At 62.2% G+C, this 56,532-nt stretch carries 52 protein-coding genes, 1 other RNA gene and 1 pseudogene (2 of these 54 cut by a window edge); 28 read left to right on the forward strand and 26 right to left on the reverse strand.

All coding sequences use genetic code 11. The annotated features are described in order from the left end of the window. Together PJE01S_RS14010 and PJE01S_RS14015 are read left to right on the forward strand one after the other, a co-directional pair. Positions 1-78 carry the final stretch of a multicopper oxidase family protein gene (locus PJE01S_RS14010; protein ID WP_068834252.1) on the forward strand. Its footprint begins 1,800 nt before the window's first position, so the window shows 78 of its 1,878 coding nt (coding positions 1,801-1,878); the start codon falls outside the window, past its left edge; it ends in the stop codon at positions 76-78. Between the two features lie 44 nt (positions 79-122). Then, complete coding sequence (locus PJE01S_RS14015) at positions 123-734, forward strand: SCO family protein (protein ID WP_068834253.1); 612 nt, start codon at positions 123-125, stop codon at positions 732-734. 63 nt (positions 735-797) lie between these two features. On the opposite strand, the gene PJE01S_RS14020 is transcribed toward PJE01S_RS14015, so the two are convergent. The 3 genes from PJE01S_RS14020 to PJE01S_RS14030 form a co-directional block, all read right to left on the reverse strand. Further along, positions 798-1,769: a sterol desaturase family protein gene (locus PJE01S_RS14020; protein WP_068834254.1), complete on the reverse strand. Its 972-nt coding sequence runs from the start codon at positions 1,767-1,769 to the stop codon at positions 798-800. A gap of 5 nt (positions 1,770-1,774) precedes the next feature. Then, entirely contained in the window at positions 1,775-2,536 is a 762-nt protein-coding gene (locus tag PJE01S_RS14025; protein WP_068834255.1) for a polysaccharide deacetylase family protein, read from the reverse strand. A gap of 298 nt (positions 2,537-2,834) precedes the next feature. Beyond that, the gene (locus PJE01S_RS14030; RefSeq protein ID WP_174548545.1) at positions 2,835-3,863 is read right to left on the reverse strand and encodes a YVTN family beta-propeller repeat protein; all 1,029 of its coding nucleotides are present in this window, start codon (positions 3,861-3,863) and stop codon (positions 2,835-2,837) included. 107 nt (positions 3,864-3,970) lie between these two features. Between PJE01S_RS14030 and PJE01S_RS14035 the strand changes: the two genes are divergently transcribed. Next, positions 3,971-4,777 carry an alpha/beta fold hydrolase gene (locus PJE01S_RS14035; protein WP_068834256.1) on the forward strand — a complete coding sequence of 269 codons (807 nt, stop codon included), beginning with the start codon at positions 3,971-3,973 and terminating at the stop codon, positions 4,775-4,777. Positions 4,778-4,871: 94 nt separating this feature from the next. On the opposite strand, the gene PJE01S_RS14040 is transcribed toward PJE01S_RS14035, so the two are convergent. Continuing rightward, the gene (locus PJE01S_RS14040) at positions 4,872-5,465 is read right to left on the reverse strand and encodes a putative pterin-binding protein (protein WP_068834257.1); all 594 of its coding nucleotides are present in this window, start codon (positions 5,463-5,465) and stop codon (positions 4,872-4,874) included. Between the two features lie 99 nt (positions 5,466-5,564). Beyond that, positions 5,565-6,290, reverse strand: a complete 726-nt coding sequence (locus tag PJE01S_RS14045) for a pseudouridine synthase (protein WP_068834258.1) — start codon at positions 6,288-6,290, stop codon at positions 5,565-5,567. A gap of 436 nt (positions 6,291-6,726) precedes the next feature. Between PJE01S_RS14045 and PJE01S_RS14050 the strand changes: the two genes are divergently transcribed. After that, the gene (locus PJE01S_RS14050) at positions 6,727-7,467 is read left to right on the forward strand and encodes a LapA family protein (protein ID WP_157090335.1); all 741 of its coding nucleotides are present in this window, start codon (positions 6,727-6,729) and stop codon (positions 7,465-7,467) included. Positions 7,468-7,683: 216 nt separating this feature from the next. On the opposite strand, the gene kdpE is transcribed toward PJE01S_RS14050, so the two are convergent. The 8 genes from kdpE to kdpF form a co-directional block, all read right to left on the reverse strand. Next, positions 7,684-8,406 (reverse strand): two-component system response regulator KdpE, encoded by a 723-nt coding sequence (gene kdpE, locus PJE01S_RS14055; protein WP_068834260.1) that lies wholly within the window; start codon positions 8,404-8,406, stop codon positions 7,684-7,686. 29 nt (positions 8,407-8,435) lie between these two features. Next, positions 8,436-11,186, reverse strand: coding sequence for a DUF4118 domain-containing protein (locus PJE01S_RS14060; protein ID WP_068834261.1), 2,751 nt, complete (start codon positions 11,184-11,186; stop codon positions 8,436-8,438). A gap of 23 nt (positions 11,187-11,209) precedes the next feature. Then, entirely contained in the window at positions 11,210-11,392 is a 183-nt protein-coding gene (locus PJE01S_RS14065; RefSeq protein WP_068834262.1) for a hypothetical protein, read from the reverse strand. Further along, complete coding sequence (locus tag PJE01S_RS14070; RefSeq protein ID WP_068834263.1) at positions 11,376-11,714, reverse strand: hypothetical protein; 339 nt, start codon at positions 11,712-11,714, stop codon at positions 11,376-11,378. Before PJE01S_RS14070 ends, PJE01S_RS14065 begins: the two co-directional genes overlap by 17 nt. 10 nt (positions 11,715-11,724) lie before the next feature. After that, positions 11,725-12,297, reverse strand: a complete 573-nt coding sequence (kdpC, locus tag PJE01S_RS14075) for a potassium-transporting ATPase subunit KdpC (RefSeq protein ID WP_068834264.1) — start codon at positions 12,295-12,297, stop codon at positions 11,725-11,727. 9 nt (positions 12,298-12,306) lie between these two features. Beyond that, entirely contained in the window at positions 12,307-14,589 is a 2,283-nt protein-coding gene (kdpB, locus tag PJE01S_RS14080) for a potassium-transporting ATPase subunit KdpB (RefSeq protein WP_084389546.1), read from the reverse strand. Positions 14,590-14,614: 25 nt separating this feature from the next. Continuing rightward, the gene (kdpA, locus tag PJE01S_RS14085) at positions 14,615-16,414 is read right to left on the reverse strand and encodes a potassium-transporting ATPase subunit KdpA (RefSeq protein WP_068834265.1); all 1,800 of its coding nucleotides are present in this window, start codon (positions 16,412-16,414) and stop codon (positions 14,615-14,617) included. A gap of 168 nt (positions 16,415-16,582) precedes the next feature. Continuing rightward, complete coding sequence (gene kdpF, locus PJE01S_RS14090) at positions 16,583-16,681, reverse strand: K(+)-transporting ATPase subunit F (protein WP_068834266.1); 99 nt, start codon at positions 16,679-16,681, stop codon at positions 16,583-16,585. Between the two features lie 207 nt (positions 16,682-16,888). Between kdpF and PJE01S_RS14095 the strand changes: the two genes are divergently transcribed. Beyond that, positions 16,889-17,164 carry a tyrosine-type recombinase/integrase gene (locus tag PJE01S_RS14095; protein ID WP_068834267.1) on the forward strand — a complete coding sequence of 92 codons (276 nt, stop codon included), beginning with the start codon at positions 16,889-16,891 and terminating at the stop codon, positions 17,162-17,164. Positions 17,165-17,269: 105 nt separating this feature from the next. Here the strand turns inward: PJE01S_RS14095 and ssrA are convergent. The 4 genes from ssrA to ompA form a co-directional block, all read right to left on the reverse strand. Continuing rightward, positions 17,270-17,656, reverse strand: a transfer-messenger RNA (tmRNA) gene (gene ssrA, locus PJE01S_RS14100). Positions 17,657-17,668: 12 nt separating this feature from the next. Next, positions 17,669-18,334 (reverse strand): HAD-IA family hydrolase, encoded by a 666-nt coding sequence (locus PJE01S_RS14105; protein ID WP_068834268.1) that lies wholly within the window; start codon positions 18,332-18,334, stop codon positions 17,669-17,671. A 41-nt stretch (positions 18,335-18,375) separates the two neighbouring features. Further along, the gene (gene ubiG, locus PJE01S_RS14110; RefSeq protein WP_068834269.1) at positions 18,376-19,083 is read right to left on the reverse strand and encodes a bifunctional 2-polyprenyl-6-hydroxyphenol methylase/3-demethylubiquinol 3-O-methyltransferase UbiG; all 708 of its coding nucleotides are present in this window, start codon (positions 19,081-19,083) and stop codon (positions 18,376-18,378) included. Positions 19,084-19,151: 68 nt separating this feature from the next. Continuing rightward, complete coding sequence (gene ompA, locus PJE01S_RS14115; protein WP_068834270.1) at positions 19,152-19,787, reverse strand: outer membrane protein OmpA; 636 nt, start codon at positions 19,785-19,787, stop codon at positions 19,152-19,154. A 254-nt stretch (positions 19,788-20,041) separates the two neighbouring features. Here ompA and gyrA point away from each other — a divergent pair, with 254 nt between their 5' ends. The 19 genes from gyrA to mnhG all read left to right on the forward strand — a co-directional run bounded on the left by gyrA (position 20,042) and on the right by mnhG (position 41,389). Further along, positions 20,042-22,687 (forward strand): DNA gyrase subunit A, encoded by a 2,646-nt coding sequence (gyrA, locus tag PJE01S_RS14120; protein WP_068834271.1) that lies wholly within the window; start codon positions 20,042-20,044, stop codon positions 22,685-22,687. Further along, positions 22,684-23,265 carry a DUF2059 domain-containing protein gene (locus tag PJE01S_RS14125; protein WP_068834272.1) on the forward strand — a complete coding sequence of 194 codons (582 nt, stop codon included), beginning with the start codon at positions 22,684-22,686 and terminating at the stop codon, positions 23,263-23,265. The genes gyrA and PJE01S_RS14125 overlap by 4 nt, the downstream gene beginning before the upstream one ends. After that, positions 23,262-24,368: a 3-phosphoserine/phosphohydroxythreonine transaminase gene (serC, locus tag PJE01S_RS14130; protein WP_068834273.1), complete on the forward strand. Its 1,107-nt coding sequence runs from the start codon at positions 23,262-23,264 to the stop codon at positions 24,366-24,368. The genes PJE01S_RS14125 and serC overlap by 4 nt, the downstream gene beginning before the upstream one ends. Before the next feature lies 1 nt (position 24,369). Next, positions 24,370-25,452 carry a prephenate dehydratase gene (gene pheA, locus PJE01S_RS14135; RefSeq protein WP_068834274.1) on the forward strand — a complete coding sequence of 361 codons (1,083 nt, stop codon included), beginning with the start codon at positions 24,370-24,372 and terminating at the stop codon, positions 25,450-25,452. A gap of 60 nt (positions 25,453-25,512) precedes the next feature. Beyond that, positions 25,513-26,391, forward strand: a complete 879-nt coding sequence (locus PJE01S_RS14140) for a prephenate dehydrogenase (RefSeq protein WP_068834275.1) — start codon at positions 25,513-25,515, stop codon at positions 26,389-26,391. A gap of 10 nt (positions 26,392-26,401) precedes the next feature. Then, positions 26,402-28,417, forward strand: coding sequence for a bifunctional 3-phosphoshikimate 1-carboxyvinyltransferase/cytidylate kinase (locus PJE01S_RS14145; protein WP_068834276.1), 2,016 nt, complete (start codon positions 26,402-26,404; stop codon positions 28,415-28,417). A gap of 151 nt (positions 28,418-28,568) precedes the next feature. Continuing rightward, a complete protein-coding gene (gene rpsA, locus PJE01S_RS14150; protein WP_068834277.1) occupies positions 28,569-30,254 on the forward strand; it encodes a 30S ribosomal protein S1 in 1,686 nt (561 codons plus the stop codon). Between the two features lie 63 nt (positions 30,255-30,317). Next, positions 30,318-30,632 carry an integration host factor subunit beta gene (locus tag PJE01S_RS14155; protein WP_068834278.1) on the forward strand — a complete coding sequence of 105 codons (315 nt, stop codon included), beginning with the start codon at positions 30,318-30,320 and terminating at the stop codon, positions 30,630-30,632. Positions 30,633-30,692: 60 nt separating this feature from the next. Then, on the forward strand, positions 30,693-30,974 hold the full coding sequence (locus PJE01S_RS14160) for a LapA family protein (protein WP_068834326.1): 282 nt from the start codon (positions 30,693-30,695) through the stop codon (positions 30,972-30,974). Further along, entirely contained in the window at positions 30,964-32,109 is a 1,146-nt protein-coding gene (gene lapB / locus PJE01S_RS14165) for a lipopolysaccharide assembly protein LapB (RefSeq protein ID WP_068834279.1), read from the forward strand. Before PJE01S_RS14160 ends, lapB begins: the two co-directional genes overlap by 11 nt. A 145-nt stretch (positions 32,110-32,254) precedes the next feature. Beyond that, a complete protein-coding gene (gene rfaE1 / locus PJE01S_RS14170) occupies positions 32,255-33,199 on the forward strand; it encodes a D-glycero-beta-D-manno-heptose-7-phosphate kinase (RefSeq protein ID WP_084389548.1) in 945 nt (314 codons plus the stop codon). A 126-nt stretch (positions 33,200-33,325) separates the two neighbouring features. Beyond that, entirely contained in the window at positions 33,326-34,333 is a 1,008-nt protein-coding gene (gene rfaD, locus PJE01S_RS14175; RefSeq protein ID WP_068834281.1) for an ADP-glyceromanno-heptose 6-epimerase, read from the forward strand. Positions 34,334-34,425: 92 nt separating this feature from the next. Then, positions 34,426-35,079, forward strand: a complete 654-nt coding sequence (locus PJE01S_RS14180) for a ComEA family DNA-binding protein (RefSeq protein WP_245660780.1) — start codon at positions 34,426-34,428, stop codon at positions 35,077-35,079. Between the two features lie 138 nt (positions 35,080-35,217). Then, positions 35,218-38,187: a monovalent cation/H+ antiporter subunit A gene (locus tag PJE01S_RS14185; RefSeq protein WP_068834283.1), complete on the forward strand. Its 2,970-nt coding sequence runs from the start codon at positions 35,218-35,220 to the stop codon at positions 38,185-38,187. Next, positions 38,187-38,552 carry a Na+/H+ antiporter subunit C gene (locus tag PJE01S_RS14190; protein WP_068834284.1) on the forward strand — a complete coding sequence of 122 codons (366 nt, stop codon included), beginning with the start codon at positions 38,187-38,189 and terminating at the stop codon, positions 38,550-38,552. Before PJE01S_RS14185 ends, PJE01S_RS14190 begins: the two co-directional genes overlap by 1 nt. Then, positions 38,549-40,261: a monovalent cation/H+ antiporter subunit D gene (locus PJE01S_RS14195; protein WP_068834285.1), complete on the forward strand. Its 1,713-nt coding sequence runs from the start codon at positions 38,549-38,551 to the stop codon at positions 40,259-40,261. The genes PJE01S_RS14190 and PJE01S_RS14195 overlap by 4 nt, the downstream gene beginning before the upstream one ends. After that, on the forward strand, positions 40,258-40,746 hold the full coding sequence (locus PJE01S_RS14200) for a Na+/H+ antiporter subunit E (protein WP_068834286.1): 489 nt from the start codon (positions 40,258-40,260) through the stop codon (positions 40,744-40,746). Before PJE01S_RS14195 ends, PJE01S_RS14200 begins: the two co-directional genes overlap by 4 nt. After that, on the forward strand, positions 40,743-41,021 hold the full coding sequence (locus tag PJE01S_RS14205) for a K+/H+ antiporter subunit F (RefSeq protein WP_068834287.1): 279 nt from the start codon (positions 40,743-40,745) through the stop codon (positions 41,019-41,021). Before PJE01S_RS14200 ends, PJE01S_RS14205 begins: the two co-directional genes overlap by 4 nt. Further along, entirely contained in the window at positions 41,018-41,389 is a 372-nt protein-coding gene (mnhG, locus tag PJE01S_RS14210; RefSeq protein WP_068834288.1) for a monovalent cation/H(+) antiporter subunit G, read from the forward strand. The genes PJE01S_RS14205 and mnhG overlap by 4 nt, the downstream gene beginning before the upstream one ends. Before the next feature lie 117 nt (positions 41,390-41,506). Here the strand turns inward: mnhG and PJE01S_RS14215 are convergent, their stop codons facing one another. Beyond that, complete coding sequence (locus PJE01S_RS14215; protein WP_068834289.1) at positions 41,507-42,052, reverse strand: DinB family protein; 546 nt, start codon at positions 42,050-42,052, stop codon at positions 41,507-41,509. 75 nt (positions 42,053-42,127) lie between these two features. Continuing rightward, on the reverse strand, positions 42,128-45,814 hold the full coding sequence (locus PJE01S_RS14220) for a hydantoinase B/oxoprolinase family protein (RefSeq protein ID WP_068834290.1): 3,687 nt from the start codon (positions 45,812-45,814) through the stop codon (positions 42,128-42,130). Between the two features lie 110 nt (positions 45,815-45,924). Here PJE01S_RS14220 and crcB point away from each other — a divergent pair, with 110 nt between their 5' ends. After that, positions 45,925-46,311 (forward strand): fluoride efflux transporter CrcB, encoded by a 387-nt coding sequence (crcB, locus tag PJE01S_RS14225; RefSeq protein WP_068834291.1) that lies wholly within the window; start codon positions 45,925-45,927, stop codon positions 46,309-46,311. Between the two features lie 158 nt (positions 46,312-46,469). Here crcB and PJE01S_RS14230 read toward each other — a convergent pair whose 3' ends face one another. The 7 genes and pseudogenes from PJE01S_RS14230 to PJE01S_RS14255 all read right to left on the reverse strand — a co-directional run bounded on the left by PJE01S_RS14230 (position 46,470) and on the right by PJE01S_RS14255 (position 51,978). Further along, positions 46,470-47,459: a tripartite tricarboxylate transporter substrate binding protein gene (locus PJE01S_RS14230; protein ID WP_339374672.1), complete on the reverse strand. Its 990-nt coding sequence runs from the start codon at positions 47,457-47,459 to the stop codon at positions 46,470-46,472. 69 nt (positions 47,460-47,528) lie between these two features. Then, a pseudogene (locus PJE01S_RS25970) lies at positions 47,529-47,890 on the reverse strand (type 2 periplasmic-binding domain-containing protein); the annotation flags it as partial. Between the two features lie 9 nt (positions 47,891-47,899). Then, positions 47,900-48,889 carry a tripartite tricarboxylate transporter substrate binding protein gene (locus PJE01S_RS14240; RefSeq protein WP_068834294.1) on the reverse strand — a complete coding sequence of 330 codons (990 nt, stop codon included), beginning with the start codon at positions 48,887-48,889 and terminating at the stop codon, positions 47,900-47,902. Positions 48,890-48,948: 59 nt separating this feature from the next. Next, positions 48,949-49,707, reverse strand: coding sequence for an ABC transporter substrate-binding protein (locus tag PJE01S_RS14245; protein ID WP_068834295.1), 759 nt, complete (start codon positions 49,705-49,707; stop codon positions 48,949-48,951). A 30-nt stretch (positions 49,708-49,737) separates the two neighbouring features. Then, positions 49,738-49,905: a hypothetical protein gene (locus PJE01S_RS25750; RefSeq protein ID WP_218017521.1), complete on the reverse strand. Its 168-nt coding sequence runs from the start codon at positions 49,903-49,905 to the stop codon at positions 49,738-49,740. Positions 49,906-50,034: 129 nt separating this feature from the next. After that, positions 50,035-50,952: a GntR family transcriptional regulator gene (locus tag PJE01S_RS14250; protein ID WP_245660782.1), complete on the reverse strand. Its 918-nt coding sequence runs from the start codon at positions 50,950-50,952 to the stop codon at positions 50,035-50,037. A 30-nt stretch (positions 50,953-50,982) separates the two neighbouring features. Further along, positions 50,983-51,978, reverse strand: a complete 996-nt coding sequence (locus tag PJE01S_RS14255; RefSeq protein ID WP_084389550.1) for a tripartite tricarboxylate transporter substrate binding protein — start codon at positions 51,976-51,978, stop codon at positions 50,983-50,985. Between the two features lie 107 nt (positions 51,979-52,085). On the opposite strand from PJE01S_RS14255, the gene acnA reads away from it, so the two are divergent. The 3 genes in view from acnA to prpF are tightly spaced (at most 2 nt apart) and all read left to right on the forward strand, a layout consistent with a single transcriptional unit that may run on beyond the window. Next, positions 52,086-54,701: an aconitate hydratase AcnA gene (gene acnA / locus PJE01S_RS14260; protein ID WP_068834297.1), complete on the forward strand. Its 2,616-nt coding sequence runs from the start codon at positions 52,086-52,088 to the stop codon at positions 54,699-54,701. After that, positions 54,701-55,768 carry a lactonase family protein gene (locus PJE01S_RS14265; RefSeq protein ID WP_068834298.1) on the forward strand — a complete coding sequence of 356 codons (1,068 nt, stop codon included), beginning with the start codon at positions 54,701-54,703 and terminating at the stop codon, positions 55,766-55,768. The genes acnA and PJE01S_RS14265 overlap by 1 nt, the downstream gene beginning before the upstream one ends. 2 nt (positions 55,769-55,770) lie before the next feature. Next, on the forward strand, positions 55,771-56,532 hold the 5' portion of the coding sequence (prpF, locus tag PJE01S_RS14270; protein ID WP_068834299.1) for a 2-methylaconitate cis-trans isomerase PrpF. The gene runs 420 nt beyond the window's last position; only the first 762 of its 1,182 coding nucleotides appear in the window; the start codon lies at positions 55,771-55,773; its stop codon lies off the right edge, out of view.

Here is a 56,532-nt window from a genome sequence, read left to right on the forward strand (position 1 = left end):
ACGGGCCGCTATGTGGCGCACTGCCACAACGTCCTGCACGAGGACCACGCGATGATGACCCGCTTCGACATCGACTAAACCGGCGCGTCGCATTGGCGCACGGCGATGAAAGGAGTTGAATGATGGACAGGCGAACAGCGCTGACCTGGAGTCTGGTTTCGGGCGCAGTGGGCGGGCTCAGCGCGGCCACACCGAAACCGTTCGCCGCTGCTGCCGCCCGCGGGCCGCGCGCCGACTTCTTTCCCAATGTGACGCTGCGCACCCACGACAACCAGCCGGTGCGCTTCTATGACGATCTCATCCACGGCAAAATCGTCGTGCTGAGCTTCATGGTGGCGCTCTGCACCGACGGACTGTGTCCACTGCAGACCCACAACCTGGTGCAGGTCCAGAAACTCCTGGGCGAAAGCGTGGGCCGCGAGATCTTCATCTACTCGATCACGCTGCAGCCCGAACTGGACACCCCGAAAATGCTTCAGCGTTACGCGCAGGCGTTCGGCATCAAGCCGGGATTCTGGCTGCTCACCGGCAAGCCCGCAGACATCGAACTGCTGCGCCGCAAGCTGGGCTACGTCGACCTGGACCCGGTGGTGGACGCCGACAAGACCCAGCACACCGGCATGCTGCGCTATGGAAACGAGGCACTCGACCGCTGGGGCGCCTGCCCGGCGCTGATGAACCCGCAGCAGATCGCCCAATACATCCTGTGGATGGAGCCGCCGGGCAAGGCATGAGGCGACGGGACTGTTCCTTGTCTGCTGTCGGTGCGCCGGGGCGGTGTCCACGCCACCGGACGGTCAGCGCCTGCCCGCCAGCCGCTTCACGCCCAGCCACTGCTGCATCCAGAATCCGTCTCCGTAGTTGCGCACCCGCCCGTCGGCATCCGGCTCGACCTGGTCACGCACGCCGGTGGGGTCATAGCGCTGTTCAAAATTGGCCGTCCCGAACAGCATGTCCCACCAGGGCAGCAAAATCCCAAAGTTATGCCCACCCAGGGTTTTGGGGCCGTGGCTCTCGTGCCCAATCCCGATGCTGTGATGCAGCCGGTGAAAGCGCGGGCTGACCCACAGGCGCTCCCCGATGGAGCCAAACCACAGCCGCACGTTGGCGTGCTGAAAGCTTTCGCTGAGCTGGGTGAAGGCCACGATGGCAACGAACTGGCCGGGCGCCACGCCGATGAACTGCGCCACCAGCACGACGATGGAGTCCAGCAGGATGTCATCGAGCAGGTGGTTGCGGTTGTCGCTCCACATCGTCATTTGCCGCTGGGCGTGGTGCAGCGAATGCAGGCGCCACCACCACTGCAGCTGGTGCTGGCCGCGGTGCGTCCAGTAGGCCACGAAGTCAAAAACCACCAGGTAGATCGCAAAGCTGACCAGCGCGTTGTCGGTCACGCCGGGCCAGATCTGGTCGAGGTGAAAAGTGCCGTAGCCGGCGGTGCGCAGCGCGCCAAAGGCCTCGTCAAACCAGGGGTCCAGCGTGAAAAACAGCGCGATGCGGAACAGGCCCAGCCGGTGAATCAGGGTGTAAAGCACATCGGTGCGGATGGTGGCGCGGTCCTTCACCGCTTCCACCGGGCGCCAGCGCTGCAGCGGGCCGATGACGGCCAGCAGGATGATGATCTGGATCACGCCCGCCATGAACCAGGCCGTGGCCTCGTAAGCGTCTTCCAGCAGGCTGCCCATGCCGAGCGCAAACATCGCCGGCTGCACGGCGGTTTCAAACAACCACTGCTGCACCATCGCGTAAATATGAGTGAATCCGTCCATAAGTCCTATTTTGCAGGCTGTGCCGGCACACGGCTGGTGTGCGCTTCAATCCAGGCCTGGTACTGGGGGTGTTCGCGCAGGGTCTGGAAGCAAAAGCCGCGCGACTGCAGGCCGCTGATCAGCGGCTCCAGCACGGCCGGCGCCCAGGCGTCCTTGCGCGACCAGATGCCCAGGTGCGCCAGCAAGATGTCGCCGGGCTGGATGTCACGCAAGGCCTTTTTCAGCAGCATGTCGTTGGGGTATTTGTCACTGGGCAATTCGTCGCCCAAAAAGCCGGCCGGTGACCAGCCCACATGCTCGTAACCACAGGACCTGGCGGCCGCCAGCAACTGCGGCGAGGTTTTGCCGCCCGGCGCGCGAAACAGCGGCAGTGGCTTTTTGCCGGTGATTTCTTCCAGCCGGGCGCTGGATTTGCCGATCTCTTCACAGTACTGCCTGGCTGTCCAGGTGAATTCCTTGCCTTCCGAGGGCCCGGCCGAAGGGCGAATACGGAACTGCGGCGGCGCGCCGGGAACGTCGGCGCGCCAGTAGCTGTGGTCCCAGGTGTGCGAGGCAAACTCGTGGCCTTCGGCGGCGCGCGCCTTCCACCACCCGGCCCAGTACGTGCCCAGGCTGCCGTCGCCGGTCTGGGTGCGCTCGTTGGCGGCAAAAAAGGTCACCCTGACCTGGTGTTTTTTCAGCACCTCCGCGATCAGCGGGGCCACCGCCATGTGGCCGGTGTCCAGGGTCAGGTAGACCGGCTTGCAGGCGGCTGCAACGGGCTGCACCGCGCTTTGTGCGGAATTTTGCGTCGCTTTTTTCGCATCATTCTGGCCTGTAGCCCATGCAGGATGCGCATAAGCAGCTACTAAAACAATAGCAAGGAGCGGCCGTAGCGAACCTACAGTCAAGCAGGGGCCGCGGAACCGGCTCAGCCGGGCCGCAGGCGCAGCGGCCCCCTCGGGGGGCAGCTGGTTATTGGGGTCAGACACCAATTTCGCAGCGGTGCGAAGCACCGCACCCTTCGGGCAAGCCAGAGGCTTGGCGAATTTGGGCTCTGACCCCAAAAACCGGCGTGGGGGCCAACTACCTCGGCGCGTGATCCAGCGTCCAGACCCCATGGGGACTCCTGCCAACGTTGACCTGGTGCGCGATCTTGCGGCTGGCGACGTCGATCACGGTGAGCTTTTTGGCCCAGCGCGAGGTCACCAGAATCTGCTTGCCGTCGCGGCTCACATCGATGCAATCCGGCCCGCCGGGCGCCGGGTAGTTGTCCACCACCTCCAGCGTCTGCAGGTCAATCTTGCTGATGCTGTTGGCCACGCGGTTGCTGACCAGCACATGCCGCTTGTCGCCCCAGGAACGGAAGGCATGGGCGCCGGCCGCCGTCTTGATGACCTTGGTGCGCTGCGGCGCCTTGCCGCTCACGTCATAGACCTCGACCGCATCGCCACCGGTCAGGCCGACCAGAATGAACTTGTCATCCGGCGTGCCGAACACATCGGCAGGAACCGATCCGGTGGGGGTGCGCCACTTGATGGTCTGGCTGGCCAGATCCACCGCAATCAGCTCGTCGCTGTCCTGCATGGTGGAGTAAATCGTGGTGCTTTTGCTGTCAATCCACAGGTGGCTGGGGGTTTTGCCCGTGGCCACGCGCTTGACCAGCGTGATGTCCTTGCCGTCCCAGCGGTAGATGTCGATGTGGTTGAGACGGTTGGCGGCCGTCACAAACCACTTCATGTCGGGCGAAAAGCGCAGCTGGTAGGGGTCCATGATGCCGCGCACGGTGCGCTGCACCTCGGCGGTTTTGGGATCGATGAAGGTCAGCGAATCGGACAGGGCATTGGCCACAATCAGCGATTTTTCATCCGGAGTGAGGTACAGGTGGTGCGGCTGCTTGCCGGTGTCGATGCGCTTGATCTCGGTCCAGTTGACGGGATTGATCACGCTGACGCTGTCGCCCAGCGAATTGAGCACAAACACGGGGTAGGCCGCGGCAGAAGGCGCGGGCCCTGCCGCAGCCGTCTGCGCCATCACCGGGAAACACAGCACGCCGGGCAATACGCCGGCGAAAACACTCAGCCAGGCGGCTAAAAAACGGGCAGTAACATTCACAAAAAATCTTTCGGGATCAGACCGCTAGTGTACTGGCCGGCAAGGGCCGGAACGTCGCCAAACAAGGCCAAACGGCCGGATTCGTTTACATCCCTTACGATATTGCAATGAGTTTGATCGACATCGAAGGCTGCGCACTCGAGGTTCGCCAGTTGGCCGGGTCCGCCCACCTGGCGCCCCTTGTTTTTCTGCATGAAGGCCTGGGATCGGTCAGCCTGTGGACGCAGCGCGGCCTGGACTGGCCGCAAGCCGTCTGCACGGCCACCGGCCGCGCCGGCGTGGTGTATTCAAGGCAGGGCTACGGGCAGTCCGATCCCGTGCCTAACGTGCGCGGCGAACCTGTAGAGCACGATGGCCGGCGCAGCGGCCGCCTGCGGCCCGACTACATGCACCGCGAAGCCTGGGAGGTGCTGCCGGCCCTGCTGCAGGCACTACAGATTGAAAGGCCGGTGCTGCTGGGCCATTCCGACGGCGCCACGATCGCCCTGCTCCATGCCAGCCGCTTTCCCGTGGCGGCCTGCATCGCCATGGCGCCCCATGTGCTGGTGGAAGACATCTCGGTCCAGTCGATTGCCCAGGCGAAGCTGGCGTTTGAGTCCGGCGATCTGCGGGATCGCCTGGCCAGGTACCACGCCGATGTGGATGGCGCTTTCTGGCAATGGAACGAGGTCTGGCTGTCGCCGGCGTTTCGCGGCTTTGACATCCGGCCCGACTGCGCGCGCATTCTGGCGCCGCTGCTGCTGATCCAGGGCCTGGACGACGAGTACGGCAGCCTGCTGCAGCTCGACGAGATCGCCCTGGCGGCGCCGCACGCGCAGCAGCTCCGGCTGGCCGCTTGCGGGCACTCGCCGCAGCGCGACCAGCCCGAAAAAACCGTTGAAGCGATCACCGGTTTTCTGCACACCGCCGCCTGATCGCTACTGATTTTGTAGCTGCACCCGACCGTCCTGTTTGGGCTAAAGGCCGATTTCTCCTGAATTTCCGGCTGCCAGCCCGGGACCCGGCGGCTTAGCCCTCTTTCACTTCGATGTGGTAGGTCGCCCAGGGGCAGCTTTCAAAGCGGGCCGGCAAGGGCTTGGCCGCCATGTCGGGGAAGCGGTCGGCCTCGTAAACCGCCCAGAGCGGGCCCAGCCCGCCCAAGGCCATGGGCTGGCCATCGAGGTGGGTGGCCACGATGAAACGGTATTTGTGGGCATCAGCGACAGACACCTGTGCCGCGTAACCATCCACGGCGCGCAGGAACAGCGTCGTCTTGTCGGTGGCCTTCACGCCGCAGGCCTTGATCACATCCACCAGCAAGGGCCCTTTGAGGGTGTGCGGCTTGCCGTCGTACTCCAGCGTCGGCCGGATTGTGACGGCCGGCAGCGCCGTGATGGCGGCAAAATCGAAGGCCTGCGCCTTGTCGAACTTGATTTTCTGCTTGGCCATCATCTGGTCCAGCACCGGATCGAGCGGCCCGCGGTTGCCGGCGCCGATGCGCCCGCTGACCGTGAGCAGGGTGGGGCTGCGGGACGCCTTGGGCGCAGTCTGGGCCAGCACCAGCGATGGCATAGCCAGCGTACCCAGCGCGGTGGCGCCCAGAAATTGGCGGCGTTTGTTCATGACATCCTCCTTGTTTTTGGCGTGTTTCAAAAATAAAGCAGCGTAACCCGTCCACGCGCCGGCCGGCTCAGGTCTTTCCCGGCTGGGTTCACGCTGACGTCACGGCAGGGCTGAAATGCTGGCCAGATCCTGCGCCGTCAACCAGCGCCACTCGCCCGGTTTCAAGTCAGCCGGCAGCGCCAGCGAACCGATGCACGAGCGGTGCAGCCCCTCGACCCGGTTGCCCACGGCGGCAATCATGCGTTTGACCTGGTGGTACTTGCCCTCGGTCAGGGTCAGGCTCAGCTGCAGCTCGCCGGTTTGTGCGCAGGCGGCGGCCCGCACCGGCTTGGGATCATCGTCCAGCACCACGCCGGCCAGCAGCTTCTGGATCTGCCTGTCATCCATCGGGTGCTTGGCCGTCACCTCGTACACCTTGGGCACATGGTGTTTGGGCGAACTCATGCGGTGAATGAACTTGCCGTCGTCCGACAGCAGCAGCAAGCCTGTCGTGTCCTGGTCCAGCCGTCCCACCGCCTGCACGCCCGCGGCGGCGCCACCGCCGCGCTGGCGAATCGGCGCTGGCAACAAGGTGTAAATGCTGGGGTAGGTACTGGGTTTTTGCGAGCACTCATAGCCGGCGGGCTTGTGCAGCATCAGATAGGCTTTTTCGTGGTACTCCCAGGCCACGCCCTGGACGGTGAAGTGCAGGCCATCCGCTACAAATTCCGTAGCTGGTTCCGCACAGGGGACGCCGGCTACCGTCACAAAACCCTGTTGAACCAGGCCGGCACAGACGCGCCGCGTGCCAAAGCCCTGGGAAAAAAGTATTTCCTGCAATTGCATATGTGTTTTTGCCATGCGCTTATTGTCGCCCGGCAAGCCCGGCCGCCGGATGCCCGCCTGAGAGCGCCTCGCCCGTCCAGTGAACCGCGCGGTCTGGCCGCGTCGGCCCCGGGGAGCGAAAAAGCCGATGTGGCGGCCGGCCGTGCGGCTGGATTCCCCGTGGTGAGGAGGCGGCCGTGTTCCAGGCCTCTCACATACCCTCGTCATTCGCTATGAATTCAATAGCTGACTCCGCTTGATGCACGAGGGCTACAGCCTCAAAACCCTGCCAAACAGGCCAAACTGGCACTTGGCAGGCGACAGCGGCCGTGAAGACGCCGAATTTGGTACTTTGGTATTCAAAAGTCGCTAAAAGTCGTGTTTTTGTGAATTAAGTCCCTAGGAATTTTGGTTCGCACTAGTTACATTGGGTAACGGCAACCAAGGGGGGGCAGTCATGAATCAGACGCCAGAGTGGACATTGACAGTGCTGGCAGCCATTGCCGGCCTGCTTGCAGGCATTCTCGTGAGCCTGTGGTGGTCGCGCCGCATCGCCAGGGCGCGCAAGCGCCTTCCCAAGCATTGGCCGATCGACCCACGCATGATGGCCAACACCGAGGAATGCAAGGTCTGGCGCTGGCTGAACCGGGTGTTCTTCGACCATCACATCATGATCAAGGTCCCGGTGACACGCTTTACCCTGCCGCGCACCAAGGAAAACGGCGCACACTGGTACCGCTTGCTGAGCGGCGTGTATTGCACCTTCACGGTATGTGCGCCCGACGGCCATGTGGTCGGCTGCGTGGATGTGCCCGGACGCAACGGCATTACCAGGAGCAACCGGAAACTCAAGCTGAACCTGCTGTCACAGTGCGGCATTGCTTACTGGGTCATCAAATCCAACAACCTGCCGACGCTGGCTGAAATCCGTACCGAGTTTCTGGGGGAGGTGGCGCCCATGCCAAATAGCAACGACAAGGACGAAGCCATCATTACCGCGGCGCGCCAGAAGCTGCGCGCCGTCATTGACCGCCAGCGCCACAACCGCCACAGCGATTTCGGCTCGTCCGTCAACGGCCCCAGTTCACACTCCGGTCCGGAAAGCCTGCTGCCCGACAGCGATTTTTGCTCGGGCGGTTGGCAGCAGCACAACTCCTTTATTGCGCCGCTGGACAGCCGGCGCGGCGAACTGCGCTGAGCGCACGCGGTTCAATCCCTTCCGCCGAACCTCCGCAAGGGGTCAAGCCCCGTTGCGGCTACTTGCGCGCCAGCAGATGCCGCGCGCCATCGACCGCGCAAGTTCACCCGGGGCGTCAAGCGTGCAGCGGCATCAGCCGGCGATGATTCATGGCGACCCGCACACCAGAGATCACGGGCCGTGACCAAGCAACACGGCGCCGCAATGTCCAGATATTCAGGGCTCACGAAGCAGCCGGTAGCCCACCGCCGTTTCGGTCAGAAAATGCCTGGGCTGGGTCGGGTCTGCTTCCAGTTTTTGGCGCAGGTGGCCCATGTAAATCCGCAGGTAATGGCTCTGGTCCGCGTACGATGGGCCCCAGACCTCGCGCAGCAGCTGACGGTGCGTGAGCACCCGGCCCACGTTGGCAATCAGCACCGTCAACAGTCGGTATTCGATCGGGGTCAGGTGAACTTCGGCGCCGCTGCGGCGCACGATGCGGGCCTGGCGGTCCACTTCGATGTCGCCAAAGTGAAAGACGGGATGGGCCTCGGCCGAAGTCTCTGGCGTTCCGTCGCCCGGTGTGTTGCGCGGCCGGCGCAGGTTGGCGCGCACCCTGGCCAGCAATTCCCCCACGCCAAACGGCTTGGTGAGGTAGTCGTCGGCGCCGGCGTCGAGCGCGGCGATCTTGTCGGTTTCATCCGCACGCGCCGACAGCACGATGATGGGCACGCCAGACCAGCCGCGCAGATCGCGGATCACATCGAGCCCGTCGCCATCGGGCAGGCCCAGATCAAGCACCAGCAGGTCGGGCTTTCGGGTGCCCGCTTCGATCAGGCCTTTTTTTGCCGTATCGGCCTCATGCACCTGCCAGCCCTCGCCTTCGAGCGCGGTGCGCACGAAACGGCGGATCTGCGGCTCGTCTTCAATCACAACAACAACGGGCATGGGGTGGGACATGGGTTCAGGGGTTCCGGATTCGGACGATTTCAGGCGGCTTCAGGCAGATCCTGCGGTGGCGGGCGACGCGGCAGGCTCACGGTGAATTCTGCACCACCGCCCGCGGCCCCACCAGTGACATTCGTGGCGGTGATCTGCCCGTGGTGCGCATCCACCACCGCCTTGCAAATGGCCAGGCCCAGCCCAACGCCCGGTGTGGCCGACTCGGTTTCGCCCCGCGTGAACTTGTCGAACAGCGCGTGTTCGCGGCCCCGCAGCGCGGCGGGCAGGCCCGGCCCATGGTCGCGCACGGTCAACACCAGCTCCCCATCCGTCACGTGCGCACTGACCTCAATGGGCGCATCGCACTCTCCACCCTCTTTCTCTTTGCCGCCGTACTTGGCCGCGTTCTCCAGCAGGTTGACCAGCACCCGCTCCATCAGCACCGCGTCAAATTCCACCAGCGGCAGATCAGCCGGCAGCGAGGTCTTGACGGGCTTGCCGGCCAGCGCAGGCCGGGCCTGGCGAATCGCCGAGCCGACAATTTCCTCCACCGACTGCCAGTCGCTTTTGAGGTTGACGGCACCGCTTTGCAGCCGCGCCATGTCCAGCAGGTTGTTCACCAGCGCACTCAGGTGGCGCGCTTCGTCGCCGATGGCGCGGGCGGCCTGGGCCTGTTCGCCGCTCAGTGGCGGCGCGCCTCGCTGAAGCGCATCGGCCAGGCCGATCAGCGCCGTCAGCGGCGTGCGCACATCGTGCGAAATGGCCGCCAGCAGCACATTGCGCAGCTTTTCGGACTCCATCTCCACCAGCGCCTGCTGCGCCACCTCGACGTAATGCACGCGCTCCAGCGCAATCGCGACTTGCCGGGCCAGCGTGTCCAGCTGCTGCAACTGTTCCGGGATCAGCAGCCAGCGCGGCTGGGCCGGCTTGAGCGCCAGCACGCCGCGCACCCGCATCGGCGCCTTGAGCGGCACGTAATGCCAGGTCTGCGCCGACAGGGTGGCGGTGGCCAGGCCCGCCGCCTGCTCGTTGCGAAACGCCCAGTCGGCCACGCTGGCATCGAAGTCAGGCGGCACATCCGCGGCAGGCACCACCAGCTGGTCATCGGCATTGGTCGCCAACACCAGCGCCTGGCCGCCGAAATTGCGCCGCACCGCCGCCTCGCCCAGCTCGCAGACCTGCGAACTCAAGAGCGCAGCCGACAGGTCGCGGGTGAGCTCGAACAGCAGTTGCGCGCGGCGCTCCCGGCTGGACGAAATGCGCGCCTGAAAGCGCAGGCCCGCCGTGAGCTGCCCGGTCAGCAAACCCACCACCAGCATGACGGCAAAGGTCAGTAAATACTGCACATCACTCACGGCAAACGACATGCGCGGAGGGACAAAAAAATAGTCAAAGGCAGCCACATTGAAAAAGGCCGCCAGCGCGGCCGGACCGCGCCCGAACTTCACCGCCACCAGCACCGTCGCAAGCAGGAACAGCATGACAATGTTGGCGAGATCGAAAAACCGGAGCAGCGGCAAAGCCAGCACAGTGACCAGCGCGCTGGCCACGACAGCCCAGGCATAGCGCGGCAGGCTGCCACGCCATGCCGGGGCGTCCTCCTCGTCGGACGCACGCTGCACGGCGCGCGCCAGCCGCCGCGCGCTGTTGGCCTGGCCCACTTCCACAATGTCCAGCGTGGGCGCCAACGTGGCCAGCCGACGCGTCATGGTGCGGGCGCTCCACAGAACCGACCAACCCGCGAGCTGCGGGCGCCCGACCACCAGCGTGGCGCAGTTGAGCCGCTGCGCCTGCGCTACCAGTTCGGCGGCGGCATCGCTGCCGGTCAGCACGGCGGCAGCGGCCCCCAATTCCTCGGCCAGCTTGATCACCGCCAGGATCCTGTCGCGCTCGGCCACGCCAAGGCGCTGCAGCCGCGGCGTTTCCACGTAGGCCGCATGCCAGCGCACATTGAGCTGGCCGGCCAGCCGCGCGGCCATGCGCACGGTCTGCTCGGCGCCTTCGCGCGGACCGATGCAGGCCAAAATGGCGCCTTCGGTGTTCCAGACCGGGGCAATGGATTTTTCCACCCGGTAGCTGCGCACGTCGTCTTCCACATGCTCGGCGGTGCGCCGCAGCGCAATCTCGCGCAGGGCAATCAGGTTGCCCTTGCGGAAAAAATTCTGCGCGGCCCGCTCGGCCTGCTGGGGCACATACACCTTGCCGGCCTTCAGCCGGCTGAGCAGCTCGTCGGGCGTCACATCGACCAGGATGATTTCTTCGGCGCCATCAATCACGGTGTCGGGCACCGTTTCATGAATGCGAATACCCGTGATGGCGCCTACGACGCCGTTGAGGCTTTCAAGATGCTGCACATTGAGCGTCGACCAGACATCAATGCCCGCCTCCAGCAACTCCTGCACATCCTGCCAGCGCTTGGCATGGCGCGAGCCTTCTACATTGCTGTGCGCCAGTTCGTCGACCAGCAGCACTTGCGGCTTGCGCAGCAGCGCCGCGTCCAGATCAAACTCCTTGAGAGTCCGGCCCCGGTAGGGAACATCGCGCAGCGGCAACCGCTCCAGGCCCGCCAGCAGCTCTTCGGTTTCGCCGCGCCCATGGGTCTCGACAATCCCGACCAGCGCCTGGCGCCCGTCCTGGCGCTCGCGCTGGGCCGCGCTGAGCATGGCAAAGGTTTTGCCGACACCGGCGCAGGCACCAAAGTAAATGCGCAGCTTGCCGCGGCGTGCGCGCTCCGCCTCGCCCCGGAGCTGCTCAAGAAGCTGGTCCGGGTCGGGCCGTGAGTCGGGAAAACTAGCCATGCCGTGTCATTGTTATCGGTCTTTCAAAGGTCGCGCCTAAAGGGTACCACCGGGGTAGCTTCTTTCGGGTCATCCAGGGTGGGCTCGTCGCCCCGGCGCCGCTTGGGCTTCACATCGCGGCCCGCGATCCACCAGGCCACACCAAACGGCAAGCCCAGCATGGCCAGCGCGCACAGGGCGCGCAGCAGGTCAGAGTCCAGGTTCATGGGTCAGCCCATGCCGCTGCAGGTGGCATCGCCACAATGTCAGGTGGCCGATCTCGCCATCCGGCACACAAGTCATGATGCGGTGCATCACCTCGTCCGCCCTGTGCGCCGGCAGCCGGATCTCCAGCCGGACCAGGTGCTCCTCCTGCCGGGGAATACAACGAAGGATGCCGGTGCCGGGGCAGTTGACCAGCGCACGGCGCACCAGCAAGGCGTGCAGGCTTTGAACCGTCACATCGAGCACCCTCCATTTCAGGCGGGCAGGCGACGGAGCAGCGGGAACGATGGCGCCAAACGATTCGCAGTAAGCGGCATAAGCCATGGCGGACCTCTTAGCGAAGCGTCTCCAGCGCCAGATTGAGCTTGAGCACATTGACCCGTGACTCGCCCAGGAAACCGGCCAGGGGCTTTTCGGTTTGCTGCTCGACGAGCGCCAGCACTTTTTCAGGAGCCAGTCCACGCGCCTTGGCCACGCGGGCGGCCTGGTAGCGGGCGGCGGCCGGGCTGATATGCGGATCCAGCCCGCTCGCCGAGGCCGTGACCAGGTCGACGGGCACCGGCGCCGTGTTGCCCGGATCGGCTGCCCGCAAGGCTTCCACACGGCCCTTGACAGCATCGACCAACGCGGGGTTCAGCGGGCCCAGATTGGAGCCGCTGGACGCTGCGGCGTTGTAAGGCATGGGCCCGGTGGCCGACGGCCGGCCCCAGAAGTGTTTGGGATCGCTGAAGTTTTGCCCGATCAGGCTGGCGCCCACCGGCTTGCCATCGCGCAGGATCAGGCCGCCGGCCGCCTGGTCCGGAAACAAGGCCTGGGCCACACCCGTGACGACAAGCGGATAGGCCACGCCGGTAATGAGGGTCAGCACGACAAATAGCACCAGTACGGGACGAAGAATGTTTTTCATGGATGTTCCTTAAACGAAGTTCATGGCCACCAGCAACAGATCGATGGCCTTGATGCCGATGAACGGCACAAGCAGCCCGCCCAGGCCGTAAATCAACAGGTTGCGGCGCAGCAGCGCGGCAGCACCCACGGCCCGGTACTTCACGCCCTTGAGCGCCAGCGGAATCAGGAACATGATGATCAACGCGTTGAAAATCACGGCCGACAAAATGGCCGACGAAGGACTGCCCAGGCGCATCACGTTGAGGGCCGCCAGCTGCGGATAGGTGGTCACGAAAATCGCCGGAATGATGGCGAAGTACTTGGCCACGTCGTTGGCAATCGAGAAGGTGGTGAGCGAGCCGCGCGTCATCAGCAAGGCCTTGCCGGTTTCCACCACTTCGAGCAGCTTGGTCGGGTTGGAATCGAGATCGACCATGTTGCCGGCTTCCCTGGCGGCTTGGGTGCCGCTGTTCATCGCCACCGCCACATCGGCCTGCGCCAATGCGGGTGCATCGTTGGTGCCATCGCCGGTCATGGCCACCAGCCGGCCTTCGGCCTGGTACTGGCGAATCAGCTTGAGCTTGTCTTCAGGCGTGGCCTCGGCCAGGAAGTCGTCGACGCCGGCCTCGGCGGCGATGGCGGCGGCCGTCAGCTTGTTGTCGCCGGTGATCATGACGGTCTTGATGCCCATGCGGCGCAACTCGCCAAAGCGTTCCTTGATGCCGCCCTTGACGATGTCCTTGAGCTCGATCACGCCGAGCACGCGGGTCGCGTCGCTGACCACCAGCGGCGTACTGCCGCGGCGCGCGACGCTGTCGACGGTCAGCTGCACTGCCGGCGGGAAGCTGCCGCCCAGCGATTCGACATGCTTGCGGATCGCGTCGGCCGCGCCCTTGCGCACCTGGCGCACCTCGACCGCCGTGGCCACGCCGCCGTCGCCCAACTCGGCTTCGCCACCCTTGACGATGTCCACGCCGCTCATGCGCGTTTGCGCCGAGAAGTGAACGAAGTGCGCGCCCAGGCTTTGCAGGTCGCGCTCGCGCAGGTTGAACTTCTGCTTGGCGAGCACGACGATGCTGCGGCCCTCGGGCGTCTCGTCGGCCAGCGACGCGAGTTGCGCGGTGTCGGCGAGTTCGCTCTCCTTCACGCCCAACGCGGGCAGGAAGGCCGAGGCCTGGCGATTGCCGAGCGTGATGGTGCCGGTCTTGTCGAGCAGCAGCACGTCCACATCGCCGGCCGCTTCGACCGCCCGGCCCGAGGTGGCGATCACGTTGGCCTGCATCATGCGGCTCATGCCCGCCACGCCTATGGCCGACAGCAGGCCGCCTATGGTGGTGGGAATCAGGCACACCAGCAGGGCCACCAGCGCGGTCATGCTCACCGCCGTGCCGGCCTTCACGGCCTCCACGCTGAAAATCGAATACGGCAGCAGCGTGACGGTCACGACCAGGAACACGATGGTCAGGGCCACCAGCAAAATGGTCAGCGCAATTTCATTCGGCGTCTTCTGGCGCTTGGCGCCCTCGACCATGCTGATCATGCGGTCCAGAAAGGACTCGCCCGGATTGACCGTGATGCGCGCCACCAGCCAGTCGGACAGCACGCGCGTGCCGCCGGTCACCGCCGAGAAGTCGCCGCCCGACTCGCGCACGACGGGGGCCGATTCGCCTGTGATGGCGCTCTCATCGACCGAGGCGACGCCTTCGATCACTTCGCCATCCAGCGGAACCGTGTCGCCGGCCTCGATCAGCACCACATCGCCCTTGCGCAAGTTTTCAGCCTGCTCCGGCAACCAGGACCTGTTGGCCCCCACGCTTGCCACTGCGTGTGCTGCGCTGCCCCCCGAGGGGGCTGTTTTGCCTTGGGGCGGCCCGGCGGCAAAACGCTCGCCGCGATGGGGTTCCTTGAGCTTCTTGGCCCAGGCGCTCTTTTTCAAGCCGCGCAGCGAGGCGGCCTGCGCCTTGCTGCGGCCCTCCGCCAGCGCTTCGGCGAAGTTGGCGAACAGCACGGTGAACCAGAGCCATATCGCCACGGCAAAGATAAAGCCCGCCGGCGCTTCACCCTTGCCCTGCAAGGCCTGCAGACCCAGCAAGGTTGTCAGGATGCTGCCGATATAGACAACAAACATCACCGGGTTGCGCCATTGCACGCGCGGACTCAGCTTGGCAAATGACGCCACGATGGCCGGTTTGAGCAGCACAGGATCCAGCAACACGAAAGACTTGCGCAAGCTCTGCCTGGTCACGGGATCCGCGACAGCCGGCTTGAGCGACGCAGTGTCCTGCAATGCGGAAGATTTTTGGGTATTCATAGTCATGACTCTTTTGCCTTGCGGCTTAATGGGCTGGCCACAGCATCAGGTGCTCGACCATGGGTCCCAGGGCGAGGGCCGGCACGTAATTGAGCAGGCCCACCAGCAGCACGGTGCCGATCAGCAGCGTCACGAACAGCGGGCCATGGGTAGGCATGGTGCCCGCGGTCACGGGCAGGCGTTTTTTGGCGGCCAGGCTACCTGCAATGGCCAGCACCGGCACGATCACCCCGAAGCGGCCCAGCCACATGACGGCGCCCAGCAGGGTGTTGTAGAACGGCGTGTTGGCAGACAGGCCCGCAAAGGCGCTGCCGTTGTTGTTGCCCGCCGAGGTCAGCGCATAAAGGACTTCGGAAAACCCGTGCGCACCAGGATTGGCAATCCCCGCCTTGCCGGCGCCCGCGAGCACGGCAAACGCCGCGCCGGCCAGCACCAGGATGGGCGTGACCAGAATGGCGATCGAAGTCAGCTTCATCTCATGCGACTCGATCTTCTTGCCCAGGTACTCGGGTGTGCGGCCAATCATCAGGCCGGCGATGAACACCGCCAGGATGGCAAAAATCAGCATGCCGTAGAGGCCGCTGCCGACGCCGCCGAACACGACTTCACCGAGCTGCATCATCACCAGGGGCACCATGCCGCCCAGCGGCGTGAAGGAGTCGTGCATGGCATTCACGGCACCGCAGGAGGCGGCGGTCGTGATCACGGCAAACAGGCTGGAGGCATTGATGCCGTAGCGCAGTTCCTTGCCCTCCATGTTGCCGCCGGATTGCAGCGCGCTTTGCGCCTGGTCAACGCCCAGCGGCGCCAGCAAGGGGTTGCCCGCCTGCTCGGCCGGAATGATGGCCACGACGGCAATGACAAACATCACGGTCATGGCGGCCAGCACGGCCCAGCCCTGGCGCATGTCGCCCACCGCACGGCCGAATGCAAAGCACAGCGCGGCCGGGATCAAAAAGATGGACAGCATCTGGAAGAAATTGCTCAGCGCCGTCGGGTTTTCGTACGGGTGGGCCGAGTTGGCATTGAAGAAACCGCCGCCGTTGGTGCCCAGCATCTTGATGGCTTCCTGCGACGCGACCGGGCCCATGGCCAGCGTCTGCTTGTCGGTCCTGGCGTCTTCCATGACCGGGTTGCCCTTGTCGTCTTTCAGCGCCTGGCCGTCGGGGCCGTTTTTAGGCTGCTGGTAGTTGGTGACCTCCAGTGTGCTCACGTCTTTATAAGCATCGAAATTCTGGATCACGCCCTGCCCCACCAGGAACACGGCAAACACCAGCGACAGCGGCACCAGCAGCCAGGCCGTGATGCGCGTGACGTCCACCCAGAAATTGCCGATCACGCGGCTGGAGCCTGCGGCAAACCCGCGAAACAGCGCAAACACAACGGCAATGGCCGTCGCCGCAGAGAAAAAGTTCTGCACCGACAGCGCCAGCATCTGCGTGAGATAGCTCATGGTGGACTCGGGGGTGTAGCCCTGCCAGTCGGTGTTGGTCACAAAACTGATGGCGGTGTTGAAAGCCGAGTCCGGCGACACGGCCGTCATGCCGGCCGGGTTGAGCGGCAGCCACACCTGCAGCCGCTGCAGCGCGTAAACAGCCACCATGCCGAGCGCATTGAAGGCCAGCAAAGCCAGCGCGTAGTGCGACCAGTGCATGGATTCCTCGGCATAGGTGCCTGCCAGGCGGTACAGCGGCGCCTCAACGCGCAACATCCAGCCCGGCAACTGGCCGGAACAAAGGCGTGCCAGCCAGATGCCCAGCGGCCAGGCGGCGACGCCCAAAATGCCGAGGTAGAGAGCCAACAGGCCCCACGAGGAGTTGGTCATAAGGCCCCCACGCTTGCGGCCAAGGCCGCTACGCTGCCCCCAAGGGGGCTGAGTGCCGCGGCTCCGAGCCTGCCTGCGCAGGCTGGGACGGCATGCAGAAATGCGGCGTCCTGCAGCATGGCGGCCTGCAAGGCTGAGCTTGCTTGAAGCGGTTCTGCGCGGCGTTCATCAAAACTCCTCGGCGCAGATCAGCGCATAGACCAGGTAGGCCAGCAGCATGACGGCGCAAACGCCACCGAAGCCATACAAAACTTCGAGGCTGATCATGAACGGCCTCCTTCCGGTTTTTCGAGCTTTTGAAAGCCCCAGACCAGCAAGACCATCAGGCCCCACAGCAGGGCGCCACCCAAGACAAAGGGAATATCCATGAACCTTCTCCAACGTAACAACGATGGAAGAAGCGTAGGTTTTGGCGCGTAAAAACGGGGATGAGATTTGCCCACCGGCCGTAAAAAAAACGTAAAGGCGCAATGCATGGAGCAAGCGCTCCGCATTACGGCTTTACGAGCGGATCAAATGATCAACATGGCGAGTGCCGATAAAACGATCCGCTACCAGGGGATTCGCGATCCGTATCAGGTGCGGCACACCTTCGCCACCGCCCTGCTAAAGGCCGGCACCAATCCCTGGCACGTGGCGCGGCAACTCGGCCACGTCGATGTGCAGATGGTTTTTAAAATTTACGGGGAATTCATTCCGCAGGACTACCAGAAGCCGAAGGTGCAGCGGCGGGTTGTCGGGAATAACTGAATTTGCGTGCGATTCACGTGCGAAACGAACGCCAATAAACGCCAATTTGAGGCGGTTTAACCGAATCACCGCCAATGGTCTTTCATTGGCGGTGATGGTCTTTTATGGTGGAGCTGGGGGGATTTGAACCCCCGTCCGCAAGCCTTTTTCGAGCAGATCTACATGTTTAGCGGTCTGTTTTAAGTCTCGCCACCTGTGTCGCGCAGTCGCACGCTACACAGGACGCCAGCACCCTATTTTCTCGCCCCGGGTTAAGGTACCCAGCCCGGAGCCAGCCGATAAAATTATCTTTACAGCCGGGAGCCCCTAACTTGCGCTAAAGACCCCTTGCCCAGCCTATCGGCCTGCTGTTGTAAAGCTCACTGGCAATTAAGCAGCGAGTGCGAAACGTTCGTCGTTTGCAGTTAGTTTGTTTTAGTCAGTTTTACGAGCACACTAAGCTCGACATGCACCACATCGCGTCCGAACCCACGTCGAAACCAATGCAGCCCCATACCCGATAGTTTAAGCCATCTGCAGCAAATTCAAGAGTGATGCCGGAGAAACAATAGTGGCATCCGCCTTCCAGTCCCGGGTATCGGCCGTCGCGCCCAGATAGCCGTAGGCAGCCGCCACCGTAGGCATGCCGGCAGCGCGCCCGGCAACAATGTCCCGCTCATCATCCCCCACGTAAACGCATCGCCCTGGCGCCAGCTCGAGTTGGCGCGCAGCCTCCAGCAAAGGGGCAGGATGCGGTTTGGCGTGCGGCGTCGTATCCCCACTGACGATCGTCCGGGCGGTACTGAACAAGGCCATGGCCCTGGTCAGCGGCACCGTGAAGCGGGCGGATTTATTGGTCACCACGCCCCACTTGAGACCGGCCTGATCAATCCGGGCTATCAGGTCCGCCACGCCGTCAAACACATAGGTTTGCTCGGTCATGCGGGCTTCGTAATTGGAAAAAAACTCTTCTTTCAGCGCACCAAAGTCGGCATCGTCGGGTGTCAAGCCAAAGGCCACAGCAATCATTCCGCGGGCGCCGGCACCGGCCATGGGTCGGTAGTGCCACAAGGGAAGCGACGACAGACCGCGATCGGTACGCATCTTGTCGGCCGCCGCACCCAGGTCGGGGGCACTGTCGATCAGGGTGCCGTCGAGGTCGAACAACACGGCGTCGATGTTTTTGAACATAGTGGAAAGCGGCAAAAGCGGAAATAAGGTATTCAGTCGTCTCAGTACTTCTGGGTAGCGAGCAGGTAATTCACGCTGGTGTCGGCGCTGAGCCAATAGTGGCGCGTCAGCGGGTTATATTCCATCCCCCGGGTCAGCTGCAGATTCAGGCCCGCAGCGCGGCAGTATGCCGCCAGCTCGCTCGGTCTGATCAATTTGGCGTATTCATGGGTGCCGCGGGGCAGCATATTAAGAACGTATTCCGCCCCAACGATGGCAAACAGAAAGGCTTTGGCGTTGCGGTTGATGGTGGAAAAGAAAACATATCCACCAGGCTTGACCAGCGCAGCGCAGGCTTTGACGACTGAAGAGGGGTCAGGCACATGCTCCAGCATTTCCATGCAAGTGACCACATCAAAACTGCCGGGCTGCTCGACAGCCAGCGCCTCGGCACTCACTTCCCGGTACTGAACGCCTTCAGTGCAAGCTTCAAGCGCGTGAAGCTGGGCGACCTTCAGGGCCTTTGTAGCCAGATCGATGCCCAAGACATCGGCGCCTTTGCGAGCCATGGAGTCGGCCAGAATGCCGCCGCCACACCCCACATCCAGCACCCGCTTTCCGCTTAATGGCGCCAGGCTGTCTATCCAGCCGAGCCTAAGCGGGTTGATCTGGTGCAAGGGACGGAATTCGCTTTCCGTATCCCACCATCGATGGGCGAGATCAGAAAATTTCGCCAGTTCGGCGGGGTCGAAGTTATCGGTCGTAGACATGAGAGCAATTATCGTTCGGGCATAAAAAAACCGCGCCAAGGCGCGGTTTTTAAGCGATCCCGAGAGGATTACTTGTTGGCGCGGGTACCAACCACTTCGATTTCCACGCGACGGTTTTTCGCACGGCCTTCAGCGGTCTTGTTGTCAGCAACAGGCTGCTTCTTGCCCTTGCCTTCGGTGTAAACGCGGTTTTTCTCGATGCCCTTGGACACCAGATAAGCCTTGACGGCTTCCGAGCGGCGAACCGACAACTTCTGGTTGTAGGAATCGCTACCGACGGAATCGGTATGACCCACGGCAATGATCACTTCCAGGTTGATGTCCTTGATCTTGCCAACCAGATCGTCCAGCTTGGCTTTGCCTTCTGGCTTGATCACGGACTTGTCGAAGTCAAAGAAAGCGTCAGCAGCGTAGGTAACTTTGGTTGCGGCAGGAGGAGCAACTGGGGCAGGCGCTGGAGCGGCGGCTGCAGGAGCGGCGGCGGCAGGAGCAGGAGCTGCTACGACAGGAGCAATTGCACCATCGCAACCTGGAGCTGCGGTAGCAGGCGTCCAGTTGGCATCGCGCCAGCACAATTCATTGGTACCGTTTTTCCAGACCAACTCATTGCTGCCGTTTTTCCAGTTGTCGATAGTTTGTGCACCAGCGGCGGTAACAAGCGCTGCGGAAGCAAACAACATTGCCACTTTGTTGAGTTTCTTCATGGTTCTCCTCTAGAGAAAAGCCGCAGACTTGCTGCGATTAGTAATTTACACGCCGTAAGTGACCATCACTCAAAGCGTTACATCAATTGTGCCATAGCCTCATGGGGCATCAAAGACGCTAGCGACTTCGTCTGACAGAGATTCAAGATTCTTTATCATTTGTTGCTACATAGCCACAAAGTGGCACTTTTAACTCAAGCCTTAAAATCATTGGCTTCCCTCAAGAAATCTTGAAAATCCCAACCAGGCCTCTCATGACCCAGTTCGCCAAAGAAACCCTGCCCATCAGTCTTGAAGAGGAAATGCGAAGAAGCTATCTCGATTACGCGATGAGCGTGATCGTCGGCCGAGCGTTGCCCGATGCGCGGGATGGCCTCAAGCCGGTGCATCGGCGCGTGCTGTTTGCCATGCACGAACTGAACAACGACTGGAACCGGCCGTACAAAAAATCCGCCCGTATCGTTGGCGACGTGATAGGTAAATACCACCCGCATGGCGACAGCGCGGTGTATGACACCATCGTGCGCATGGCCCAGGACTTCTCGCTGCGCCATATGCTGGTGGATGGCCAGGGTAACTTCGGCTCGGTCGATGGCGACGGCGCCGCGGCGATGCGGTACACGGAAATCCGTCTCGCCAAAATTGCCCACGAATTGCTGGCGGACCTCGACAAGGAAACCGTCGACTTCGGCCCCAACTACGATGGCAGCGAGCAGGAACCGCTGGTCATGCCGACCCGGCTGCCCAACCTGCTGGTCAACGGCTCCAGCGGTATCGCTGTGGGTATGGCCACCAACATTCCGCCGCACAACCTGAATGAAGCGGTGGATGCCTGCCTCTACCTGCTGAAGAACCCCGAAGCTTCCATCGATGAACTGATGGAGATCATCCCGGCACCGGACTTCCCCACCGGCGGCATCATTTACGGCATCAACGGCGTCAAGGATGGCTACCGCACAGGCCGTGGCAAGGTGGTGATGCGCGCCAAATGCCACTTCGAGGACATCGACAAGGGCCAGCGCCAGTCCATCATCGTTGATGAACTGCCTTACCAGGTCAACAAAAAGACGCTTCAGGAGCGCATGGCCGAGCTCGTCCACGAGAAAAAAATCGAGGGCATCAGCCACATTCAGGATGAGAGCGACAAGTCCGGCATGCGCCTGGTCATCGATCTCAAGCGTGGCGAAGTGCCCGAAGTGGTGCTGAACAACCTGTACAAACAGACCCAGCTGCAAGACACATTCGGCATCAACATGGTGGCGCTGATCAACGGCCAGCCCAAACTGTGCAACCTGAAAGACCTGATTCAGGTCTTTCTGTGGCACCGCCGCGAAGTAGTAACACGCCGCACGATCTTCATTCTGCGCAAAGCGCGTGAACGCGGCCATGTGCTGGAAGGCCTGGCGATCGCGCTGGGCAATATCGACGAATTCATCGCCATCATCCGCAATGCGCCCACACCACCGGTGGCGAAAGCCGAGCTGATGAATCGCACCTGGGACAGCAAGCTGGTGCGTGAGATGCTCACCCGTACCCGCGCCGACGGCGGCGTGGTGAATGCCGACGACTACCGCCCCGATGGGCTCGAAAAAGAATTTGGCATGGGCAGCGATGGCCTCTACAGGCTCTCCGACACGCAGACCCAGGAAATTCTGCAGATGCGCCTGCAGCGCCTGACGGGCCTGGAGCAGGACAAGATCGTGGCCGAATACAAGGAAGTCATGGCCGAGATCGACGACCTGCTCGACATCCTGGCCAAGCCGGAGCGGGTGTCCATCATCATTGGAGAAGAGCTCACGGCCATCAAGCTCGAATTTGGCCAAACCAAGCTGGGCGCGCGGCGCAGCCAGATTGAACACAGCTCGTTTGACCTCAGCACGGAAGACCTGATCACCCCTACCGACATGGTGGTGACGCTCTCGCACACCGGCTACATCAAGAGCCAGCCCCTCTCGGAATACCGCGCCCAAAAGCGCGGGGGCCGAGGCAAACAGGCGACGGCGACCAAGGACGACGACTGGGTCGACCAGCTGTTCATCGCCAACACGCACGATTACATCCTGTGCTTTTCCAACCGGGGCCGGCTCTACTGGCTCAAGGTATGGGAAGTTCCTGCGGGCTCGCGCGGTTCGCGCGGCCGGCCGATTGTCAATATGTTCCCCTTGCAGGAGGGTGAAAAAATCACGGTGGTGCTGCCACTGACCGGCGAGAAGCGCAGCTTCCCGGCGGATCAATATGTGTTCATGGCGACCTCCATGGGCACCGTCAAGAAGACAACACTGAACGAATTCAGCAATCCCCGCAAGGCCGGCATCATTGCCGTGGACCTGGACGATGGAGACTATCTGATCGGTGCGGCCCTCACCGATGGCCAGCACGACGTAATGCTGTTCAGCGATGGCGGCAAGGCCGTACGTTTTGATGAAAATGATGTGCGGCCCATGGGCCGTAACGCCCGGGGCGTACGCGGCATGATGCTGGAAGAGGGCCAGGGTGTCATCGCCATGCTGGTGGCAGAAGATGAGCAGCAAAGTGTGTTGACAGCCACCCAGAATGGTTATGGCAAGCGCACCTCCATCACCGAATACACGCGCCATGGCCGCGGCACCAAGGGCATGATCGCCATCCAGCAAAGCGAGCGCAATGGCAAGGTCGTTGCGGCGACGCTGGTTCACACCGACGATGAAATCATGCTCATCACCGACAAGGGTGTGCTGGTTCGTACGCGCGTCAGCGAAATCCGCGAGATGGGCAGGGCCACCCAGGGCGTGACGCTCATTGGCCTCGACGAAGGCTCACAATTGAGTGGCCTCCAGCGCATCGTCGAGAATGACGCCACGCTCGACGACACCGAAACCGACGCCGGCAAAGACGCCTCCAACCCGGAAAGCAATTCATGAAAAAACTGATCACCACGATGGCAATCACGGCTCTTGCTGGCCTTGCCAGTTCCACCGCGCTTCATGCGCAGACGCCAGATGCAAAAACCGAATGGGCAACGAAAGTTGTCGCCCTTCAACAGGGTCCTGAACTTGACCGGCTGGTGGCCCAACTTGCAGGCAGCACAACCCAGGACCTGATCGCCAATTGGGGCCCGAAACTCGAAGCGAATGTGCCCAAGGCCAAACAGCAAAAGGCCTCGGAAGAACTGAATGTCGAGCTCAAGAAATATACCCAGGACACCAACCAGCTGATTGGCAAGCAGGTCAAAAAAGTGAGCACAGACGTGCTGGTACCGGCGTATGCAGAGCGCTTCACCCTGGAAGAGCTCAAACAGATCGCCGCGTTTTTTGAATCCCCGGCCATCAAGAAATACCAGACCACGGCGCCAGAACTTGGCAATGTCTTCATCCAGAAACTGATCGACGCGTCGCGCGCCGATGTGCAGGCGCGCGCCAAGCAGTTCGATGACGCGGCGCTCAAAATTGTCGGCAGCGCTCCTGCGGCACCCGCGGCGGGCAAGCCGGCCAAGAAATGACCCGGCCTTTCAATTTTTCGGCCGGCCCCGCCAATTTGCCTGAGGAGGTTTTACAGCAGGCGGCCGCCGAAATGCTGGACTGGCACGGCAGCGGCATGGGCGTCATGGAGATGAGCCACCGCGGCAAGGAATTCATCTCCATTTACGAAAATGCAGAGGCCGATTTTCGGTCGCTGATGGCCGTCCCGAACAACTTCAAGATCCTGTTCATGCAGGGCGGCGGGCTCGCAGAAAATGCGATTGTTCCGCTCAATCTTTCACGCGGCGCTTCGGCGGACTTCATCGTGACCGGCAGCTGGAGCGACAAGTCGCAAAAGGAAGCGCGCAAATACTGCGACGTGCAGGTTGCCGCCACCAATGAAAGCAGCGGCCACACCAGCCTGCCGGCTGCAGCCACCTGGCAGCTGCGGCGCGAGGCCAGCTATGTGCACGTTTGCACCAACGAAACCATACACGGCGTGGAGTTTCATGCCCTGCCTGACCTGAAGGCCCTGGGAAGCGATGCGCCGCTGGTCATCGATTTCTCCTCCCATGTGGCATCCAGGCCGGTCGACTGGTCCAGGGTTGGCCTGGCTTTTGGCGGCGCGCAGAAAAACCTGGGGCCTGCCGGGGTGACCCTGGTGGTTGTGCGTGAAGATTTGCTCGGCCATGCGCTGCCCGCATGCCCCAGCGCCTTCAACTACAAAATCGTGGCCGACAGCGAATCCATGTACAACACGCCGCCGACGTATGCCATCTATATCGCCGGCCTCACCTTTCAATGGCTCAAGCGCCAGAAGGAAGGCGAGTTGGCAGGCATCGCCGCCATGGAACAGCGCAACCAGACCAAGGCACAGCGACTTTATGAGGCCATCGACCAGTCCCAGTTCTATGTGAACAAGGTCGACAAGGAATGCCGCTCACGCATGAACGTGCCCTTTTTCCTGCGTGACGAATCGCGCAATGAGGCCTTCCTCGCTGGTGCAAAAATGCGCGGCCTGTTGCAGCTCAAGGGCCACAAATCCGTCGGCGGCATGCGCGCCAGCATCTACAACGCCATGCCGATGGCGGGCGTCGAGGCGCTGATTGACTACATGCAAGAATTCGAACAAAAACTCGCCTGAAATGACTGCCAAACTTGCCGATTTGCGCGCCCGGATTGACGCCCTGGACAAAGAACTGCTAACCCTCCTGAACCGCCGCGCGCAGGTCGCCGAGCAGGTCGGCGAAGTGAAAAAGCATGAAGGTTCGTCCTTCTTCCGCCCCGACCGGGTCGCTCAGGTGATCGAGAAGATTCAGCAGGCCAACCAGGGCCCGCTGAAAAATGAACATGTGGCGGCCGTCTGGCGTGAAATCATGTCGGCCTGCCTGGCGCTTGAAGCACCGATGCGTGTGGCCTATTTGGGCCCGGCAGGCACCTTCAGCGAAGAGGCCGTTCTGCAGTTTTTCGGCGCCAGCATCGAGCATGTGGCCTGCCCCAGCATCGATGAAGTGTTTCGTGCTACCGCAGCCGGTAGCGCCTCTTATGGCGTGGTGCCTCTGGAAAACTCCAATGAGGGCGTGGTCGCGCGCTCACTGGACCTGCTGCTGAACACGCCGCTGCACATCGTGGGCGAAGTCAGCCTGATGATCAAGCACAATCTGTTGCGTCAGTCCGACTCCCTGGAGGGCATCGAGGCGGTGTATGCACATCCCCAAGCCTTGGCGCAATGCCAGGGCTGGCTGAGCAAGCACCTGCCCCATGCGGAACGCCGGGCAGCATCGAGCAACGCTGAAGGCGCCCGCCTGGCCACGACGAACCCCGCCTGGGCCGGCATCGCCAGTGAGCGCGCGGCCAACCTGTTCAGCCTGCACGTGGCCGCCCCCGCCATTCAGGACGATGCCTTCAACCGCACGCGCTTTGCCGTCATCTGCCTGCCGCAGACGCTGCCAACGCCACCCGCCTCGGGCAAGGATTGCATCAGCCTGGTGGTGTCTGTGCCCAACCGTCCGGGCGCCGTGCACGACCTGCTGGTTCCGCTCAAGACCCACGGCGTTTCCATGACCCGCTTCGAATCGCGTCCGGCCCGCTCCGGCCAGTGGGAATACTATTTTTATATCGACCTGCAAGGCCATCCATCGCAGGGCCACGTCAAAGCGGCGCTGGCTGATCTGCAGCAGCTTTGCGCGTTTTACAAAGTCCTGGGGGTCTATCCCGTCAGCGATTGATGCGGGTTGATCCGGAAATGTCGGCTTCATGCAACGATTACAACAACATCAGATCACTTCATGTTTGAACAATTAGGTCTCATTGGGTGCGGCCTGATGGGTGGCTCATTTGCACTGGCGCTCAAGCGAGCCGGCCTGGTCAAACGCATCGTCGGTTACAGCAAGTCGCCCTCCACCACGGAACGCGCCCGCCAGATGGGCGTGATCGACGTGGAAGCGCCCTCCGCCCTGCTGGCGGTTTCGGGTGCCGATATCGTGCTGCTGGCCGTGCCGGTGTCGGCCACCGAAGCCACCTTCAAGGCCATCCGCCACCTGGTGGGGCCCAACACGCTGGTCATGGATGTGGGCTCCACCAAACGCGATGTCGTCGATGCAGCCAGGCGCGTCCTGCGCGACAGCGTCGGTTCCTTTGTGCCATGTCACCCCATCACCGGCAAGGAGGTCTCCGGCGTCGAACACGCCGACGTGGATCTTTACACCGGCAAGCAGGTCATCCTGACACCCATTGAGCGCACCCTCACCGCGCAGCTGCAAAAGGCCAGCGATGTATGGACAGCCCTGGGCTGCCACGTGATCAAGATGTCGCCGCAGGCACACGATGCGGCCTACGCAGCGGTCAGTCACCTGCCGCACCTGATTGCGTTCGCCCTGATCAACGGCATCATGGGCCAGGACCATGGCAAAGACTACATGTCGCTGGCCGGTCCCGGCTTTCGTGACTTCACCCGCATTGCGGCCAGCGATCCGCAGATGTGGCGCGACATCCTGATCGCCAACCGCGAAGAACTGCTGGCGCAGTCCAAAATTTTCCAGCAAACCCTGCAGTCCCTCGAACAGCTGATTTCCAGCGGCAGCGGTGATGTGCTGGAGGTCCTGATCGAGCAAGCCAGTGAGTCGCGCGCCCACTGGCGCATGTCCTCGCACAAATCACAAAAGTAAGCCACGGCCCATGTTCGATACTGAATTCCTGGATATTCCACCGCTGGCCAGGGCAGGAGGCACGGTACGGCTGCCTGGCTCCAAAAGCATTTCCAACCGCGTCCTGCTGCTGGCCGCCCTGAGCGAGGGCGAAACCACGGTGCATGACCTGCTGGCCTCCGACGACACGGCCGTGATGCTGACGGCGCTAAAGCGGCTGGGCTGCAGCGTCAGGCAGGACGGCGATACCGCGGTGATTGGCGGACTCGGTGGCCGGCTCGTGCAGCGCAAGGCCACGCTGTTCATGGGCAATGCCGGCACGGCCATGCGGCCGCTGACCGCCGCGCTGGCCCTGCTGGGCGGAGAATTCGAACTGTCGGGTGTGCCGCGCATGCACGAGCGCCCTATCGGCGACCTGGTCGATGCGCTCAGGCAACTCGGCTGTGCCATCGACTACATCGGCAACGAAGGCTTTCCGCCACTGCGCCTGCGTCCCGGACAGCTGAAACTGGATGCGCCAATTCAGGTGCGCGGCGATGTTTCAAGCCAGTTTCTGACGGCCCTGCTGATGGCGCTGCCGCTGGTGGCCAGCCGCGACATTCAAATCGACGTGGTGGGCGAACTGATTTCCCGCCCCTACATCGAGATCACGCTCAACCTGCTCAAACGCTTCGGCATCCATGTCCAGCGCCCGGCGGGTGCAGACAGCTGGCAGCGCTTTACCATTCCGGCCGGCAGCCGCTACCAGTCGCCGGGGGAAATCCACGTCGAAGGCGACGCCTCTTCTGCTAGCTATTTCATAGCACTTGGCGCAATTGCAGAGAGCGCTGCAGGCCAAAATAGCATAGAAATCCTGGGTGTGGGCGCAGACTCCATTCAGGGCGATATCCGCTTCGTGGAAGCCGCCCGTTTGATGGGCGCGCAGATCGACAGCAGCCCCAACTCGCTGCGCATTTCGCGCGGCAAGCCGGGCCAGGGATGGCCGCTCAAGGCCATCGATCTGGACTGCAACCACATCCCCGATGCGGCCATGACCCTGGCCGTGATGGCGCTTTACGCCGACGGCACCACCACCTTGCGCAATATCGCCAGCTGGCGCGTCAAGGAAACCGACCGCATCGCCGCGATGGCCTGCGAGCTGCAAAAACTGGGCGCCACGGTGGAAGAGGGGGCGGATTACCTCAAGATCACGCCGCCGGCGCAGCGCGCCGACTGGAAAACCGCCCCGATTCACACCTACGACGACCACCGGGTGGCCATGTGCTTCTCGCTGGCGGCCTTCAACCCGGCGCAGTTGCCGGTCCGGCTTCTTGATCCCAAGTGCGTCGCCAAGACCTTCCCGGACTACTTCGAAGCCCTGTTTGCTGTGACCGAAGCCGACACCGCGTGCATTCCCGTGATTTGCGTGGACGGCCCGACGGCTTCCGGCAAGGGCAGCCTTGCCGCCTTGACCGCCCAGCGACTCGGTTACCACTTTCTCGATTCAGGCGCCCTGTACCGCGTCAGCGCCTTTGCCGCGACGCGTGCCGGCGTTTCGCTGGATGATGCTGCCGGTGTGGCACGGATTGCACGCGCCCTGCCGGTCCAGTTCGAGGGTGACCGCGTTTTCCTGGCGGACGAAGACGTTTCAGAGGCCATCCGTACCGAAGCCGGGGGTATGGCCGCCTCAAAAGTATCAGCCCACCCCGAGGTTCGGGCTGCCTTGCTGGCGCTCCAGCACGGGTTCCGCCAACTGCCTGGCCTGGTGGCCGACGGCCGGGACATGGGAACCATCGTATTTCCCGATGCCCCGCTCAAAATATACCTGACAGCGAGCGCCCGGCACCGCGCCGAACGCCGGCATAAGCAATTGATTTCAAAGGGAAATTCGACTACAATTGTGAGGATTCAGCAAGATCTAGAGGCCAGGGATGCCCGCGACATGTCCAGGCCAGTCGCTCCTCTGAAACCTGCTGATGACGCCCGCCTGCTGGACAACTCTGATTTGTCGATTGAAGAATCGGCCGACCAGGTGATTGGCTGGTGGCAAGGCACCCGGCCCTTCTGACCCCCGACGCGCACCCTGCGCTTGGGTCAGCAGGTTCCCTAACGTAACCCGCGGTCTTATCACTCGTTTGCCCGCACAAAACCGCCGCAAGCAGCTATAAAAACAATAGCAATTTCGCTATTGGAACCCTGTTCTGTGGATTAGGAAAATCATGTCTGAATCTTTTGCCGACCTGTTTAACGAATCGCTGCAACGCTCTGAAATGCGTTCCGGTGAAGTCATTACCGCTGAAGTCGTTCGCATTGACCACAACCATGTGGTCGTCAACGCCGGACTCAAATCCGAGGCTTATGTCCCCCTCGAAGAATTCAAAAACGACCAGGGCGAACTCGAAGTCCAGGTTGGCGATTTTGTTTCCGTGGCCATCGACTCCGTTGAAAACGGCTATGGCGACACCCTGCTCTCCCGCGACAAGGCCAAGCGCCTGGCATCGTGGATGAGCCTGGAAAAAGCCCTGGAATCCGGCGAATTCGTCACCGGCCAGACCAGCGGCAAGGTCAAGGGCGGCCTGACCGTCCTCGTCAACGGCATCCGCGCCTTCCTGCCCGGCTCGCTCATCGACACCCGCCCCATCAAGGACTTGTCTCCCTACGAGAACAAGACCATGGAATTCAAGGTCATCAAGCTCGACCGCAAGCGCAACAACGTGGTGCTGAGCCGCCGCGCCGTGGTGGAAGCCAGCATGGGCGAAGAACGCGCCAAGCTGATGGAAACCCTGAAGGAAGGCTCAGCCGTCAAGGGCGTCGTCAAGAACATCACCGAATACGGTGCCTTCGTTGACCTCGGCGGTATTGACGGCCTGCTGCACATCACCGACATGGCATGGCGCCGCGTGCGTCACCCATCCGAAGTGGTGACCGCTGGCCAGGAAATCGTGGCCAAGATCCTGAAGTTCGACACCGAGAAAAACCGCGTGTCCCTGGGCCTGAAGCAAATGGGCGACGACCCATGGATGGGCGTGAACCGCCGCTACCCGCAAGGCACGCGCCTGTTCGGCAAGATCACCAACATCGCCGACTACGGCGCGTTTGTGGAACTCGAGCCCGGCATCGAAGGCCTGGTGCACGTGTCTGAAATGGACTGGACCAACAAGAACGTCGCGCCAAGCAAGCTCGTGGCCCTGGGCGACGAAGTCGAAGTCATGGTTCTGGAAATCGACGAAGACAAGCGCCGCATCAGCCTGGGCATGAAGCAGTGCAAGGCCAACCCCTGGCAGGAATTTGCCCAGGAAACCAAGCGCGGCGACCGCGTCAAGGGCCCGATCAAGTCGATCACCGACTTCGGCGTGTTCGTGGGTCTGGCTGCCGGTATCGACGGCCTGGTGCACCTGTCCGACCTCTCGTGGAACGAACCCGGCGAAGCCGCCGTTCGCAACTACAAGAAGGGCCAGGAAGTCGAGGCGATTGTGCTGGCTGTCGACGTCGACCGCGAGCGCATCTCCCTGGGCATCAAGCAGCTCGATTCCGACCCGTTCACCACCTTCGTGTCGATCAACGACAAGGGCGCGATTGTGACCGGCAAGGTCAAGACGGTTGACGCCAAGGGCGCCGAGATCGATCTGGGCGAAGACATCATTGGCTACCTGCGCGCCAGCGAAATCAGCCGCGACCGCGTTGAAGACGCACGCAACGTGCTGAAGGAAGGCGACGAAGTGTCTGCCGTCGTGGTGAACGTGGATCGCAAGACCCGCAACATCCAGCTCTCGGTGAAAGCCAAGGACAACGCCGACCAGCAGGAAGCCATGGCCAACCTGAGCCAGCAGTCCTCGCGTGAAAACGCCGGCCTGACCAACCTGGGCGCCCTGCTGCGCGCCAAGCTGGACAACAACGAGAAGTAAAGTAACCACGCAGCGGTGCGCCTCGCCTCCGGGCGGATTGCACCGCTGTCCCGTTATTGATCCATGACCCGAAGCGATCTTGTCGAAGAACTGGCAGCCCGATTCAGCCAGCTGACGCACCGCGATGCCGAATATGCCGTCAAGACCATTCTTGATGCCATGGGCAACGCATTGGTGCGTGGCCACCGGATTGAAATCAGGGGTTTTGGCAGCTTCTCCATCAACCGGCGTCCGCCCCGCATGGGCCGGAACCCCCGGTCCGGAGAAAGTGTCGCCATCCCTGAAAAGCGGGTGCCTCATTTCAAACCGGGCAAGGCATTGCGGGAAGCCGTCGATGCACGTACCCAGGAATTGCTGGCGGTCACGGACCCCAAATAAGGCCTTCAGGCGTCCCTCTATGGGCTGGCTACAATCGCCTGACCACTAGGGGGATTGCCCGTGAAATACCTGATGTGGCTGCTCAAAGCAGCCATTTTTTTTACACTCTTTGCCTTTGCACTGAACAACCAGCAAACGGTTGCGGTGTATTTCTTTTTTGGCACCTTGTGGCAAGCGCCTCTGGTGCTGGTTGTTCTGGCGGCTTTCGCCTGCGGGCTGGCGCTGGGTGTTTTAGTCATGATGCCGCGCTGGTGGAAAAAGCGCAAAGCGGCACAACACCACCCGTCCGGCGCGCCTACGCCCCTGTCTGACAACCCCTCCTCGCTTCACAATGGAATTTGACTTCACCTGGGTTCTGCTCGGGTTTCCGATCGCCTTCACGCTGGGCTGGCTGGCCTCTCGGCTGGACCTGCGGCAACTGCGCATAGAAAACCGTCAGGCGCCCAAGGCTTACTTCAAGGGCCTGAACTTCCTGCTCAACGAGCAGCAGGACCAGGCCATCGACGCCTTTATTGAAGCCGTCCAGAACGATCCCGACACCTCCGAACTGCATTTCGCGCTGGGCAACCTGTTTCGCCGCCGCGGCGAATACGAGCGCGCCGTCAGGGTGCACGAGCATCTGATGTCACGCGGCGACCTGACCCAGCCCGAACGCGACCGTGCCCAGCATGCGCTGGCGCTGGACTTTCTCAAGGCCGGACTGCTGGACCGCGCCGAGACCGCGCTGCGCAAACTCGAAGGCACGTCCTTTGAAGAAGAAGCCCGGCTTGCGCTGCTGTCCATTTACGAGCGCTCCCGCGACTGGGCCAATGCCACCGAAATTGCAGCGAGGCTGGGCAGCTCCAGCCATGGCAGCTTCAGCACCCGCCAGGCCCACTACCTGTGCGAGCAGGCCAGCGCCGCTGCCGCTGCGGGCGATACCGCCAAGGCGCTGAACACCCTGCGCGAAGCCGCTGCCATGGCGCCCGCGGCAACCCGCCCGCTGATTGACCTGGCCAAGCTGCAAAACCAGTTGGGACAGCCCCAGGACGCGTTGCAGACCTTGCTCAAACTGAAAGAAGTGGCGCCACAGGGCCTGCCGCTGGCCGCCGGCCTGCTGGCCAACCTGGCCCAGAGCAGTGGCCAGCAGCAAACCGCGCAGGACCTCTTGAAGGCCAGCTATGCGCAAAGCCCCTCGATTGATGTGATCGAGGCCATCGTCAAGCTTGAAAAAGATCCCGCCGCAGCCCGGCAATGGTATGTGCAGCATCTGGAGCGCCACACCTCCCTGGTCGCGGCCAGCAAATGGATTGCCGGCGAAAAGCTGGAAGATGAACACCATCACGCGCTGGTGCAGCGCGCCCTGGACCAGGCCACCAAACCCCTGATGCGCTACCGCTGCGCGGCCTGCGGCTTTGAGGCCACCCAGCATTTCTGGCACTGCCCGGGCTGCCAGGCCTGGGACAGCTACCCGACACGCCGCATTGAAGAGCTGTGAGTATGAACACCCCCGTGGCTGCGCTTCGCTCCGCCTCCCCCCTTGCAGGGGGCGACACCTGCGGCCCGGCGAAGCCGGTTCCGCGGTGCCCACTGGAACAGATAAAGCGGTACCGCAGCGCTGATCCGTTTTAGAACAAGCAGACATGACAACACTTTTAACCTTATCCCCTGAACAGATTGCCAAGGCTCGCGTGCTGGTGGTGGGCGACGCCATGCTGGACCGCTACTGGTACGGTGCGGTGGACCGCATCTCACCCGAGGCGCCGGTTCCCGTGGTTCGCGTGACGCGTACCGAGGAGCGCATTGGTGCCGCCGCCAACGTGGCCTACAACATCGTGACGCTCGGCGCCCAGGCTTCACTGCTGAGCGTGGTCGGCGATGATGAGGCCAGCCACCAGCTGGAGGCCCTGGTGGCCAAGACCGGCATCACCCCCTACTTCGGCCGCGACGCGCAGCTCAAAACGACCGTCAAGCTGCGCGTGATCGGGCGCCAGCAGCAGTTGCTGCGCCTTGATTTCGAGAACACGCCCGAAAACGAAGTGCTCGCCTCGCAATCCGCCACCTTTGAAAAACTGCACCCCCTGCACGACGCAGTGCTGTTTTCAGATTACGGCAAGGGCGGCCTGGCCCACATCGTGTCCATGATTGCCCAGGCACGCGCCGCCGGCCAGGTGGTGCTGGTCGATCCCAAAGGCTCGGACTATGCCCGCTACAAAAATGCCAGCGTCCTCACCCCCAACCGTGCCGAGCTGGAACATGTGATTGGTCCCTGGCGCGATGAGGCCGACCTGTGCACCAAGGCCCACAACCTGCGGACCACCCTCAATCTGGAGGCTCTGCTGCTGACCCGCAGCGAAGAAGGCATGACCCTGTTTGATGCCCAGGGCGAACTGCACGTCCCCGCCGTGGCCCGTGAAGTGTTTGATGTCACCGGCGCCGGCGACACCGTGATCGCGACGCTGGCGACCATGAGCGCCACCGGCATGAGCCTGCGCGATGCCGTGCCGATTGCCAACCGCGCCGGCGGCATCGTGGTGGGCAAGTTCGGCACCGCCACGGTCAACTACAACGAACTCTTCGCCGCCTGAAGCGAACGGCTCACCGCAACCCAAGGAATTCCCCATGAAAATCGTAGTCACCGGCGCCGCCGGCTTTAGCTCCGGCATAACTTGCCAGGGCAAGTCAGCCTCCTCTGAAACCCGCAGGAGCCAATCATGAAAATCGTTGTTACGGGCGCTGCGGGTTTTATCGGCAGCAATTTGATCAAGGGGCTTAACGCCCGCGGCATTGACGACATCATTGCCGTCGATGACCTGACGCATGGCGACAAATTCCGCAACCTCGCCGACCTGAAGATTGCGGACTACGTCGATGCCGACGACTTTTACGACCTGTTTGCCGAAGGGGCCTATGGCCAGGTCGAGGCCGTGTTCCACGAGGGCGCTTGCAGCGACACCATGGAGCTTGACGGCAAGTACATGATGGACAACAACTACACTCTGTCCTGTGAACTGTTTCACGCCTGCCAGGATCAGGGCACGCGTCTGCTGTACGCCTCATCGGCCGCCACTTACGGCGGCTCGGCCACCTTCCGCGAATCACCCGAGTTCGAAGCGCCGCTCAATGTCTACGGCTACTCCAAGCTGCTGTTTGACCAGCGCATGCGGCGCGAGCTGGGCACCCAGTTTGAAAAGGCCAGCACCCAGGTTGCCGGCTTTCGCTACTTCAATGTCTATGGCCCGCGCGAACAACACAAGGGCCGCATGGCCAGCGTGGCGTTTCACCAGTTCAACCAGTTCCAGGCCGAGGACAAGGTCAAGCTGTTTGGTGAATACGGCGGTTATGGCGCCGGTGGCCAGATGCGTGACTTCGTCTTCATTGACGACGTCGTGGCCGTCAACCTCTGGTTTCTGGACCACCCTGAAAAATCCGGCATTTTCAACCTTGGCACCGGCCGGGCCCAGCCCTTCAATGACGTCGCCATCACCGTCGTCAACACCTTGCGCAAGGCCCGCAACGAGGCCCCGCTGAGCCTTGAAGATGCCGCACATGGCGGCCTGATTGACTACATCGCCTTCCCGGAGGCGCTGGTCGGCAAGTACCAAAGCTACACCCAGGCCGACCTGAGCGCCCTGCGCGCAGCGGGTTGCCAGCATGCGTTTGCTGACGTTCAAACCGGTGTGACGGCCTACATGGAATGGCTGAACCGCGTGAAAAGCTAGGGTATTCCTACCCAAAAGCCGGACTATGAAGTCAACCAGTTGGAAGCCGGGCCGTTGTTAGAACGTACATTCCGATTCAGCGGGATGTTTACATGCCTGGTTCAATCCCAACTTTGAGGAGCTTTCTGATGTTCAAGAAATTTCTGGCATTTATCGCCGCCATGTACATGGCCGTGTCTTTCGCTGCTGTAGACGTCAACAAGGCCACCCCGGCCGAACTCGACGGCGTCAAGGGCATTGGCCCCGTTATCTCGAGCAAGATTGTGGAAGAACGCAAAAAAGGTGATTTTAAGGACTGGGCTGACTTGGAGAAACGCGTTTCCGGTATCAAAGACAAAAAATCTGCAGCCCTGTCGGACAGCGGTCTGACGGTCAACGGCGCTACCTACAAAGGTGCGGCAGCACCTGCTGCAGCCAAGAAGGACGAAAAGACAGCGGCCAAGGCTGAAGAGAAAAAACCTGAAACCAAGCCTGCCGCCGCCGCAGTAGCCGCCGCACCCGCCGCCGCGGCATCAATGGCCAAGGAAGAGAAAAAGGACCCCAAGGCTGAAGCCAAGATGAAGGCCGATGAGGCCAAGGCCAAAAAAGACGCCGACAAAAAGGCCAAGGCTGACGAAAAGAAGAAAAAAGCTGAAGAAGCCAAGATGAAGGCCGACGCTGACAAGGCCGCCAAAGCCGATGCCAAGAAAGCCAAAAGCAACGGCAAGGCTGATGCCGCCAAGCCGGCTGCAAGCGCCGCGAAATAACAGTCTCATCGCTTTTTACAGCAACCCGCTTCGGCGGGTTTTTTGTTCCTCCGCCGAGTCGGCCCTTGCCGGGGAACATGGAGTCCCTGGGGTTTCGTGATGGGGCAAAAGAAGACGTCCCCGTAAAATCATTCGGGCATGCCCCTGATTTACCTCATTCTTCTTCCCTTCATCGGCAGCCTCATGGCGGCCGTTTTGCCTGCAAATGCGCGCAACACCGAGTCCACCCTGGCCGGCCTGATTGCCTTGTTTTGTACCGTGCAGGCGGCCCTGTACTTTCCAGAAGTTGCCGATGGCGGCGTACTGCGCCAGGAGATCGAATGGTTGCCGGCACTGGGGCTGAACTTCGTGGTGCGCATGGACGGCTTCTCCTGGATGTTCAGCATGCTGGTGCTGGGCATAGGCTCGCTGGTGGTGCTGTATGCGCGCTACTACATGTCGCCGGCCGATCCGGTGCCGCGCTTTTTTGCGTTCTTTCTGGCCTTCATGGGCGCGATGGTTGGCGTGGTGCTCTCGGGCAACATCATCCAGCTGGCTTTTTTCTGGGAGCTGACCAGCCTCTTTTCCTTCCTGCTGATCGGCTACTGGCATCATCGCAAGGATGCGCGGCGCGGCGCCCGCATGGCGCTGACCGTGACCGGCACCGGCGGGCTGTGCATGCTGGCCGGCATGCTGGTGCTGGGCCACATCGTCGGCAGCTACGACCTGGACCAGGTGCTGGCCGCCGGCCAGCGGGTACGCGAGCACCCGCTGTACCTGACCACCCTGGTGCTGGTGCTGCTGGGCGCCTTCACCAAGAGCGCGCAGTTCCCCTTCCACTTCTGGCTGCCGCACGCCATGGCCGCGCCCACGCCCGTGTCGGCCTACCTGCATTCGGCCACCATGGTGAAGGCCGGCGTGTTTTTGCTGGCCCGCCTATGGCCGGTGCTGGGCGGCACCGAGCCCTGGTTCTGGCTGGTGGGCGGGGCGGGCATGTGCACGCTGCTGATAGGCGGCTATGCCGCCATGTTCCAGCACGACCTCAAGGGACTGCTCGCCTACTCGACGATTTCGCACCTGGGCCTGATTACCTTGCTGCTGGGCCTGAACAGCCCGCTCGCCGCCGTGGCCGCCGTGTTCCACATCATGAACCACGCCACCTTCAAGGCATCCCTCTTCATGGCCACCGGCATCGTCGACCACGAAAGCGGCACGCGGGATATCCGGCGTCTCTCCGGCCTGCGCAAGATGATGCCCGTCACCGCCACGCTGGCGATGGTGGCCAGCGCCGCGATGGCGGGCGTGCCCCTGCTCAATGGCTTCCTGTCCAAGGAAATGTTCTTCGCCGAGACGGTTTTCATCAACAGCACGCCCATGGTGTCAACGCTGCTGCCCATTGCCGCCACCGTGGCGGGCATGTTCAGCGTGGCCTATTCACTGCGCTTTACGGTCGATGTGTTCTGGGGCCCCAAGGCCACCGACCTGCCGCACCCGCCGCACGAGCCGCCGCACTGGATGCGCGTGCCGGTGGAGCTGCTGGTGCTGGCCTGCCTGGTGGTGGGCATGGTCCCCGCCTGGTCCGTGGGGCAGTTCCTGCATGCCGCGGCGCGCCCCGTGGTGGGCGGCGAGCTGCCCGGCTTCAGCCTGGCCGTCTGGCACGGCCTGAACACGCCCTTCGTGATGAGCCTGGTGGCCATGGGGGGCGGCATACTGCTCTACCTGCTGCTGCGCCGGCAGCGCGCGCTCGGTCGCGTGGATGCGCCCGTGCTGATGCACCGTATCAACGGCCAGCGCCTGTTTGATGCCACGCTGGCCCTGCTGACACTGGCCGGCCGCAATGGCCGACGCCTTCTGGGCACCCAGCGCCTGCAGTGGCAAATGATGTGGCTGGTGAGCGCGGCCCTGGCGGCCGGCACCCTGCCCCTGTGGGCGCAAGGCCTGCGCGTGGGCCACAGAACACCGCTCGCCATGTCGCCGGCTTTCGCCATGCTGTGGCTGCTGGGAATGGTTTGCGCCATGGGTGCCGCCTGGCAGGCCAAATACCACCGGCTGGCAGCCCTCACGCTGATGGGCGGGGCCGGGCTCTGCACCTGCCTGACCTTTCTCTGGTTTTCCGCACCCGACCTGGCGCTGACCCAGCTCGTGGTGGAAGTCGTGACCACGGTGCTGATTCTGCTGGGCCTGCGCTGGCTGCCCAGGCGCGATGAAAGCCTGCGGCTGTACGCCTCCCTGGCGGGCGGGCACAGCGCGCGTCTGCGGCGCCTGCGGGACATGGCGCTGACCATCGCCGCCGGCGGCGGCGCGGCGCTGCTGGCGTTCGCAATGATGAGCCGCCCCTTCCCGGAAAGCACCTCCACCTTCTTCCTGGAGCGCGCACTCACCGAGGGCGGCGGCAGCAACGTGGTCAACGTCATGCTGGTGGACTTCCGCGGCTTTGACACCTTTGGCGAGATCGTGGTGCTGGGCATTGTGGCGCTCACGGTCTATGCGCTGCTGCGGCGCTTCCGCCCCGCCCGCGAAGCCATGGACCTGCCCGAGCAGCAACGCGCCGTGCCGGCCGACCTGGCCAGCGACCTGCCGAACCCGCGCCAGGCCCCGGACACGGCCGTGGGCTACCTCATGGTGCCTGCCGTGCTGGTGCGGCTGCTGCTGCCCTTTGCCGCCATGGCGGCGTTTTACTTTTTTCTGCGCGGCCACAATGAACCGGGCGGTGGCTTCGTCGCCGGCCTGGTGCTGTCGGTGGCCCTGCTGCTGCAGTATGTGATCTCGGGCACGCACTGGGTGGAGGCCCACCTGCCGCTGTATCCGCGCCGCTGGATAGGCACGGGCTTGCTGTTTGCGCTGGCCACGGGCCTGGGCTCGCTGGTGTGGGGCTTTCCTTTTCTGACCAGCCATACCTTCCATGTCAGTCTGCCCCTGCTCGGTGAGATCCACGTGGCCAGCGCCCTGTTTTTCGACATCGGCGTCTTCACCCTGGTGGTGGGCGCCACGCTGCTGATCCTCACCGCCATTGCCCACCAGTCGGTACGCGGCCACCGTTACCACGCCCGTATGCTCGAAGAGGCCGAAGAGGCCGAAGAGGCCGAAGAAGCCGAAGAAGCCGTCGCCGCATCACAGGGAGATCGTTGATGGAAATCGTCATTGCCGTCGCCATCGGCGTGCTCACCGGTTCTGGCGTATGGCTGCTGCTGCGGCCCCGCACCTTCCAGGTCATCATGGGGCTGGCGCTGCTGTCGTATGCCGTCAACCTGTTCATCTTCAGTATGGGGCGCCTGGGGCTCGCCATTCATAAGGTACCCGTGCTGCAGCCTGGCGTGCCGCAGGATCTGGCGCACTATGCCGATCCCATGCCGCAGGCGCTGGCCCTCACCGCCATCGTCATCGGCTTTGCCATGACCGCGCTGTTCCTGGTGGTGCTGCTGGCCTCGCGTGGCATGTCCGGCACCGACCATGTGGATGGCGCCCAGGCCAAAGACACCCAGGAAATGCCATGACCCAGTTCACTGCGGCGCTGATGCCGCACCTGATGCTGGCGCCCATCCTGCTGCCCCTGCTGACGGCTGCCCTGATGCTGCTGCTGCGCGAAGAACGGCAGCGCGTCAAGCTTGCCCTCAACATCGGCGCTACCCTGTTGGGACTGGTGATTTCGATCGCTCTGCTTTTGTGGGCGAGCGTGCCGAGCGGCCCCTCCACCATGGGCGTGTACCTGGCCGGCAACTGGCCCGCCCCCTACGGCATCGTGCTGGCACTGGACCGGCTGTCGGCCATGATGCTGGTACTCACCAGCACCGTGGCACTGGCTTCGGTGCTGTTCGCCGCCGCCCGCTGGCACCGCGCCGGCGTGCACTTTCACCCGCTGTTCCAGCTGCAGCTCATGGGCCTGTGCGGCGCCTTCCTCACCGCCGACCTGTTCAACCTGTTCGTGTTTTTCGAAATCATGCTGGCCGCCTCCTACGGCATGCTGCTGCATGGCTCGGGGCGCCCGCGGGTACAGGCGGGGCTGCACTTCATTGCCATCAACCTGGCGGCGTCGTCGCTGTTCCTGATTGGCGTGTCCATGCTCTATGGCATTACCGGCACGCTGAACATGGCCGACCTGGCGCAAAGCATTCCGCACATCGCCGACGCAGACCGCGGCCTGCTGCACGCGGCCGCGGGCATCCTGGCCACGGCCTTTTTGATCAAGGCGGCGATGTGGCCGCTGAACTTCTGGCTGGTGCCGGCCTACAGCGCGGCCACGGCACCGGTGGGGGCGCTGTTTGCGATCATGACCAAGGTCGGCATCTATGCGATCCTGCGCCTGTGGACCCTGCTGTTCAGCGTTGAGGCCGGTGCTTCCGCGCACTTCGGCAGCCTGTGGCTGGTGGGCGGCGGCATGGTGACGATGGCGTTCGGCGCCATCGGCATGCTGGGCTCGCAGCGGCTGGGCCATCTGGCCGGCTTCAGCGCCATCCTGTCCTCGGGCACGCTGCTGGCCGCTGCCGGCTTCGGGCAGAACCCGCTCACGGCCGGCCTGCTGTACTACCTGCCCAGTTCCACGCTGGCCGTCAGCGCCCTGTTTCTGCTGACCGACCTGATAGAGCGCTGGCGCAATGACGGTGCCAGCCTGGCGCCGTACGAACAGGGCGACGATGCGCCCTTTCTGAACGCCCAGCTGGTGCCCACGGAAGGGCTGAACCTCGACGACGACGAGGAAGTCCTGATCGGCCAGGTGATACCGGCGGCAGCGGCTTTCCTGGGGCTGGCCTTCATGGCATGCACGCTCCTCATCACGGGCCTGCCGCCCCTGTCGGGTTTTGTCGGGAAGTTCGCCATGCTCACGGCCCTGCTGAACCCCCAGGGCCTGGGCGCGTCGCAAGGCTACCAGCCCGGCGCCGCGGGGTGGATGCTGCTGGGCTTGCTGATTGCCTCCGGACTGATGGCCCTGATCGCACTGACACGCGCCGGCATCCGCCACTTCTGGGCCGCGCATGGGCGGGCCACGCCCGCCTTGCGCGTCCTCGAAGGCTTGCCCATCGCAGGTCTGCTGCTGGCCTGCGTCGCCCTGACCGTGCAGGCGGGCCCGGCCATGCACTACGCGCAGGCCACGGCCGATGCGCTGCACACCCCCGGCCGCTACATTGAGGCCGTGATGTCGGCCGCGCCCGTCCCCCCACCGGCGGCAGTCCCATCGGGCAACACCAGCACCAGGGAGGCACCATGAAGCGCCTGCTGCCTGCACCCCTGCTTTCCGTTGGCCTGTTTGCCCTCTGGCTGCTGCTCAACCGCACGCTGGACATCGGCCATGTGCTGCTCGCCCTGGTGTTGGCTTTGCTCATTCCGGTGCTCACGGCCGGCCTGCGGCCGCTGCCCGTGCGGATTCGCCGGCCCGGCACCGTGCTGCGACTGGGCCTGAGCATCGTGGTGGACACCATTCGCTCCAACATCGCCGTCGCGCGGCTGCTGCTGTCGCCCGGCCCGCCGCGCCACCCGGCCGGCTTTGTGCAGGTGCCGCTCGAACTGCGCGATCCCAATGCCCTGGCCGCATTGGCCATGATTGTCTGCATCACCCCAGGCACGGCCTGGGCCGAGTTGTCCCTGGACCGCGCCACCTTGCTGATCCATGTTCTGGAACTGGACGATGCCGATGCGATTGCCGCGCACATCAAGCACCGTTATGAGCGTCCCCTGATGGAGATTTTTGAATGAATCCCGTGCTTTCCTGGGCCTTGCCCCTGGCCCTGTTCATGCTGGTGCTGGCCATGGCCTGCGCCCTGCTTCGCCTGCTCAAGGGCCCGACCGCCCAGGACCGCATTCTGGCGCTGGACTGCATGTACCTCAACGGCATGCTTGCCATGCTGGTGCTGGGGCTGATCTACGGCAGCAGCCATTACTTTGAAGCGGCGCTGCTGATTGCGCTTTTCGGCTTTGTCGGCTCCACGGCCATGGCCAAGTTCCTGCTGCGCGGCGAGGTAATCGAATGACCAGCGCCGCGCTCCCCCTCTGGGTCGAAATCATCGTCGCCGCGCTGGTGCTCGCCGGTGCCGGCCTGTCCCTGGTGGGTTCGTTCGGCCTGCTGCGTCTGCCCACGTTTTTCCAGCGCGTGCATGCGCCCTCCATCATTGCCACCATGGGCTGCTGGTGCATCATGCATGCCTCGCTGCTGTACTTCTCGCTGCAGCGCAGCGGCCTGGCCCTCTACACGCTGCTGATTGCGGTGTTCCTCGCCATCACGGTGCCGGTAACCACCATCTTTCTGATGCGCGCCGCCCTGTTCCGCGCGCGGCAGAGCAGCAAGGATGTGCCGCCCAGCGTCAGCCGCGTCGCGCCCCCCGTCACACGGGACCTCTGAAGCTGTCAGCGGTTCGGGGCGCACAGGCGCCAGCGACGGCCGGGCTTGCCGGCTCTCAAGCCTTTTAGCCCTCCAGCCCTTGTGTGGCGGTCGCCATCAGCTATTGATTAAATAGCATCACGCCAGCGCGATCAGGTCCGTCACGCCCACCTCCACCCCCGCCTGCGTGAGCAGGGTGGTGGCCTGGCCGCGGTGGTGGGTCTGGTGGTTGAAAAAGTGCGTGATGGCCTGCCAGGCCGGATGCGCACGCGCCAGCCCCTTGGAGTTGCTGTAGCGCATGGTGAGCAGGGCAAAACCCTCGGGCAGCTCGGCCGCCCAGGCTTCGATGGCGAGGTCGAGCTGCGCGCGCCTGGCCCGCAGCTCCGGCCAGTTTTCAAACAGCACCGTGTCCAGCGCGCAGGCCTCGGGCAGGTCCAGCATCCCGGCGTGCAGCGACGGAAACTGGATGCCGTGCGCCTGGCCACACTGCGCAAAGCGCTTGAGCCAGATCGGATCCGCCACGATCAAATGACTGAGCGTGCCGTGAATGGAGCCGAAAAAAGCGCCGCAGTCGCGTTTGCGTTCCGCATCGCTCAAGGTTTCGCAGGCGTCGTAGAGCCGCTGGTTGATCCAGCGGTTGTAGCGGGCCTGGAAACGGCAATTCTCAGTGAATGCATCGGCCATGAAAACTCCTGAATTGATAGCTTCTAGCGCCCATCTGCATTGGGCTGCAAGCCATTTTTACGCACACTCCCCGCATCAGGCCGGGCCAAAACCACCGCCGCCCGGCGTGTGGATTTCAAACATGTCGCCCGGCTGCATGTCCGCCTGTCCGATATGGTCCAGCGCCTCGACCTGGCCATTGGCGCGCAGCACGAGGTTTTTCCCGACCTGCCCCGGCTGGCCGCCGGCCATGCCGAAAGCGCCCTGCTTGCGGCCGTTGGACAGGATGCTGGCCGTCATGGTTTCCAGAAACCTGACGCGACGCACGCCGCCATTGCCACCCACCCAGCGCCCCGCGCCGCCCGAATCCTGGCGGATCTCGTAGCTCTCCAGCCGCACCGGAAAACGGAACTCCAGCACCTCGGGGTCGGTCAGTCGCGAGTTGGTCATGTGCGTCTGCACCACGCTCGTGCCGTTGAAGCCCTCGCCGGCACCGGAGCCCCCCGAAATGGTTTCGTAGTACTGGTGGCGCGCATTGCCGAAGGTGAAGTTGTTCATGGTGCACTGGCTGGCCGCCATCACGCCCAGCGCGCCATACAGCGCGTTGGTGATGCAGGTGGAGGTCTCCACGTTCCCGGCCACCACCGAGGCCGGCGGATTCGGATTGAGCATGGAGCCCGGCGGGATGATCACCTTGAGCGGCTTCAGGCAGCCGGCATTGAGCGGAATGTCGTCATCCACCAGGGTACGGAACACATACAGCACGGCGGCCATGCACACCGCCGTCGGCGCGTTGAAGTTGTTGCTCTGCTGCGCTGACGTGCCGCTGAAGTCGATTGCGGCGCTGCGGCTCTGCGCATCCACCCGAATCGCCACCCTGATCTGCGCGCCGTTGTCCAGCGGCAAGGTGAACTCGCCGTCTTTCAGGCGCGTGATCACGCGGCGCACCGATTCCTCGGCGTTGTCCTGCACATGGCGCATATAGGCCAGCACCACTTCGAGACTGAACTGCTCCACCATCTTGCGCAGTTCCTGCACGCCTTTTTCATTGGCGGCAATCTGCGCCTTCAAATCGGCCATGTTCTGCTGCGGGTTGCGGCTGGGGTATTCACCACTTTTCAGCAGCGCCATCATCTCAGCCTCGCGCAGAACGCCGCGTTCCACCAGCAGGAAGTTGTTGATCTGCACGCCCTCTTCCTCGATACGCGTGGAGAACGGCGGCATGGAGCCCGGCGAAATGCCACCAATGTCGGCGTGATGGCCGCGCGAGCCGACGTAAAAGAGGGGGCGGGGGCCGCCCTCACCCCAACCCTCTCCCAGGGGGAGAGGGAGTGAATTCGAATGCCCCCCTCTCCCTCCGGGAGAGGGTTGGGGTGAGGGCTGGCCGCTCAAGTACACCGGCGTGATCACCGTGATGTCCGGCAGATGCGTGCCGCCGTGGTAGGGGTCGTTCAGCACATAGACATCGCCCGGCCGCATCTTGCCGGCGTTCTCGCGGATCACGGTCTTGATGCTTTCCCCCATGGAGCCCAGGTGCACCGGCATGTGCGGCGCGTTGGCGATCAGGTTGCCCGCGGTGTCGAACAGCGCGCAGCTGAAATCCAGGCGCTCCTTGATGTTGACCGAGTAGGCGGTGTTCTGCAGCTGCAGGCCCATCTGTTCGGCAATGTTCATGAAGAGGTTGTTGAAGACTTCCAGCAGCACCGGGTCCACCGTCGTTCCTGCTGCGAATTTGATCGCACGCTGCGAACGCCGATCAAGGACAAGATGATCAAATTCCGTTAAAGAAGCGGCCCAGCCGGGCTCCACCACGGTGGTGGCGTTTTTCTCGGCAATGATGGCCGGCCCGGCAATGACGTCGCCGGGCCGCAGGTCTTCACGCACCACCAGCGCCGCGTCGTGCCACTGGCCGCCCGAGTACATGCGCACGCCATTCCCCACTTCCGGGCGGCGCGGCACTTCGCGTGCGGCGTGCAGGGCATGGCGCGGCTCGACCGGCGCATCGCCGGCGACCACGGTTTCGACCGACACCGCTTCCACCACCAGCGCCTTGCCCTGCATCAGGAAGGAATAGCGCTGCCGGTAGGCAGCCTCAAACCCGGCCTCGATCTGCGCCAGACTGCCCGTACCGATAAAAGGGACTATGAGCGCCGAGTCGCTGCCTTCGTAGCGCACATGCACGCGGCGATGCGTGGTGATGGGCCCCAGGCTGAACTGCTGGCGTTGCAGCTCGGCTTCGGCGGTGGCGGCCAGCCCATCCAGCTTGCCGGCAATTTCGGGCAGCGCGGCCTCCGAGAGCTTGAGCTCCACCGCGCGCTCGCGAATCACGTTCTGGTCGGCCAGGCCCATGCCGTAGGCGCTCAGCACACCGGCCAGCGGATGCACCAGCACCCGCGTCATGCCCAGCGCATCGGCCACCAGGCAGGCATGTTGGCCGCCGGCGCCGCCAAAGCACTGCAGCGTGTAGCGCGTCACGTCGTAGCCGCGCGCCACCGAAATCTTCTTGATGGCATTGGCCATCTGCTGCACCGCGATGTGGATGAAGCCTTCGGCCACCTCTTCGGCGCTGCGGCCGGTCTGCCCGGCCAGCTCGCCGAACTGGGCCTCGGCCGCCTCATGGCTCAGCGGCTCGTCGGCGTTCGGGCCGAACACCCGGGGAAAGTAACGCGGCTGGAGCTTGCCCAGCATCACATTGGCATCGGTCACCGCCAGCGGGCCGCCGCGCCGGTAGCTGGCGGGGCCGGGGTTGGCGCCAGCGCTTTGCGGCCCGACCCGAAAACGCTCGCCGTCAAATTTCAGGATGGAGCCGCCACCCGCCGCCACCGTGTGAATGCTCATCATGGGCGCGCGCATGCGCACCCCGGCGACCTGGGTTTCAAACTCGCGCTCGAACTCACCGGCAAAGTGCGACACGTCGGTGGAGGTGCCGCCCATGTCGAAGCCAATCACCTTCTGCAGGCCGGCGATGGCCGCCGTGCGCGCCATGCCGACAATGCCGCCGGCCGGGCCGCTCAGGATGGCGTCCTTGCCCTGGAACACCTGCGCATCGGTCAGGCCACCCGAGGACTGCATGAAAAACAGCTTCACGCCCGGCATGTCGCCGGCCACCTGCTCGACATAGCGGCGCAGAATCGGCGAGAGGTAGGCATCGACCACGGTGGTGTCGCCGCGGCTGACGAACTTCATCATCGGGCTGGTTTCATGCGAGGTGCTGATCTGCGTGAAGCCGACTTCCCGCGCCAGGCGGCTGGCGGCCTGTTCGTGCGCGGTAAAGCGGTAGCCGTGCATGAAAACAATCGCAATACTTCGCAGCCCTTGCTGGTAGTGCGCAAGCAGCTCCTCTTTCAATAGCATTTCATCGAGCGCCTGTAGCACCTCGCCCTGCGCACTGACGCGCTCCTGCGCTTCGACCACGGCGCTGTACAGCAGCTCGGGCAGCACGATGTGGCGGTCAAACAGCCGCGGGCGGTTCTGGTAGGCAATGCGCAGCGCATCGCGAAAGCCGCGCGTGGTGACCAGCAGCGTGGGTTCGCCCTTGCGCTCCAGCAGCGCATTGGTGGCCACCGTGGTGCCCATCTTCACGCAATCCACCAGGTCGGCACTGATGGGCTCACCGGGCTGAAGCCCCAGCAGATGCCGGATACCGGCCACCGCCGCATCGCTGTACTGCTCGGGGTTGTCGCTCAGCACCTTGTGCGTGAGCAAGCCACCGTCTGGCGTTTTGGCCACGATGTCGGTGAACGTGCCACCGCGGTCTATCCAGAATTGCCAGCGTTTTTTCATCGGAGTCCTTCAAGGCATACGGCCGCACGCGCAGCCGCATGGCCGCGCCCCAAATCACCCTGCGGTTAAAGTGATGCCTGCATTTTCCCGCCAACAAATCCTACCTCGTCATGCAAGCTGTTATTGCCATCTGCCTGGGCGCCTCCCTGGGCGCATTGTCCCGCTGGGGTTTGGCCTTGTGGCTGACGCCCGGCGGCCTGATTCCCTGGGGCACCCTGGCCGCCAACCTGGTCGGCGGCTACCTGATCGGCATCTGCATCGCGGTGTTCCAGTCCATGCCCCAGCTGGATCCGTTTTGGAAACTGCTGCTGGTGACCGGATTCCTGGGCGGGCTCACCACCTTCTCCACGTTTTCGGCAGAGGTCGTGATTTACCTGATGGAAGCGCGCTACGGCCTGGCCCTGTTCACCGCCCTGCTGCATGTGCTGGGCGCCCTGCTCATGACGGCGGCGGGCGTTAAAACTGCTATATTTTTTATAGCTTCCCGCGCCCAGTAGAAAAGGGCTGAAGATCTATTTGGCATCAGAAAAAACGAAAGCCGCATATAGCGGCTTTCCATTTGGTGCATCTTTCAGCTTGTTAGCGTCCAGAGCGCATAGATGGATTGAACGGGATAGGGAAAGAGGTGGCAATCTTGAGTGCCACCTGCTTCCCTTCATTCCGCTTTAATGCCACGCTTCTTGGCCAATGCGCCCCACTGCCGGATCTCGCGTCTGAGCAAGGCATCGAATTCCTCGGGACGGCCACCTACGGCCGTCAGACCATCCTGCGCCATGCAGCTATCCATTTCCGGCATGGTCAGCGCTTCGTTGACTGCTTTGCCGAGCCTGGCCTGGATGTCTTTTGGAAGTCCTTTCGGCGCCACAAGACCATGCCAGTTCGTCACTTGATAGCTGGGGAACCCAGCTTCCATCACGGTTGGGATGTCTGGCAGCGCGAGCAGGCGTTTGGAGGTGGTGACCGCCAAAGCTTTCAATTGGCCCGACTTCACAAAAGGCAGGGTTGACGCCACAGTACCGAAAACCACCTGGATGTGTCCCGCAATGGCATCGGTCAAAGTAGGTGAGGTACCCCGGTAGGGCGCATGGACGATATCTATGCCTGTAGTGTCCAGGAAATACTCGGACACCATATGAACAATACTTCCGTTACCGGCTGAACCATAAGTCAGTTTTCCAGGCTGTCTTTTTGCCAGATCCACCAGCTCTTTCAGGTTGTTTGCCGGAACCTTTGGATTGATGGCAACGATGAACGGGCCGCGTGTCAGCTGTGCGATCGGAGTGATGTCCTTGAGAGGATCGAAAGACAGCCTGTAAATACTCGGGTTCACTGTATAGCTGGCCGCCGCGAGGAACAGTGTGTACCCATCGGGAGGCGCTTTCAATGCCAACTCGGCCCCGAGGTTTCCACTCACATCTGCCCAGGCCTCGACGATCACAGGTTGGCCAAGTTTTTCGCCCAGCTTCACCGCCAAGAGGCGCGCGATGAAGTCGGAGCCACCACCGCGAGCAAAAGCCACCATGATTTTGACTGGTTTGCTCGGGTAGTCCGACTGTGCATGTGACATTGTTGAAAGGCACAGGCATGCTGCTGCCAGCAGGCAGGCAGTCACGGAACGACGTCCGGATCGGGACATTTTGCTCATGAAAAGTTCAGTCTCTTGGAGTTGGTGCAAACTTGAAGAGAAGCGGCCGGGGTCGCCCTCGCGGAGCCAGGCTGCAGGGGCCACAACAGCGCCATCAATGCGATGTCTGAGCAGCGCTTGTGAAATAAAACCGGAGGATTTCATTTCTTCAACATACGATTGGAGATATTCCAGGGCTTCGATGCTTCGAGAGACCGGGAGGCCCACGGCCTGGTGAATGACCATGAAACGCCCTGGAAGAATCCGGATGCCGAAAACCCGCTGGACATCGGCTTCGAGCTGTTGCCTGACACCCGAGCCACGTCGAGTTTTTGCTCAATAAAGGTGTCCACCACCGCTGGCGAAGTTGCCGCACGAACGCTTTCGGCGCTTGCGAACTCACGCGTCAAGAACAGGTCGTAAGCACTTCCCTTACCGACCGCGATGCGGTTTGCCTCCCATCACTCCGCCTTGATGCCACGCTTCTTGGCCAATGCGCCCCAGCGGTCAACCTCGCTCTTGAGCAGCGCGCCAAACTCCTCGGGCTTGCCCCCAGCAGCCGTTAATCCATCTTGCGCCATACCAGCCTCCATGCCGGGCGCCGTCAATGCTTCATTCACTGCCTTGTTGAGCTTGGCCTGAATTTCCTTCGGAATTCCCTTTGGGGCGATCAAGCCGTGCCAGTTAATGACCTGGTAGGTGGGGAATCCCGCCTCGATCACCGTCGGAACCTCAGGCAAGGCCGCCAATCGCTTCGGAGTAGTAACCGCCAATGCCTTCAGCTGCCCGGATTTCACAAATGGCAAAGTAGAAGCTACGGTGCCGAAGACCAGTTGAATGTGGCCTGCGATGGCGTCCGTCAGGGCCGGCGAGGTACCCTTATAGGGTGCATGAACTATGTCCACGCCCGCAGTATCCAGAAAATACTCAGTTGCCATGTGAACAATGCTACCGTTGCCAGCAGATCCGTAAGTCAGTTTTCCAGGCTGTTTCTTCGCCATGTCCACCAATTCTTTGAGGCTGTTAACCGGGACTTTAGGATTCACCGCCACAATGAACGGTCCGCGTGCCAGCTGCGCGATGGGAGTGATGTCCTTGACAGAATCGAATGACAGCTTGTAAAGACTGGGGTTGACGGTGTAGCTGGCGGCCGCCAGGAACAACGTATAACCATCCGCGGGCGCCTTCAATGCCAACTCTGCCCCAAGATTTCCGCCGGCACCGGGCCGGTTCTCCACGATGACGGGTTGGCCCAGCCTGTCGCCAAGTTTCACGGCCAATAGGCGTGCGATGAAGTCCGAGCCACCTCCGGGAGCGAATGCGACGACGATCTTGACCGGCCTGCCAGGATAGGCAGCTTGGGCACCAGCCTGGGCGGTGATGCCCAAAGCCGAGCTGGCGATAAGTGCTGCTACGAGCTTGCGACGACCGATTTTTTGCTGTGAGGACATGTAGGTTTCTCTTTCTCTAAATGATGGGGGGGGCGGAGGTACTTCCTGGTTTGAAAGCGCTATGGGCTGGCTGGCGGGTACCCAGCAGGTGCTACCGTGGCGCCTTCGATTCGATGTGCCGCCAACGCGTTTGCGATAAATCCAGATGCCTTCATCTCTTCCACGAAGGATTTGAGGAAGTCGAAAGCATGGTCATTCCGGCTGGACGGAATACCCATGGCTTGATGGATCACCATGAATCGTTCGGGCAACAACCGCACACCCGGGAACCGCCGTGCATCGGCTTCCAGCTGTTGTTTCACACCTGCCGCTACGTCGATGCTTTGTTCGAGTAAGACCTCGACCACCGTAGGCGAAGTTGCAGCCCTCAGAATCTGCGCGTTCTTCAGTTCACGCGTGAGGAAAAGGTCGTAGGCGCTGCCAGCGCCTACGACGACCTTACGACCGGGTACATCCACCTGGGTGTTGATGTGGATTGGCGAGTCGATTCGCACCATGTAGCATCCCTCGATTTGCACGTATGGCGGCGTGAATCGAATGCCTTCGCTTCGAGCCGGGTCAATTGCAAAGAAGCCAATATCGACGTGTTGTTCCCTGAGCGCCTTGACCGCCTCACCAGCGGCGTCGAACGCGACGAGTTCGACTTCAACGCCCAGCCTTTCAGCAAAAAGGCGGGCGAGGTCCACAGACACGCCAAACAGCTGGCCAGTAGAGGCGTCGCGACCTGCCAGGATCGGATTTCCAAGGTTGATTGAGTAGCGAATGCGCCCATTAGGAGCCAAGGCATTGCGAAGGCTGGAAAGATCTTTGATGGTCATTGGATTTCCTGGAAGCACGCTTCTACTGGTTCAGACGGCCGCTCTGGCCGATGACGAAAAGTTCGACAAAATTAGAGATGGAGCGTTGGCCTGAAATGAACTCGATCGGGTATCCAGCGCATAAGCCGGCATTGCTATTGCGACCGCCGCCACTACTGAGATAGTGGCTCGCGACAGGGTTTTAATCGTGGGGAACATGCTTGTCTCCTATGGTTTGTTGCGAAAAAGAAAGGGCAGAAGAGTCAGGATGAGAGCTCGTTAAATTGTATTAAGTAGTCACTTTAGACATTAAAGGGCGTGTTTATTGAACTGAGGTAGAACTAATGCTTAACGAGTGAAGACGTCCTTGCCGTGGACTTTGCCGCGGCGGGCACCATCGAGATGTGCCCGCATCAGAGACGCGGCGAGCACGAATTCGTGCTGGCTGATTGCATCGAGAATGCCCAAATGCTCCTGTGCTTGCGTTTGACGCGCACCGCGCTGCGACGCTTGCCGATACTCCACCAGCCGGCGAAGCTGATTGATCCGCTTGACGGACTGCAGGACGAAGCGATTGTTTGACCATTGCGCCAGCGTCTCGTGAAACCGGCTGTTGGCTTCGAACAGCTCAATGGCCGTCATGCTCTTGAAGCCGCCATCGACGATGCGTTGCTGCTCCCGGCGGAGCTCCTTCAGTTGAAGAGCGTCGAACCGGAATGAGGGACCGAGCAAGCCCATCGGTTCTACGGCCTGCCGGAACAGATAGCTCTCCTCATATGCCTCGGGCGAGTCAATCATCGAGCTGAAGCACCATCCGTGCCCCACGCGCTGCTCGATCCAGCCTTCTTCGCTGATGCGCGCCAGAACCTTGCGCAGGGTGCTGCGCGCAACATCGAAGCGGCGCATCAGTTCAGCTTCCGTGACTTCATCGGGTAGCTTGCCTGCCTGGCGATCCTCGGCGATGGCGAGATACAGCGGATCGTCAGGAAGACTCGAGAACCTGGCTGCCACCGCGCCCCAATCTTTGGCATCCTGTACCAGGAAGTAGCCACGGTTGAGATCCTGCTGCAGGACTCCAAGGCTGGACAAGTGCCGCAACGCCGCTTGCACCGGCGATCGGGAGGTCCCAATTTGCTCGGACAACTGCACCTCGGGCAAGTGCTCACCGGCCCGCCGCCCCTCCCGGCGCACAAGCGCGACAATTTCCCTGGCCACCTTGGTCTGCAGGGGGGTGAGTTCGCTGGGTGATGAAATGCGCATCAGCATAGTCTAGCCCGTCGCTGGTGTGGCGGTGACTCAGTCAATCTTCATGTTGAACTGCTTGATAAGCTTGGACCAGCGCGCGTTCTCCTGGGCGATCAGCCGCGCAAAGTCCTGCTGGCTGGAGCCGACCGGCTCGGTCATGCCGGATTGCAGCCTCTCACTGATCTCCGGCGTCTTGAGCGCGCCATTCGCTGCGAAGTTAAGCCGCGAAATTGCTTCTTGCGGCGTACCCTTGGGAACAACCAAGCCGAACCAGGAAGCAAACTCATAGCCTTTCACGCCGCTCTCGGCCACCGTCGGAACGTTGGGGAGCGCCTTGGAACGCTTGCTGCCCGTCACCGCCAATGCCTTGAGCTTTCCGGCCTTTATGTGCGGAAGCGCCGCCAGAGGGAAGGCGACCACCAGGTTCGTCTCGCCGCCCAGGGCACCAATGATGGCCGGACTGCCGCCCCTGTAGGGAACGTGGGTTAAGTCAAGCTTGGCCATCGCCTTGAGCATCTCGCCGGCGAGGTGATTGGCGCTGCCATTGCCGGCTGTGCCATACGTGAACCGGCCGGGCTCCTTGCGGGCCAGCTCAAGCAATTCCTTCAATGTATTAACAGGAACCGTGGAGTTCGCGCAAATCACCAGGTCAATCGAAGCGAGCTGCGTTACAGGTTCGAACTGGCCGACAGTGAAACCCGGATTGGGATACAGGTACGGATTGAGTGCCATCGTGCCTTGATTGACAAAAGTCACGGTGTAGCCATCGGGCGCGGCCTTGGCCCCGAGGGCGGTTCCGATGTTCCCCGCAGCGCCGCCGCGGTTATCGATGATGACCGGCTGTCCGAGCAGTTCCTGCATTTTCGTTTGGAGGGTCCGGCACACGGCATCCGCATCGCCCCCGGCGGGTTGCGGAACGATGAGAGTAATGAGCTTGGTGGGATAACGGCCCTGCGCGCCGGCCACCAAGGGTAGAAGCCCGGCAAGCGCGGGCAGTGCCGCGCCGGACATGGCTTTGAGAAGGACTCTGCGGTCTATGGGGGACATGGTGTTTCCAAAATTAAGTATGTCGATTGACGTTTGTTTTATCTGATCATAAAATTCAATTTAGAAAAGATCAACATTTACTTTCAGACGCCCTATCCGGATAAACCATGACATCCATCTCGCCCATTTCACTGCCCGGCTCCAGCCTTTCGTACTACGACGTTCAATCCGCGGTTGAAGCCGTGGTTCCGGGCGCATTCGCAAAGATGCCCTACGCGTCCCGGGTGTTCGCTGAGAACCTTTTGCGGAAAAGCACTGCGCAAGTCTTGAAGGACGGTTTGCCCGCAATCCTGATTGCACTGGTCACACGAAGCCACGACAAGGATTTCCCCTTCTATCCAGCCCGCGTTGTGCTGCAGGATCTGCTGGGAACGCCGGCGCTGGTTGATTTGGCGGGGATGCGCGATGCGGTTGCAGAAGCCGGCGGTGACCCGCGCCGAGTGAATCCTATCGTTCCAACGCAACTGGTCGTCGATCATTCGCTCAACGTTGAAGTGGCGGGCTCGGAAGCAGACGCCATGAGCAGGAACATGGAAACCGAGCAGCGGAAGAACGCTGAGCGTTTCGAGTTCCTCGCCTGGTGCAAGAAGGCTTTCACCAATCTGGATGTCCTGATGCCAGGCAGCGGCATCCTTCACCAGATCAACATCGAGCGCATGTCTCCGGTGATTCAGGTGAACGAAGGCATTGCCTATCCGGATACCCTGGTTGGTACCGACAGCCACACGACGATGATCGATGCCCTGGGCGTCGTGGGTTGGGGTGTCGGCGGCCTTGAGGCTGAGTCGGTCATGCTCGGCCGCGCCATCTGGATGCGCCTGCCCCAACTCGTAAGAGTGCAGCTTGATGGGAGCGTCCGCCCTGGCGTGCTCGCAACAGATGTGGTGCTTGCGCTGGCCGAGTTTTTGCGCGGGCAAAACGTCGTCGGCGCAATTCTTGAGTTTCACGGTCCCGGCGCCGCGGCCCTTCCACTGGCTGATCGGGCCACCATTTCGAACATGGCACCGGAGTTCGGCGCCACGGCAGCAATGTTTGCCATCGACGAACGCACGCTCGACTACATGCTGTTGACGGGGCGTACCAGGGCTCAAGTTGACCTGACCCGCGCCTACGCCAAGGCGCAAGGCCTGTGGGCCGATCAGTTCGCGCAAGCGCAGTTCGACCGCACGCTGGCGTTTGACCTGGGAATCGTCGTTCGATCGTTAGCGGGACCCAGCGACCCGCATCAGCGAATTTCGCTGGCGAGCCTCAAAACCAAGGGTATTGCCCTGGAATCCCCGGATGTGCCGACAACCGGCCCGATACCCGATGGCGCCGTGCTGATTGCGGCCATCACGAGTTGCACCAACACGTCCAACCCACGCAGCATGATCGCCGCAGGGCTGTTGGCCCGTAAAGCCATCGAACGAGGGCTGACACGCAAACCCTGGGTGAAAACGTCGTTGGCGCCCGGTTCCAAGGCTGTTGAACTGTACCTGGCTTCGGCGGGTCTGCTGGAACCACTCAAGCAATTGGGCTTCGGAATCATCGGTTTCGGGTGCACATCGTGCAATGGCATGTCGGGCCCGCTGGCGCCGGCCATCGAAAGTGAAGTTCTTTCCCGCAAGGTGCATACCACCGCCGTCCTGTCTGGCAATAGAAATTTCGATGGCCGGGTACATCCCCATGTGAAGGAAGCGTTCCTGGCTTCGCCTGCGCTGGTCGTTGCCTACGCCATCGCAGGCTCCATCCGCGTCGATGTGGAGTCGGGAGTGTTGGCCACAGATTCGGAAGGCACAAACGTTCTGCTGTCGCAGCTGTGGCCTTCGGATGCCGAGATTGACGAGGCACTGCAGGCGAGCGTCAAGCCGGAACAGTTCACCAGCGTCTATGACCCGATGTTCCGGCGCGGCGCAGCCGATGCGCCAGGGACGGAGGGAGACGTCCCGGTGCGGTTCGCCTGGCGGGAGGACAGCACATACATCCGCCGGCCGCCGTATTGGGAGGACGAGTTCACCTCGGTAGGAAATTTCGCGGGCTTGCGCCCGCTCGCTGTTCTCAGTGACAACGTGACCACCGACCACCTGTCACCCTCTGGAGCCATTCTTCCCGACAGCGCCGCTGGCGAGTTCCTGCAGTCGCGTGGAGTTGCACCAGTCGATTTCAACTCGTACGGCACCCGCCGAGGCAATCACGTTGCAGCAATTCGAGCTACTTTTGCCAACAACCGCTTGAAGAATGAAATGGCCGGCCGCGAAGGCTCGCTCACCTGCCTCCAACCCGAGGGCGTGGTGATGAGGCTTTTTGATGCCGCTGAGACCTATATGCAGCGAGGCCAGCCGCTCATCATCGTTGCCGGCAAGAACTACGGATCGGGGTCGTCACGGGATTGGGCCGCCAAGGGCGTGCGCCTGATCGGGGTCAAGGTTGTGGTTTGCGAGAACTTCGAGCGAATCCACCGCACGAATCTTGTGGGGATGGGCGTACTTCCACTTGAATTTCCCGCCGGGGTGACGCGCAAGTCCTTGGATATTGACGGCACCGAGACATTTGACGTCGAGGGCGTTGAAGGGGTGTCTCCTGGGCCGGACTCTCAGTTGACATTGGTCATTCATCGCACGAGTGGGTCCGTCGCGCGCGTTCCCGTCGTCTGCCGGATCGACACCGAAGAGGAGCGGCAGATATTTGCAGCCGGAGGTCTCCTGCAGCGCATTGAGATGGAGTTCATGAAGGCGGCGGTTTGATGGCTGGTTCTTGCTATCGCTGGTTTGCGTATGTCGGTTGTCGAACCACGCGTGAACGCAATGCCCGCGGAAAGGGACTGTCCGTCTATGGTGTTCATGCAGATGGCCAGTGGGAACTGGTTCAGCAAGTAGAAGGCTTAGTCAATCCTTCTTTTCTGTGCCTGGCACACTCGGAGAGCGCTATCTATGCCGTTCATGGAGATCAAAGCCATGTCAGTTCTTTCGACGTCGACGCGCGCGAAGGCACAGTGCGCCAAACCAGCGAGCAGGACGTTGGCGGGAATAACCCGGTTCACCTGGCGCTCTCCCGGTCGCAACGGTGGCTTCTTGTCGCCAACTACGCGACCGGCAATGTTGTGTCGCTCCCCGTTCAGCCTGACGGCGCCCTGGGTCGGCTGGCCAGCTCGCTGAGTCTGCCAGGGATCCCTGGCCCGCACCTCCAGCAAAAGGGAGCTCACCCACATCAGATCTGTGTGGACCTCATGGGCCGATGGCTCTTTGTTCCTGATAAGGGCCTGGACAAGGTGTTCACCTTATCCCTGCACGAAGGAACGGGTGAGCTCAAACTTGTCAGCAAATTGGGACATCCGCCGGGCACTGGTCCGCGCCACATGGTGATGCACCCGAGACTGCCAAGAACCTACGTAGTGGGCGAGCTGGACCGCACGGTTGCCACCTGCCGGCTCAACCCCGCGACTGGCGAACTCGATCTGCTGAGCACAACACGTACCGTGCCTCCCGGTGTCGAGTCTGGTTCAGCCGCAGGCATCATCATCACAGGCAAGGGGCAGTCTTTGCATGTTTCCAATCGGGGCCACGACAGTGTTGCATCCTTTCCCGTCAATGCAGACACAGGCGCATTGCTTGACCCTATGTGGGCACCGACGGGTGGTGCTACTCCCCGCTTCATAAGTGGCACACCAGACGGCGATTTTCTGCTGGCGGCCAACGAGGACGCCGACAACCTGGCGATTGCGCGACTGGACGCCAATCACCCAGCACCGCTGACGTTTCAACCATTCATCCAAACCGAAAGCCCGGTTTGCGTTATTTTCAAGAAAGCATAGCAATGAAGTCACAGAGACAAATCGGAATTAAAGCCACCTACATGCGGGGGGGCACCAGCAAGGGCGTTTTCTTCGTTCCAGAGGACCTGCCTGCTTCGGCTCAAAAAGATGTCAAGTTACGTGACGCCATCCTGCTGCGAGTCATAGGAAGCCCGGACCCCTACGTCAAACAAATTGACGGGATGGGCGGCGCTACATCCAGCACCAGCAAAGTCGTCCTGGTCAGCCCAAGCACCCGGCCGGACTGCGACGTGGACTATTTGTTTGGGGCTGTGTCAATCGATACGCCCGTGGTGGACTGGAGCGGAAACTGCGGCAACCTGACCTCGGCCGTGGGCCCCTTTGCGATTGCCCGCGGACTCGTAGCGGCGCCTCAAGACGGTGGTGTGGCCGTCGTTCGGATTTGGCAAGCCAACATCGGAAAAAAGATTGTGGCCCACGTGCCAATAGCTGGCGGTGAGGTCCAGGAAGTGGGTGATTTCGAGTTGGACGGCGTGACATTTCCCGCCGCCGAGATCAAGCTGGAGTTTCTCGACCCCGGCGCCGATGAGGACAGTGAAGGCGGCGCCATGTTCCCGACGGGCCACATGATTGACCGGGTTGAGATTCCCGGCGTCGGCACAATCGAAGCAACACTGATCAACGCGGGCAATCCCACCATCTTCATTGATGCCGCGACTGTGGGTTTGAAAGGCAACGAGCTGCAGGATGCGGTCAACTCAGATGCAGAGTTTCTGGCTCGTTGCGAAGCGATCCGTTCGCAA

Source organism: Polaromonas jejuensis NBRC 106434 (assembly GCF_001598235.1).
GTDB classification, from domain to species: domain Bacteria; phylum Pseudomonadota; class Gammaproteobacteria; order Burkholderiales; family Burkholderiaceae_C; genus Polaromonas; species Polaromonas jejuensis.

Coding starts and splice junctions, on each gene's coding strand:
- PJE01S_RS14145 (WP_068834276.1), top strand. CDS start 26,402: ATGTTCGATACTGAATTCCTGGATATTCCACCGCTGGCCAGGGCAGGA.
- ubiG (WP_068834269.1), bottom strand. CDS start 19,083: ATGTCTACGACCGATAACTTCGACCCCGCCGAACTGGCGAAATTTTCT.
- rfaE1 (WP_084389548.1), top strand. CDS start 32,255: ATGACAACACTTTTAACCTTATCCCCTGAACAGATTGCCAAGGCTCGC.
- PJE01S_RS14180 (WP_245660780.1), top strand. CDS start 34,426: ATGCCTGGTTCAATCCCAACTTTGAGGAGCTTTCTGATGTTCAAGAAA.
- PJE01S_RS14105 (WP_068834268.1), bottom strand. CDS start 18,334: ATGTTCAAAAACATCGACGCCGTGTTGTTCGACCTCGACGGCACCCTG.
- PJE01S_RS14200 (WP_068834286.1), top strand. CDS start 40,258: ATGAAGCGCCTGCTGCCTGCACCCCTGCTTTCCGTTGGCCTGTTTGCC.
- PJE01S_RS14125 (WP_068834272.1), top strand. CDS start 22,684: ATGAAAAAACTGATCACCACGATGGCAATCACGGCTCTTGCTGGCCTT.
- PJE01S_RS14070 (WP_068834263.1), bottom strand. CDS start 11,714: ATGGCTTATGCCGCTTACTGCGAATCGTTTGGCGCCATCGTTCCCGCT.
- PJE01S_RS14035 (WP_068834256.1), top strand. CDS start 3,971: ATGAGTTTGATCGACATCGAAGGCTGCGCACTCGAGGTTCGCCAGTTG.
- pheA (WP_068834274.1), top strand. CDS start 24,370: ATGACTGCCAAACTTGCCGATTTGCGCGCCCGGATTGACGCCCTGGAC.
- serC (WP_068834273.1), top strand. CDS start 23,262: ATGACCCGGCCTTTCAATTTTTCGGCCGGCCCCGCCAATTTGCCTGAG.
- PJE01S_RS14190 (WP_068834284.1), top strand. CDS start 38,187: ATGGAAATCGTCATTGCCGTCGCCATCGGCGTGCTCACCGGTTCTGGC.
- PJE01S_RS14220 (WP_068834290.1), bottom strand. CDS start 45,814: ATGAAAAAACGCTGGCAATTCTGGATAGACCGCGGTGGCACGTTCACC.
- PJE01S_RS14250 (WP_245660782.1), bottom strand. CDS start 50,952: ATGCTGATGCGCATTTCATCACCCAGCGAACTCACCCCCCTGCAGACC.
- PJE01S_RS14095 (WP_068834267.1), top strand. CDS start 16,889: ATGGAGCAAGCGCTCCGCATTACGGCTTTACGAGCGGATCAAATGATC.
- ompA (WP_068834270.1), bottom strand. CDS start 19,787: ATGAAGAAACTCAACAAAGTGGCAATGTTGTTTGCTTCCGCAGCGCTT.
- PJE01S_RS14230 (WP_339374672.1), bottom strand. CDS start 47,459: ATGAGCAAAATGTCCCGATCCGGACGTCGTTCCGTGACTGCCTGCCTG.
- lapB (WP_068834279.1), top strand. CDS start 30,964: ATGGAATTTGACTTCACCTGGGTTCTGCTCGGGTTTCCGATCGCCTTC.
- kdpF (WP_068834266.1), bottom strand. CDS start 16,681: ATGATCAGCCTCGAAGTTTTGTATGGCTTCGGTGGCGTTTGCGCCGTC.
- kdpA (WP_068834265.1), bottom strand. CDS start 16,414: ATGACCAACTCCTCGTGGGGCCTGTTGGCTCTCTACCTCGGCATTTTG.
- PJE01S_RS14215 (WP_068834289.1), bottom strand. CDS start 42,052: ATGGCCGATGCATTCACTGAGAATTGCCGTTTCCAGGCCCGCTACAAC.
- PJE01S_RS14045 (WP_068834258.1), bottom strand. CDS start 6,290: ATGCAATTGCAGGAAATACTTTTTTCCCAGGGCTTTGGCACGCGGCGC.
- kdpB (WP_084389546.1), bottom strand. CDS start 14,589: ATGAATACCCAAAAATCTTCCGCATTGCAGGACACTGCGTCGCTCAAG.
- kdpC (WP_068834264.1), bottom strand. CDS start 12,297: ATGAAAAACATTCTTCGTCCCGTACTGGTGCTATTTGTCGTGCTGACC.
- PJE01S_RS14155 (WP_068834278.1), top strand. CDS start 30,318: ATGACCCGAAGCGATCTTGTCGAAGAACTGGCAGCCCGATTCAGCCAG.
- PJE01S_RS14240 (WP_068834294.1), bottom strand. CDS start 48,889: ATGTCCTCACAGCAAAAAATCGGTCGTCGCAAGCTCGTAGCAGCACTT.
- kdpE (WP_068834260.1), bottom strand. CDS start 8,406: ATGTCCCACCCCATGCCCGTTGTTGTTGTGATTGAAGACGAGCCGCAG.
- PJE01S_RS14015 (WP_068834253.1), top strand. CDS start 123: ATGGACAGGCGAACAGCGCTGACCTGGAGTCTGGTTTCGGGCGCAGTG.
- PJE01S_RS14140 (WP_068834275.1), top strand. CDS start 25,513: ATGTTTGAACAATTAGGTCTCATTGGGTGCGGCCTGATGGGTGGCTCA.
- PJE01S_RS14255 (WP_084389550.1), bottom strand. CDS start 51,978: ATGTCCCCCATAGACCGCAGAGTCCTTCTCAAAGCCATGTCCGGCGCG.
- PJE01S_RS14205 (WP_068834287.1), top strand. CDS start 40,743: ATGAATCCCGTGCTTTCCTGGGCCTTGCCCCTGGCCCTGTTCATGCTG.
- PJE01S_RS14185 (WP_068834283.1), top strand. CDS start 35,218: ATGCCCCTGATTTACCTCATTCTTCTTCCCTTCATCGGCAGCCTCATG.
- acnA (WP_068834297.1), top strand. CDS start 52,086: ATGACATCCATCTCGCCCATTTCACTGCCCGGCTCCAGCCTTTCGTAC.
- PJE01S_RS14195 (WP_068834285.1), top strand. CDS start 38,549: ATGACCCAGTTCACTGCGGCGCTGATGCCGCACCTGATGCTGGCGCCC.
- PJE01S_RS14065 (WP_068834262.1), bottom strand. CDS start 11,392: ATGAACCTGGACTCTGACCTGCTGCGCGCCCTGTGCGCGCTGGCCATG.
- PJE01S_RS14265 (WP_068834298.1), top strand. CDS start 54,701: ATGGCTGGTTCTTGCTATCGCTGGTTTGCGTATGTCGGTTGTCGAACC.
- PJE01S_RS25750 (WP_218017521.1), bottom strand. CDS start 49,905: ATGTTCCCCACGATTAAAACCCTGTCGCGAGCCACTATCTCAGTAGTG.
- rpsA (WP_068834277.1), top strand. CDS start 28,569: ATGTCTGAATCTTTTGCCGACCTGTTTAACGAATCGCTGCAACGCTCT.
- crcB (WP_068834291.1), top strand. CDS start 45,925: ATGCAAGCTGTTATTGCCATCTGCCTGGGCGCCTCCCTGGGCGCATTG.
- PJE01S_RS14050 (WP_157090335.1), top strand. CDS start 6,727: ATGAATCAGACGCCAGAGTGGACATTGACAGTGCTGGCAGCCATTGCC.
- gyrA (WP_068834271.1), top strand. CDS start 20,042: ATGACCCAGTTCGCCAAAGAAACCCTGCCCATCAGTCTTGAAGAGGAA.
- PJE01S_RS14040 (WP_068834257.1), bottom strand. CDS start 5,465: ATGAACAAACGCCGCCAATTTCTGGGCGCCACCGCGCTGGGTACGCTG.
- PJE01S_RS14245 (WP_068834295.1), bottom strand. CDS start 49,707: ATGACCATCAAAGATCTTTCCAGCCTTCGCAATGCCTTGGCTCCTAAT.
- mnhG (WP_068834288.1), top strand. CDS start 41,018: ATGACCAGCGCCGCGCTCCCCCTCTGGGTCGAAATCATCGTCGCCGCG.
- PJE01S_RS14060 (WP_068834261.1), bottom strand. CDS start 11,186: ATGGCTAGTTTTCCCGACTCACGGCCCGACCCGGACCAGCTTCTTGAG.
- PJE01S_RS14020 (WP_068834254.1), bottom strand. CDS start 1,769: ATGGACGGATTCACTCATATTTACGCGATGGTGCAGCAGTGGTTGTTT.
- rfaD (WP_068834281.1), top strand. CDS start 33,326: ATGAAAATCGTTGTTACGGGCGCTGCGGGTTTTATCGGCAGCAATTTG.